This is a genomic window from Streptomyces sp. NPDC036813 (assembly GCF_055609245.1).
Genome location: NZ_JBVJPV010000018.1, coordinates 110,528 through 168,198, shown reverse-complemented (window position 1 = coordinate 168,198; position 57,671 = coordinate 110,528). Strand labels below are relative to the sequence as shown.

Here is a 57,671-nt window from a genome sequence, read left to right as displayed (position 1 = left end):
CTGCGCGCGCTGCGCGCCGCGCACACCGCGGGCGTCCTGCACCGTGACGTCAAGCCCGGCAACGTGCTGCTCTCCCACGACGGCCGCGTCCTGCTCACCGACTTCGGCATCGCCCAGATCGAGGGCGACACCACCATCACCCGCACCGGCGAGGTCGTCGGATCGGTCGACTACCTCGCCCCCGAACGGGTGCGCGGCCACGACCCGGGCCCGGCCTCCGACCTGTGGGCGCTGGGCGCGACGCTGTACACGGCGGTGGAGGGCCGCTCGCCGTTCCGGCGCACCTCGCCGCTGTCCACCATGCAGGCCGTCGTCGAGGAGGAGGCCGACCAGCCCGGATACGCCGGCCCGCTCGCGCCCGTCATCTCCGCACTGCTGCGCAAGGATCCGGCCACCCGGCCCGGCGTCGCCGAGGCCGAGCAGATGCTCGCGGAGGCGGCGGAGGGCCGCCGGCCCAGCGCGGCCCAGGCGTATGTGCCGACTCAGCACGGCGGCCAGAGGTCGCCGTACGACACGGGCTCCGGTCATCACACGGCCTCGGGTCATCACACCGGTTCCGGCAACGCCACGGGGGCCGGTCACCACACCGGCTCCGGCTACCGGACCGGCGCCGGCTTCTCCACGGCGTCCGCCTACAACACCCCGGTGGCGCCGCACGGCCCGGTGACCGGTCCGACGGCGGTCGGACCCGCGCAGGTGCCGCCCGCCCCGCCCCGGCGCCGCCGCGGGCGCACCGTCGCGCTCGTCGTCGCCCTCGCCGCGATCGTCGGCGCGGGCAGTGCGGTGGTGCTCCAGCAGTGGGGCCACGGCCGCGGTGGCAACGCCGGACCGGCCGTCACCTCGTCGCCGCCGAGCACCAAGGACACCGGTGGTGACCAGGGCTCGGTCCCCGACGACTGGCAGCAGATCAGCGACCCCAGGGGCTTCGGCCTCGCCCTGCCCAAGGGCTGGAAGCGGCAGCTGTTCAGCGACAAGGACGGCCTGACCCAGATCGACTACACACCCGACGACGGCAACCACTTCCTGCGCGTCGCCATCGACACCGACCCGGACTTCAACGACCCGTACCAGCACCAGCTGTCCCTGGACAAGCAGCTGCACCGGCTCGTCGACTACCGGCAGCGCAAGCTCGAGGTCGTCACCTACCGGGACCACCGGGCCTCGCTGTGGGAGTACACCTTCACCGCGCTCGCCAAGGACACCGCGTTCCCCGGCCCGCGCAGAGCCGTCGACGAGGTCTACATCGGTGACGACGGCACCGAGTACGCGTTGCTCCTGTCGGGACCGGCGGAGGACTGGGCCACCACGCAAGCGCAGTTCAAGGCGATCCTGCGCAGCTGGCAGGAGAAGGTCTCCGCGTAGCCCCCGCGGGGCCCTCTTGGCCGATCGGCGCCCGGAGCGGGGCCGTCCGGTGCGGCATGATGGGGCGCATGGGGACCGAGGGGGAGGATGCCCGTGTGATCGCGGGCCGTTACCGGCTCGACGCACGGCTTGGCCGGGGCGGCATGGGCATCGTGTGGCAGGCGACCGACCAGCTGCTGGGCCGGAGGGTCGCGGTGAAGGAGATCGCGCTCGACGAGACCCTCTCGGCCGAGCAGGCGCGGGCGCAGCGGGACCGGACGCTGCGCGAGGCCCGCGCGGTCGCGCAACTGAGGCACCCGAACATCGTCGTCGTCCACGACGTCGTCGACGACGGCCGGCGGCCGTATCTCGTGATGGAGCTGGTCGACGGCGGGACGCTCGCCGACCGGATCGCGCGCGGCGGGCCGGTCGACCCCGCCGAGGCCGCGCGGATCGGCGTGGCCCTGCTGGGCGCGCTGAGCGCGGCGCACGCCGCCGGGGTGCTGCACCGGGACCTGAAACCGGCGAACGTCCTGATCGAGGCCGGCACCGACCGCGTCGTCCTCACCGACTTCGGGATCGCCCAGGTCGCGGGCGCCACCACGCTGACCGAGACCGGGTCCTTCGTCGGCTCGCCGGAGTACACCGCACCCGAGCGGATGTCCGGCACCGCCACCGGGCCCGCCTCCGACCTGTGGTCGCTGGGCGCCCTGCTGTGCACGATCCTCAGCGGCGAGTCGCCCTTCCGGCGCGACTCGCTGGGCGGCATCCTGCACGCCGTCGTGGTCGACGACATCCGTACGCCGGAGCAGGCCGCGCCGCTGCTGCCTGTCGTACGCGGGCTGCTGGAGCGCGACCCGGAGCGACGGCTGGACGCGACCCAGGCCGAGCGTCTGCTGCGCGCCTTCCGCGACACCGGGTCCCTGCCGGACCTGGGCGCGGACACGGGTGCGGGTGCGGGTGCCGGCGCGGGATTCGGGCCGGGGGCGGTTCCGGGTCCGGGGTTCCGGCCGGGGACTGTTCCGGGTTCGGGGTTCGGGTCAGGGGCCGCCCCGGGCGCGGGATCCGGGCCCGGGGCCTTTCCGGGGACGGACGCGGGGTTCACGCCCGGGTCGGTGCCGGGCGCGGGGACGGGTTCCGGGGCGGCGCCCTTGCCACCCGGCTGGGGTCCGGAGCCGGGCGCGTCCGGGGGTACGCCCGATCCGGCCCGGGACGCCACCGCGCGGGCCGGGGCCGGCTACCCGCCCACCCATGCCGACCTGCCGCGTTCCGGTGCCCCGGCCGATCAGGGGCGGGCGCCCGAACGCTCCACGCGGAGCACGCTGGTGGCCGCGTTCCTCGTCGCGGCGATGGCCGGTGCGGGCGTGTCCGCGGCGGCGCTGCTGATGCAGGGCGGCGACAAGGGCGGCACCCCGGTGGTTCCCGGCCGGGCGAGCTCCCCGGTGACGGCACCCGCCGCCACGGTCACGGTCACCCGCTCCCCGAACCCGGCTCCGACCGGCGCCGGATCCACCGGCACCGGCACCGGCTCTTCCGCCACCGGTTCCCAGGCCACCGGAGACGGGGCCCGGCCCGTCGCGCCGTCCGGCTACCGGATCGCCGACGACCCGGCCGGTTTCCGGCTCGCCGTGCCCGTCGGTTTCGTCCGCCGGCCGCAGGGCGAGCGGGTGTTCTACCTCTCGCCGGACGACTCCTTCCGCCTCGGCGTGAAGGTGTCCGATCCCGAACCCGGCGGCCCCCTCGCCGTGATGCACCGCCAGGCCGCCAAGGGCGCCGACACCAACCCCGGTTACCACTCCGGCACCGTCACCGAGACCACGCACGGCGGACAGCCCGCCGCGCTGTGGGAGTTCACCTGGAACGGCTTCACCGCCGCGGAGGGCGCCCGGCACACCTACGACCTGTGCTGGGAGGAGGGCGGCCGGATGTACGACGTGTGGGTGTCGGCGCCGGTCGGGAAGGTCCGCGAGGCGCGGGAGTACTTCGACGTGGCCGTGGACACCTTCACGCGTTCCTGAGCGCACCCGGTCCCGAACGGTCACGGGTCTGTGACCACTTGCGTTTCCCGGTGGAGCGGGGGCGCCGCACACGGTATGGATGGTTTCATGAGCAGCAACGGGGGCGCCGGCCACGGGGCCGACGAAACAACCAGCTTTGTCCTGCAGCCGCCCGACCCGGCAGCGGCCCCGGCCCAGGCGCCGCCCGCCCCGGGGGCCCGGCCGCTGCCCGCGCAGGGCGAGCCGGGCGCCGGGCGGCTCATCGCCGGCCGTTACCGGCTGCTCGCCAAGCTCGGCCACGGCGGCATGGGCACGGTGTGGCGGGCCAAGGACGAGACGGTGGACCGGGAGGTCGCGGTCAAGGAGCCCCGCGTTCCCGACCACCTGCCCGACCGGGAACGGGACAACGCCTTCGAGCGGATGCGCCGCGAGGCGCGCGCGGCGGCCCGGCTGGACCATCCGGCGGTCGTCGACGTGCACGACGTGGCCGTGGTCGACGGCCGGCCGTGGATCGTGATGGAGCTGGTGCAGGGCCGCTCGCTCGGCGCCGCCCTGCAAGAGGGCACGCTCGACGCGCGCGAGGCCGCGCGGATCGGACTGGAGGTGCTCGGCGCGCTGGAGGCCGCGCACGCGGCGGGCATCCTGCACCGGGACGTCAAGCCGGACAACATCCTGCTCGGCCGGTACGACCGGATCGTCCTCACCGACTTCGGGATCGCCCAGATCGAGGGCGAGACCCAGCTGACCGACACCGGCGGTTTCGTCGGCTCGCCCGAGTACATCGCGCCGGAGCGGGTGCTCGGGCAGCGCCCCGGTCCCGCCTCCGACCTGTGGTCGCTCGGCGTGGTGCTGTACGCGGCGACAGAGGGCGTCTCACCGTTCCGCCGCAGCAACACACCCGCCACCCTGCAGTCCGTCCTCAACGCCACGCCGGCTCCGCCCGCTTCCGCGTCGGGCCCGCTCGCCGAGGCCATCAACGGACTGCTCCACAAGGACCCGGCGCACCGCCCGTCCGCCGCCCAGGTCCGTGCCCTGCTCAAGGCGGCCGCCGAGCCGCCCGCGCCGCAGCCGACGCAGGCCGTGCGGTACGTCGACCGCGGAGGGCGTGGCCTGAGACTCGGCCGCAAGGTATGGCTGGGCCTCGGCGCCGTCCTGGTCGCCGCCGCCGTCGCGGCCTACCTGGTGCTCGCCGACCCGTTCGCCGGGCCGCTGCCCGACGGGTGGAAGACACGGCACGAGAGCGCGCTGCGCGCGACGGTCGCGTTCCCCGGGCAGTACGCGCGCGCCCTGCCCGACGCGAAGAACGACCAGGGCCACTGGGTGACGTACACCGACCTCAGCGGCAGCATCTGGATCGGGCTGTCACTGGAGAAGAAGTCCGAGGACAGCAGCGGGAAGATCGCCGACTCCTCGACCGCCCAGATGTACGCCGACGACGGCGAGTTCAAGCAGAACGGCGAGTACGACCTGGAGATGCCGTCCGGTCCGACGACCAGGCCGGAGGGTAACCAGACCTTCCACGGCCGCGAGGCCGCCCACAACACCCTCACCTACACCACCAACGACAGCCAGCACCCGCGCCCGCGCGAGGTGCAGATCTTCTACTACCGCACGCAGTCCGGCGACATGTACAAGCTGACCGTCAGCTACCCGGGCAAGGGCGACTTCACGGCACGGGGCCGCGAGGTGGCGCGCGTGGCGATCGCCAACCTCGACGTCGACAAGCCGTGAGCCCGCTCTCCCCGAGCGTGCGTCGACAAGGCGGCGTGCGGCGCGGTAGGCATGGGGGATGAGCAACGAGGGGGCCGTGGCAGACGGGCGGGACCGGCTCGTCGGCGGACGCTACCGGCTCGTCGAGCGCATCGGCTCCGGCGGCATGGGAACCGTGTGGCGGGCGCACGACCAGAAGGTGGACCGCGACGTCGCCGTGAAGCAGCCCCGGCTGCCCGGTGATCCCGAGGACGAGAGTCACCGGCGCGCCGCGCACCGCCTCTACCGCGAGGCCCGGGCCGCGGCCCGCGTCGACCACCCTTCCGCGGTCGCCATCCACGACGTGGTGGTCGAGGACGGACTGCCGTGGATCGTCATGGAGTTGGTGCGCGGCGAGTCGCTGGAGGACCTGCTGCGGCGCGGCCCGCTGCCGCCGGCCGAGGTCGCGCGGATGGGCGGCGCCGTCCTCGGCGCGCTGCGCGCCGCGCACTCCGTGGGCATCGTGCACCGTGACGTGAAACCGGCCAACGTGCTGCTCGGCACCCATGGCCGGGTGGTCCTCACCGACTTCGGCATCGCGCACGTCCAGGGCGAGGAATCCCTCACCGGCACCGGTGAGTTCGTCGGCTCGCTGGAGTTCGTCGCCCCGGAGCGGATGTCGGGCCGCGGCGCCGGTCCCGCCTCCGACCTGTGGTCGCTGGGCGTGCTGCTGTACGCGGCCGTGGAGGGCTGGTCGCCCTTCCGCCGTACGACGGTGGAGTCCACGCTCGCCGCGATCCTCACCTCGGACGTGCCCGGACCGAAGCGGGCCGGCCCGCTCGCCCCTCTCCTCGTACGCCTGCTGGAGCGCGAGCCCGAGCGGCGGCCCGGCCCCGAGGAGACGGCGCAGGCGCTGGCGGCGGCCGGGGGAGGTGAGGTGCCCGAGCAGGAACCCGCGCCCGAACCGACGCCGTCTCAGGAGGACGAGCGAACACGGGAGCCGGGCGGCGAACCCGGACCCGAGGAGCGCATCCCGGCCCCGCCCCCCGCGGAGTCCTCCACTCCCCGCCGCCCCACTCCCCGCCGCCCCGTCCTCCTCGCCGCGCTCGCCGCCCTCGCCGCCGGCGGTGTCTGGTTCGGCGTGTCCGCCTACCTCGGCCAGGGCTCCGGCGGGGCCACCGAGTTCCATGGCACCTATGCGCCTGCGCCCGCCGCCTCCACCGGGAACACCTGGGTCGCGCACGCGGAGCCGGAGCTGGACGCCGTGCTCGTGCTGCCCGACGGCTACCGCCGAACGGCCCGGCAGAGCGGCGGCGGGGACCGGCCGCGCCTGGTGGTGTACGGCGCCGGCGGAGCCGTACAGCTGCGCCTGGCCGAGTGGGACAGGGCTCCCGGGGCCCCGATGGAGCGGGCGCGGGAGGCGGAGCGCACCTGGCGGGAGCAGTACGGCGACGCACGCACGCAGCTCACCGGGACCAGCCTCGACGGGAACGAGGCCGCCTACGCCGACACCGCCTACGGCCCGGACGGCCGGCGGGTGCGGGTGCTGCAGCTCTTCGTGCGTACCGGCGACGGGCGGCTGTACGAGCTGCGCGTCGACATGCCGAAGGGCACGGCGCAGGAGCACGACGGCACGGCGCTGTTCAAGGGGGCCCGGGATCGCCTGAAGCTCGGGTCCGGTCCGGGAGAGTCCCGCAACGCCGCCCCAACGCCCTGATCAGCGCATTTGTTGCCAGCGATCGCTGGCGGGGTGTGAGCAGTCGGTGAATCCCCGTTACCGACGGGTACACAAAGGCTCCGTCGCGGCATACCCTGCGCCCATGACGGACGCGCAGGCACCGGCCAAGACCGGCACCAACCCCCTCGCCCCCGCACCTCAGGGCGCCCGCACCGCCGCCGACGTGGTCACCCCCGAACTGGTCGCCCAGCTCACCAAGGGCGTGGCCGGCTCCGGCCGGACCGCCAATCACACGCCGTTCACCGGTCAGAAGCTGGCCGACCTGCCCGAATCCACCCCCGAGGACGTGGAGCAGGCCTTCGAGGCCGCCCGCGCCGCGCAGGCCGTGTGGGCGCAGGTCCCGGTGCGGCAGCGCGCCGCCGTCCTGCTGCGCTTCCACGACCTGGTCCTCGCCCGGCAGGCCGAGGTGCTGGACCTGATCCAGCTGGAGACCGGCAAGGCCCGGCTGCACGCCCACGAGGAGGTGCAGGCGGTCGCTGTCGCCGCCCGCCACTACGGCCGCAAGGCCCCCGCGTACCTCAGGCCCAAGCGGCACACCGGTGCCGTGCCGACCTTGACCAAGGTCACCGAGCTGCGCCACCCGCGCGGTGTCGTCGGCCAGATCGCCCCCTGGAACTACCCGCTGGAGCTGTCCGTCGGCGACGCGCTCCCGGCGTTCGTCGCGGGCAACGCGGTCGTCATGAAGCCCGACACCGAGACCTGCCTGACCGCGCTGTGGGCCCGCGACCTGCTCATCGAGGCGGGGCTGCCGGCCGAGGTCTTCCAGGTGGTCATCGGCGACGGCCCGGTGATCGGCCCGGAGGTCGTCCGGCACGCCGACTACGTCTCCTTCACCGGCTCCACCCGCACCGGCCGCGAGGTCGCCGAGCGCGCCGCCGCCCGCCTGGTCGGTGTCTCGCTGGAACTCGGCGGCAAGAACGCCATGCTGGTGCTGGCGGACGCCGACCTCGACAAGGCCGCCGCGGGCGCGGTGCGCGGCTGCTTCTCCTCCGCCGGTCAGCTGTGCATCTCCATCGAGCGGCTCTACGTCCACGAGTCGATCGCGGACGCCTTCCTGGAGCGCTTCGCCGCCCGGACGAAGGCCATGCGCCTCGGCACCTCCCTCGCCTACGGCGCCGACATGGGCTCCCTGGTCGGGGAGCGGCAGCTGAAGACCGTCGAGCGGCATGTGGAGGAGGCCGTCGCCAAGGGCGCGACGGTCGTCGCCGGCGGGGTGGCCCGCCCGGACATCGGCCCGTACTTCTTCGAGCCGACCATCCTCGACGGCGTCACCGAACCGATGTCCGTGTGCACCGAGGAGACCTTCGGCCCGGTCGTGTCGATCTACCGCTTCCGCTCCGAGGACGAGGCGATCGAGCGGGCCAACGGCACCCCGTACGGCCTGAACTCCTCCGTGTGGACCAAGGACGCCCGGCGTGGCCGCGCCGTCGCCGCCCGGCTGCGCACCGGCACCGTCAACATCAACGAGGGCTACGCCCCCGCCTACGGCAGCGTGCAGTCCCCGATGGGCGGCATGAAGGACTCCGGCCTCGGCCGCCGGCACGGCTCCGAGGGCATCCTCAAGTACACCGAGGCCCAGACGGTCGCCCACCAGCGGCTCCTGCCGATGGCCCCGTCCCTGGGCATGACCGACGAGCAGTACGCGGCGTTCATGAGCCGCAGCCTGAAGCTGATGAAGGCGTTCCGCCTCCGCTAGCCCGCCCGTTCTTGACCCACCGTTCTCGACGAGGAGAGCACGTGTCGCAGGAGAAGTCCGTCCAGGCCCGGGACGAGGACGGGTACGACTACGACGTCCTCGTGGTCGGTTCCGGCTTCGGCGGTTCCGTCACCGCCCTCAGGCTCACCGAGAAGGGCTACCGCGTCGGCGTCCTGGAAGCCGGCCGCCGCTTCACCCGGGAGAGCCTGCCGAAGAACAGCTGGGACCTGAAGAACTACCTGTGGGCACCCAAGCTCGGCCTGTACGGCATCCAGCGCATCCACCTGCTCGGCAACGTGATGGTGCTGGCGGGCGCGGGCGTCGGCGGCGGCTCCCTCAACTACGCCAACACCCTCTACGTCCCGCCGAAGCCCTTCTTCGACGACCCGCAGTGGCGGCACATCACCGACTGGAAGGAGGAGCTGGCGCCGTACTACGACCAGGCGCAGCGCATGCTCGGGGTGCGGCTGAACCCGACCATGACCCCCTCCGACGTGCACCTGAAGGCGGCGGCGGAGCGGATGGGCTGCGGCGACACCTTCCACATGGCACCGGTCGGCGTGTTCTTCGGTGACGGCGAGGACGCCGACGGCACGGCGAAGGCGGAGCCCGGCCGGCAGGTCGCCGACCCGTACTTCGGCGGCGCGGGCCCGTCCCGGCGGTCCTGCATCGAGTGCGGCGAGTGCATGACGGGCTGCCGGCACGGCGCGAAGAACACGCTGAACGAGAACTATCTGTACCTCGCCGAGAAGGCGGGCGCGGTCGTCCACCCCATGACCACGGTCGTCTCCGTCACGGACGACTCCCGCGGCGGATACGCGGTCGCCACCCTGCCGACCGACAACAAGAAGAAGGGCCGGGGCCGCACCTTCACCGCGCGCCGGGTCGTCCTCGCCGCAGGCACCTACGGCACCCAGACCCTGCTGCACCGGATGAAGGCGAGCGGCAACCTGCCCTATCTCTCGCCGCGGCTGGGCGAGCTGACCCGCACCAACTCCGAGGCGCTGGTCGGCGCGCAGACCGACGACCGGCGCTACCGCAAGGCCACCGGCGACACACGGGCCGACTTCACCCGCGGGGTCGCCATCACCTCCTCCATCCACCCCGACGAGAACACCCACATCGAGCCGGTCCGCTACGGCAAGGGCTCCAACTCGATGGGCAGCCTGTCCATCCTCCAGGTCCCCTACGCCGAGGGCAGCTCCCGCGTCGCCGCCTGGCTCGCCAACGCCGCCCGGCACCCGATGCTGGTGCTGCGCTCCCTGTCCAACCGGAAGTGGTCGGAGCGGACCATCATCGGCCTGGTGATGCAGTCCCTGGACAACTCGCTGACGACGTATCTGAAGCCCGACGGTGTGGGCAAGGGGCTGCTGACCGCGCGGCAGGGCCACGGCTCGCCCAACCCCAAGCAGATCAAGGCCGCGACCGAGGGCGCCACCGCGCTCGCCGCCGAGATCAACGGCTTCGCCGGGTCCAACGTCGGCGAGCTGATGGGCACCCCGCTCACCGCGCACTTCCTCGGCGGCTGCCCGATCGGCGACTCGCCCGAGACCGGCGTGATCGACCCCTACCACCGGCTGTACGGCCACCCAGGCATCTCGGTGGTGGACGGCGCCGCGGTCTCCGCGAACCTGGGCGTCAATCCGTCGCTGACCATCACCGCCCAGGCCGAGCGGGCGATGTCGTACTGGCCCAACAAGGGCGAGGCCGACCCGCGCCCCGCGCAGGGAGCGGGCTACGAGCGCCTGAAGCCGGTCGAGCCGAAGACCCCGGCGGTCCCCGCCGACGCGTTCGGCGCGCTGCGCCTGCCGTTCCTGGGCATTCCGGCGGTGCCGCCCAAGAAGTGACCGGCGGTGCCGCCCAAGAAGTGACCCCGCCGTACGACGAAGGGACCTGCGCCCCCCTCCGAGCGCAGGTCCCTCACATCGTGTGCGGTGGTGTTACGCGGTCGCGGCACCCTTGCGGCGGCGGACCACGACGATCGCGCCGGCACCGGCGACGACGGCGGCACCGCCGACCAGGCCGATCATCGGCAGGGCGGAGCTGGAGCCGGTCTCGGCGAGGCTGCCGTTGACCTTCGGCGTGTTGCCGGTCGGCTTCTTGTCCGTGACGGGGGCCTCGCCGCCTTCCTGCGGCTTGGTGCCGTCGGTGTCGGTGTTGGCCGCCACGATCTGGAACTTGTACGCCACGTCACCGAAGCCGGTGCACTGCGCGTCGCTGTCGCCGTAGATCGTCGCGCCGAGCGTGAAGCCGGAGCCCACCGGGGCGGACGCCTTCACGTTGAGGCGCATCGGGATGTCGACCTCGTAGTCGGGCTTCAGCTCGTCGGTGTAGCCGACGAAGCCGACCGCGTAGCCGTCCTCGTTCAGGTCGCCCCAGGACTTGGAGTCCGGGTCCCAGGCCTGCAGCTGCACCTGGCCCGTCTTGAAGAGGTTGTCGCCCGCCTTGTCGGAGGACGCGCCGGCGAAGTAGGCGAGGTCCTGCAGCGTGGACTTGGAGTTGTTCGTCACGTCCAGCGAGAACTTGTGCCAGCCGCTGCCCGCGGCGATCTTGCCGGGCAGGCCGCTGATGCTGACGTCGACCTTCGAGTCCTCGCACTCGGCCGGCTCGTCGCCGTCACCGGGATCGGTGCTCTCGGAAGCGGACGGCGACGGCTTCGTGGAGGCGGGGGCGGAGGTGGAGGCGGAGGCCGAGGGCGAGGTGCTCTGGCTCTGCGAAGCGGAGGCCGACGCGGACGTCGAGGCGCTCGCGCTCGCCGACGCCGACTCCGACGCGGACGAGGACGCGCTCTGCGAGGCGGAGTCGGCCGGGCTGGAGGAGGCGGCCGCGGGCGTCTCCTCACCTTCCGCGAACGCCGCCGGCGCCGAGAGCAGCGCCAGCGGGGCTATCACTGCCGTTGCGGCCGCGGTGGCCATGGCACGGCGAAGCTTCATGAAGACCTCAAGGAGTCCGTCTGGGAGGGCTCCGCGTGACGGCGCGGATGTGGCCCTGGGTTCAGCAGGTTGGATCCGTGAAGCCTGTGAATGGTTGTGCCGTCTTCACGGCCCTTTTATGTGGGCTGCGTCACAGGTGGGGGCGCCTTGTGGCCGTGTCGCCGTACGCCGTACAACTGTGCCCCGTGCCTGACAAGCCCTCAGACGGCGAGACCTCCCGCGTTCCCGACGACGTGTGGGAGAAGTTCGTCCGCGACAGCGAACTCGACATCCGTGCCTCCGCACCGAAGGAGGCGTCCGCCGCCGCCCGCGGCGCGACCGGCCTGCCCGTGGGGTGGCGCACCGGCCCCGCGTGGCGGGAGGCGGACGGCAGGGCCGCCCGGCGCCGCCGGCTGTGGGCGCTGCTCGGCATACCCGTCGCGGCCGCCGTGGCCGTCGTCGCGATGAAGCCGTCGCTGCTGCCCGGCGACCCCTTCCACACCGGCTCGGCGCAGGCCGCCGGCGCACCCCCGCTGCCGCCGGAGACCGCGCGCCCGACCGCCGCGGAGTCCGCCGCCCCCGACCGCCCGACCCTCGACCGCCCGTTCGCGGGGTCTCCGGCCGAGCGGTGGACCGACGGCGAGGCCGGCATCGTGCTGCCCGCCGCCCGGGCCGTCGGTGTGCACTCCAAGGCGCAGGTGGCGAGGGCGCTGGAGCAGACCAGGACCCTGCTCGTCGACGGCAACCTCGACCCGGCGACCCTGCGCGGCGAGCGGCCCTCCGAGGCGCTGTCCGTGATCGAGCCCCGGCAGACCGAGCTGCTGACACGGCTGGACGCGTCGCTGCGCCGGCCGGACAGGGATCACGACCCGTTGTTGCTGTTCACCCGCTTCGCGCCCGGTGACGTCCGGTTCGTCGGCACGGTGGTCAAGACGCGCGGCAGGACGACCGTCGGGCCCGGGGAACACGGCGGCGTCCGCATCCACGCCGACTACACCTTCGTCTATCCGCTGGTCCGCGTCGACGGCTCGACCGAGGTGACGCGAACCGTCGTCCGCCGGGTCCTCGACATCGACCTGTACGACCCGAACCGGTACCGGGTCACCCCCGGCAGAATCGCGGTGACCCGGTACGACCAGGAGGTCGGCAACTCGGCCTGCGAGGTCCACGACGGCTATCTGCACCCGCAGTTCGGCTCGGCCGCGCCCACGGGCGCCCCGCCGAGCGGACCGGCGACGGACCCGTACGACCGCAGCAAGGAGCTGGACCCGAACCGGCCGGGGGGCTGCGGGACGGTCACCAGGATCTGAGGGACGGCACGATTCTGAGGGACGGCACGACTCTGAGGGACGGCACGACGGAAGGGCCCCGCGGGAGCTCGCCGCGGGGCCCTTCTGCGTCAGCACCGACGTCAGGGCAGCGCCGGTGCCTCGGGGAAGCGGCGCCGGGGGGTTGCGCCGCTGGTCTCTGCCTGTGGCAATGACGGCCGTGCACCGCATCGGTGCACGGCAATACGGGTGGATACGGGGGGACTTGTGCTTGTCCGGCATCGTGCTGGATGAACGTGGGCGCCCGCAACCGTCGGACCCGGCCCTTATGAAATTTTGCATATATCCGGGTTCCTGTCTCCAGGTTCCCGCCGGCCGGCCCCGGGCGTCCCCGGGGCCGGCCGTTCTCTTGGGTGACCGGGCTGCTGTCCCCTGCCGTCCGGTCACTTTCCTGGAGCGAGGTCCCACGACGCACGGCACGATCCGTACGTCTCATCGCTCCAGCGAGCCACGCGTGGTTCTTTCGGGCCCGCCCCTGGCTGGCACGGACATCGGTACCAACGAAGCGGCCCCGCGCCGGTCACGCTCCGTACGAGTGAGAGCGGATGCGAACTCAGATACGACCCCGGCACAGTTCGAGCATCGTCATCGCGAGCGCGGTGCCCGGCTTGCCGAGCGCGTCCCGGTAGCGGCCGAGGATCTCCATCTCGCGCGAAAGGTTCACCCGGCGGCCGCCGGAGGTGATCCGGGCCTCCTGGATCACGGCCGAGACGGCCATGCGTTCCTGGATCAGGCCGATGATCCGGTCGTCGAGCGCGTCGATGCGCTCCCGGGCGCCGGTGATCACATCGGCGGCGTCGGTGGTGTGCGCGCCGGTGACGTCGGGGGCGGTGGCGGTCATAGGGGGCTCCTCGTCGGACGGGGTGCCCCGGAGCGGCAAGATCCGGAAAACACCAGGCGCCCCGGACCTTGTCGGCCCGGGGCGCCTGGGAAGTCGCTTGTCAGTTGCTCAAGCAGCACGACCATGGCAGCCGGCGGGCCGGTTGCCATAGGTAAAGACGAAGGTCTGGTGCTGGAGCATGGCCCCAGTATGCCGTGCCCGCCGGGGGTGTCCAACATCGCCCGGATGGTGAGATGCGCGACTGTCGGGCCCGCCCCGGGTAGCGGGGGCCGCTCCCCGCGCCCACCTCGGTAGAATTGGCCAGCACAGAGACCCCGCCCGATCCGCCGGAAGGCTCCCGTGTCATCAGCGCCCCCCGCTGCCGCCGCCCCCGACACCGTTCTGGTCGTCGACTTCGGCGCGCAGTACGCCCAGCTCATCGCCCGTCGCGTCCGCGAGGCCCGGGTCTACAGCGAGATCGTCCCCGGCACCATGCCGGTGGCCGAAATGCTCGCCAAGAACCCGGCGGCGATCATCCTTTCCGGCGGCCCCTCGTCCGTGTACGAGGAGGGCGCCCCCCGCCTGGACCGCGAGATCTTCGAGTCCGGCGTCCCCGTCTTCGGCATGTGCTACGGCTTCCAGCTGATGGCGCAGGCGCTCGGCGGCACCGTCGACAACAGCGGCGCCCGTGAGTACGGCCGCACCCCGCTGCACGTCTCGCGCGCCTCCTCCACGCTCTTCGAGGGCACCCCGGCCGAGCAGTCGGTGTGGATGTCGCACGGTGACGCCTGCTCCGCCGCCCCCGAGGGCTTCACGGTGACGGCCTCCACGGACGTCGTCCCGGTCGCCGCCTTCGAGAACGACGACAAGAAGCTCTACGGCGTCCAGTACCACCCCGAGGTCATGCACTCCACGCACGGCCAGCAGGTGCTGGAGCACTTCCTGTACCGCGGTGCGGGCCTCGAGCCGAACTGGACCACGGGCAACGTCATCGACGAGCAGGTCGAGGCGATCCGTGAGCTGGTCGGCGACAAGCGCGCGATCTGCGGCCTGTCCGGCGGCGTCGACTCCGCGGTGGCCGCGGCCCTCGTGCAGAAGGCCATCGGCTCCCAGCTGACCTGCGTCTACGTCGACCACGGCCTGATGCGCAAGGGCGAGACCGAGCAGGTCGAGAAGGACTTCGTCGCCGCGACCGGCGTCAAGCTGAAGGTCGTCGACGCCGAGGAGCGCTTCCTCACCGCGCTCAAGGGGGTCACCGACCCCGAGGAGAAGCGGAAGATCATCGGCCGCGAGTTCATCCGCGTCTTCGAGCAGGCCCAGGCCGAGATCGTCGCCGACGAGGGCCCGGCCGTGGAGTTCCTGGTCCAGGGCACCCTGTACCCGGACGTGGTCGAGTCCGGCGGCGGCACCGGCACCGCCAACATCAAGTCGCACCACAACGTCGGCGGCCTGCCCGAGGACCTCGAGTTCAAGCTGATCGAGCCGCTGCGCAAGCTGTTCAAGGACGAGGTCCGGATGGTCGGCCAGGAGCTGGGCCTGCCGGAGGAGATCGTCCAGCGCCAGCCGTTCCCCGGCCCCGGCCTCGGCATCCGTATCGTCGGCGAGGTCACCAAGGAGCGCCTGGACCTGCTGCGCGAGGCAGACGCCATCGCCCGCGAGGAGCTGAGCGCGGCCGGCCTCGACCGCGACATCTGGCAGTGCCCGGTGGTCCTGCTCGCGGACGTCCGCTCGGTCGGCGTCCAGGGCGACGGCCGCACCTACGGCCACCCGATCGTGCTGCGCCCGGTGTCCTCCGAGGACGCCATGACCGCCGACTGGTCCCGGCTGCCGTACGACGTCCTCGCCAAGATCTCCACGCGGATCACCAACGAGGTGCGCGACGTCAACCGCGTCGTCCTCGACGTGACCTCCAAGCCGCCGGGGACCATCGAGTGGGAGTAGTCCCCGCTTGAGCGAGCCTAGGCGCGCTTGATCGTGCGCAGGGGCTCACCGGGCTTCCAGACCTGGACGACGAGGTACTTCTCGTCCTCCACCGAGGTCCTGACGACCTCGGTCAGCTCGGTGCGGAAGAGGTGGAACGGCTGCGGCGGTTCCACCTCTTCCGTGTAAGCGGACTTCTCGGGGCCGTCCGGCACCTCGTACGCCCGGCCGCTGATCCGTACGTCCCCGCCGCCCATCCCGGTGCCGTCCCCGGGGTTCGCCTGGAGCGCGAAACGCGGGTCGCGGTGCAGGTCACGCGCCTTGAGCGAGCCGTGCATCATCCCCAGCCACAGCTCGCCGTGCCGGAAGTCGACCTCCAGCCCCGAGGTGCGCGGCGAGCCGTCCTTGCGCAAGGTGACGAGGACGTGGTGCGTGAAGGCGCGGAAGCGCTCCTCGACGGTCTTGACGAGATCCGGCTCGGCGGTGGTGAAGACACCCCAGTTCGCTGTCATGCCGCGAGTCTGACACTCAAAGGCGACATCTTCTGTCGTCTTTCGGCAAGGTCTGTTCTCCTTGGCTGACCGGCGGTAACTTCCCGCCGTACAGCAACCGAGTGCCGGAGGACCAATGCCCGGGCCCACTCCGCCCCCACCCCTGCCCACCGACCGGCTGCGGTTCGCGATGCCGCCCAAGCACGAGTCCCTCGAGGACGAGCGCCGGTACCGCAAGGAGCGGCTGGCCGGCGCGCTGCGGATCTTCGGCCGGCTCGGCTACGAGGACGGCGTCTCGGGGCACATCACCGCACGCGACCCCGAGTTCACCGACTGCTTCTGGGTCAACCCGTTCGGCCTGTCCTTCCGCCACGTCACCGTCAGCGACCTGGTGCTCGCCAACTCCGACGGCCAGGTCGTCGAGGGCCGCTACCACGTCAACCAGGCCGCATTCAGCGTCCACGCCCAGGTGCACGCGGCCCGCCCCGACGTCGTCGCCGTCACCCACTGCCACTCCGTGCACGGGCGCGCGCTCGCGGCCCTGGGCGAGCTGATCGACCCCGTCACGCAGGAGAGCTGCGCCTTCTACGAGGACCACGCGCTGTACAACGCCTACACCGGTGTCGCCGTCGACGCCGACGAGGGACGTCGTATCGCCGCCGCGCTCGGCACCCACAAGGCGCTCGTGCTGCGCAACCACGGGCTGCTGACCGTGGGGGACTCGGTGGACGCCGCCGCCTGGTGGTTCGTGACCATGGAACGCTCCTGCCAGGTGCAGCTGGCCGCCAAGGCCGCCGGGCGGCCCGTTCTCATCGACCACAAGCTGGCGACGGCGACGCGCGAACAGCTCGGAGGCGATCTGGTGGCGTGGATCAACTACCAGCCGATGTGGCAGGACATCAGCCGCAGCGAGCCCGACCTGCTCACCTGAGGCCGCCGGCATCGCCTGTGCTCACCTGAAGTCGCGCAGCACCGACGCCTTCGTCATCGCGAACTCCTCGTCCGTCAGCACTCCGCTGCGGTGCAGCTCGCCCAACTCGCGCAGCCTGCGCAGCAGCACGTCGTGATGGTCGCCGGGCGGCGGCACGGGCGGCTGCGGGGGGACGCCCGGCCGGTCGCCGTCGGCCAGGGGGCGGGCCGTGCGGGTCGAGGGGTGCGGCAGCCGCGTGGTGACCGCGGCGGCCACCAGCGCCGTCAGCAGATCACGGCGGGCGCTGCCCCACAGGTCCAGGGCGTAGGGGTCCTTCTCCGGCGGCAGCTTGGAGAACGCCGTCTCCCGGGTGACGAACCTGAGGAAGCCGTCCTCGTAGCCGGTGTTCGGCAGCCACTCCACCTGCACCAGGTCGCCGACGGCGATGATGCGTGGGCCCGTGGCGCGTTTGACCCGGTCGGAGGTGTCGGCCCAGTCGATGCGCACCTGCGCCCCGTCGAAGGACACCGTGCCGTCGGAGGCGCGCACCGACACGGGCACCGGTGGCCCCGACAGCAGATAGGTCTGCGCGGGCTCCTTCGGGATCTGGTCGAGCAGCAGCGCGTGGCGGATCTCCTCGGCGACGTACTCCGCCACCCCGGAACGGTCCGGGTCCACGGCCAGCCGGTACGGATCGGCGGGCTCCGGCAGCCGGCCGCCCGTCGCCTGCAACAGGGGGTCGGCGCCCTCGCGCAGGGTCAGCCGGAGCCGGCCGCGCTTGCGCTCCGGCTCGTAGACGATCCCGGCGACGGCCTCCAGCGGCACGGCGATCTCCCCGTAGGTCTGCCGGAACAGCGGCACCGAGCGGTGCAGGCCCGGCGTGATCCTGACCGTGGTGCCGTCGAAGGCCCAGGTCCCGGCGCGCTGGATGATCTCGGCCATAAGGGAATTCTCCCAGCCGGGTCAACACGGTGAGGCGGGCTTCACCCGCGCTGACCAGACCTGGCGCCGTGGACCGTGTCGCGTAGGGCACAATGCGCTGTCGTCGCGGGGGAGTTGTCCGTCGGCGGCCGGCAGGCCGACCCAGGCCGCCGGTCAACAGGGTCGTGGGGAAGGCAGGCTCGACGTGGCGGTGCAGGAGGCGAGAGGCGGCGCGCCGGCGGGCGCGCACGAGGGCGGCTGCACCTGCGGGGACTGCCCGCACGGGGCCCGCGAGGGACATCGGCGCGCGGTCGCCGCGTTCCTGAGCAGGCGGGACGAGTACGCCGCCGGACAGGGGCTGCCGGCGGCCGTGGCGCACTCCGCGTCGGCCTCCCGGCAGTGGGTCTCCGAGGAACTCACCCAGTCCGCCGCGCTCGTCGCCGAGCGCGGCCGCGCCGAGGGCGAGGCCTGGCTGGCCGGGTCGTGGCGCCGCAGCGTGTCCACGGTGTGGGCGGCGGTCGTCGTCCTGCTGCTGGCGCAGGCCCTGACCGCGATCGGCGCGGGCTGGAGCGGAGCCCGCACGGCCGGGCTGCTGGCGGCGATGACCGTCGCCGGTGTCCTGACGACGGCGGCCTGGTTCCACCGGGCGCGCGGCGGCGTACTGGCCCCCGTGATCGGCGAGGACAACCGGCTGTCGACCTCGCGTGCGGTGGCCGCCTGCTGGGTGCTCTTCGTGGCCTACGCCGTGCTGCTGCTGGCCGGGCGGCTGGCCGCGGCGTCCGGACACCGGGAGCGGGACGCCCTGATCGCCGGCCTCGGACTCGCCCGGGGCGCGGGCGTGGTGACCGTCCTCGCCGTGGTGTGCGGGATCGCCGTGCTGGTGCGGCGCGTGGTGGCGCTGCGGGTGCTCGGGCAGCGGCTGCAGAAGATCCGCGCGGACCGGCCGCGCGCGGCCGACCTGCTCACCGACGACTGCGGCCGGGGCGCCTTCACCGACCTCCAGTACGTCGCGATCAGCGCGGTCGCCCTGGTCTTCGCGGCGGTACGGCTGGCCCGGCGGCCCGACCGGCTGCCGGACCTGCCGTGGGGGCTCGCGGTGGTGGTGCTGGTGTCGGCGGCGACCTATGTGGCCGGCAAGTACGCCGAGGGCGGGCGGCCCGTGATCCTCTCCGTCGTGCGGGCCCGGGAGGCCGGCGACCTGGACGGGCCGATCCGGCAGGGCGACGACATCGAGATCCGCGGCGCCGGGTTCGTCCCGCCCGGGGCACAGAGCGCCGACCGGCTGTCGCGGATGACGGTCCGTATCGGAGCCGTCCATGTGCATGTGCCGCTGATCCCGGTCACCGGCGGCTTCAGCAACCCCACCGACACCGCCCTGACGGTGCCGGTCCCGGCGGACGTCGAACCCGGCCGGGTGGAGGTGCAGGTGGTCACGGCGGCGGGCGTGGAGACCAACCGCTACACGATCGACGTGACGGAGTGACGCGCCCTCGCCCGGCGGTCGCGCCGGCCTTCGCCGCAGCCGAGCCGATCACCGCCTCTCCACCGCCGCCGTTCCTTGCCACCGCCGCCTTTCCACGCCGGAATTGAGCCGATCGCCGCTTCCGTACGTATCGTCGGGTGACGGCACCGGCGGGCGAGAGGCGGCTGGCAGCGATGACTCACAGCATGCGCACGGAAACGCACACCCCCCACCTCGGACGTGGGGCCGGCCGGCGGGATTCCGCCGCCCGCTACGCCCTGCTCCCGCTCCGGTTCTTCCTCGGCATCACCTTCGTCTACGCGGGCCTCGACAAGCTCACGGACAGCGCCTTCATGCAGGCCTCCGGCGCGGGTTCCATAGGCGACACGATGCGCTCCGTCCGCGACTCGGCGGCCGTCCCGGCGCTGGTCGACCTGGCTCTGAAGAGCCCCGTCGGCTTCGGCTACGCCATCGCCGTCGGTGAACTCGCCGTCGGCATCGGCGTCCTGCTCGGCTTCCTGGGCCGTCTCGCCGCCCTCGGCGGCGCCCTGATCTCCCTGAGCCTGTGGCTCACGGTCTCCTGGGCGACCAGCCCCTACTACTACGGCAACGACCTGGCCTATCTGATGGCCTGGCTGCCGCTCGTCCTGGCCGGCACCCCCCTGTTCTCGGTCGACGCGATGCTGCGGCGCCGCCGCCGGGACGGCGGATACCGGTAGGGCGCCCTTCGCGGGCGATGCCCCGCGGCCGCGGCCCGGGTGAGGGTGGGCGGCCGCGGCCGCTCCGGGTGAGCGCAGGGCGGCCCGGGCCGGAGGCCGGCCGACCCGCAGGCCCCCGCGTCCGCCGCGTCAGCGGCGGCGTAGCGCGTGAGTGACCATGCCGACCGCGCCCGCCAGGCAGAGGCCGCCGACGACCAGGGGGATCGCGGTGAACCACGGGATGTGCCACAGATCGGCCGCGTCGCCCGCGTAGAGGACTCCGGTGACGGTGAGGGCGAGACCGGCGACCAGCCGGCCGGGCTGGAACTCATGACGCAGCACGGGACACCTCCACCTGGCCGACGCCGACCTTGAGGTCCAGGTCCAGCGTGCCGGCGCTCCCGCCGCCGGCCGGTCTCAGCGTCACCTGTTCGTGCCTGCCCGGCTGCACGTCCACGTCCTTCGTATCGTCACCCGGCAACTGGATGTCACCCACCCCCACGTCGATGTCCGCCTTCACCGTCACCTCCGCCGGCACGATCACCCGCACCCGGCCCACGCCCACGTCGGCCAGCGTGGTCACCGTCCGGCCCGAGGGTACGGCGATCCGGGACAGGTCGAGCGTGCCGACGCCGGTGCCGACGTGGTACTTCGGTCGGACGTCCGCCACCGCGGCCGGTCGCCAAGTCTTCCGGATCCACTGCGTGCCGATGTCGTGCGGCAGCGCCGCCGACGCCGTGAGCAGCGCGGCCGTGACGATCGACCAGAAGACCGAACCCGCCCCCGTGCGCCCGAGGAAGGCGCTGACGGCGATCCCGAGGCCGAACACGGTCAGCGCGCCGGCCAGCCCCACCTGAAGGCTGGTGCCGAGCGGGTGGTCCTGCCAGGTCAGCCCCGTGCCGAGGCCGCCCGCGGCCAGGGCCAGCAGAAAGACCCAGCCGCCGATCCAGCGCGGCACGCGAGGCGCCGGCCCGTCCGCGCCGGCCCGCGGTGCCGTGCGCTGCGCGGTCACACCCCGGCTGACGCCGACGGCCGCCGCGATGTCCCGGTCGCGGGGGTCGCGCGGACCCCACAGATATCCCGTGCCCCCGACATGGGTGCCGTCCTTGACGATGGGGTCGCGCCACCAGGACGGGTAGCCCGCCGCGGCCGGCGGCGCCTGGGCCTCGGGCGGGGCGTCCGCCACGGCCTGCGCCGCCAGGGGGTCGGGGCCCGGCGCGTCGCGTCGCTGCTGCCAGTACCCGGCGCCGGCCAGCAGCAGGGAGAGGGCCACGGCGAAGGTCAGCACCCCGCCGTTGCGCAGCATCGACAGGAACACCCCGCACCCGACCAGCGCGAACAGCACGGCCGCGAGCGCCTGCCCGTCCACCCGCCCGGTGAGGAGCTTGCGCACCTCGTTCTCGTCCTCGTCGTCGTAGGGGACGAACAGCCAGACGAAGCCGTAGAAGATCAGACCGACACCGCCCGCCGCGGCCAGCACCGCGAGCGTGATCCGGAAGATGACCGGGTCCATGTCGCACCGCCGCCCCAGCCCGGCGCACACCCCGGCGATCGTCCGGTGCCGGCGGTCGCGACGGAAGAGGTGCGGGCCATCGGCCGTGACGGTGCCCGGCTGCCCGGACCCGGCCGCCGCGCCGGGGACGGACGCGGCGCCCTCCCCGGGCACCCCGTCCGCCGCGTGCTGGTGATCGGTCATGCGTCCATGGTGACGGGCGAGCCGGCCCGGCGGCAGTCGGGACGACCCTGGCCGGACCCTGATATCGCCCCTGAGTGCGGCGCCCGCACCGGGCGCACGGGCCCGGCGCGAAGATCAGGGGCGTCTTAGGGGCCGACCCTGATGCTCCGGCCCGCCCGCCATGTGACCATCGATGGCATGCCGGAAGCCGCAGCAGCGCCCCTCGTCGAACCGCGGCCGCCGCGCAAGCTCTACCGAAGCAGCGACGGACGCTGGCTGGGTGGCGTGGCGCGGGGGCTCGCCGGGCACCTCGGGCTGCCCGTGATCTGGGTCCGCCTGGTCTTCGTGGGCCTGTTCATGGCCGACGGCCTCGGCGCCCTGCTGTACGCGGCGTTCTGGTTCTTCGTGCCGCTCGGCGTCGGCGGCGTCGACCAGCAGAAACCGCCGTCCCTGGTGAGCACCGAGGTCTCACCCGACGGCCGGCGCAGACTCGTCGCCCGCAGACCGGACCGGGGCCAGATCGTCGCCCTGCTCCTCATGGTCGTCGTCGCCCTGATCTTCGTCGGCAGCGTCAACATCGGCAACGGCGCCAAGGCGTACCTGCTTCCGGCGGTGCTCGTCGCCGCCGGTGTCGCCCTGGTGTGGCGGCAGGCGGACAACGCCCGCCGGGCCCGCTGGGTCGAGGTGGGCCGCCGCAAGCGCACCCTGACGCTGCTGCGGGCCGTGGCCGGTGTGCTGCTGGTGACGGCAGGGGTGTCCGGCATCTTCGTCCTGCAGGGCTCCGCCGCCCACCTCGGCTCGGTGCTGCAGGCGGCGCTGGCCGTCCTCGTCGGGATAACGCTGCTGGCCGGCCCGTATCTGGTGCGTATGACGCAGGACCTCTCCGAGGAGCGCCTGATGCGTATCCGCGCCCAGGAGCGCGCGGAGGTCGCCGCCCACGTCCACGACTCGGTGCTGCACACCCTGACCCTGATCCAGCGCAACGCCGACAACGCGGGCGAGGTGCGCCGCCTGGCCCGCGCCCAGGAACGCGATCTGCGTACGTGGCTGTACAAGCCGGAGGGCACCGGCAAGGACGAGGCCGACGAGCCGGCCACCCTCGCCGACGCGGTCAAGCGCAACGCCGCCGAGGTCGAGGACAAGCACGGCGTGGCCATCGAGGTGGTCGTCGTCGGCGACTGCCCGCTCGACGAGCGGATCGCCGCACAGATGCAGGCCGCGAGGGAAGCGATGGTGAACGCCGCCAAGTACGGTGGCGAGGGCGGCCCGGTCCAGGTCTTCGCCGAAGTCGAGGGCAGGAGGGTGTTCGTGTCCGTACGGGACCGGGGCCCCGGCTTCGACCCCGACGCGATACCCGCCGACCGCATGGGCGTGAGAGAGTCGATCATCGGCCGGATGGAGCGCAACGGCGGCACGGCGCGGCTGCGCGCGGTGCCGGACGGCGGCACGGAGGTCGAGCTGGAGATGGAGAGGGCGGAGAAGACGTCATGAGCGACCCGACCGAGGCGAACGGTACGACGCAGGCCGGCGGCACGGGCGAGCGCCGGGTGCGTGTGGTCCTCGTCGACGACCACCGCATGTTCCGCACCGGCGTGCAGGCCGAGATCGGCCGCACCGAGGAGACGGGCGTCGAGGTCGTCGGCGAGGCCGCGGACGTCGACCAGGCGGTCACTGTCATCACCGCGACCCGGCCCGAGGTGGTCCTGCTCGACGTGCACCTGCCGGGCGGCGGCGGGGTCGAAGTGCTGCGTCGCTGCGCCCCGTTGATGGCCGACGCCGAGCGGCCCGTCCGCTTTCTCGCGCTGTCCGTGTCGGACGCGGCGGAGGACGTGATCGGCGTGATCCGCGGCGGCGCCCGTGGCTATGTCACCAAGACCATCACGGGCGCCGACCTGATCGACTCGATCTTCCGGGTGCAGGAGGGCGACGCGGTGTTCTCCCCGCGCCTGGCCGGGTTCGTCCTGGACGCCTTCGCCTCCACCGACGCCCCGCCGGTCGACGAGGACCTGGACCGTCTCACGCAGCGCGAGCGCGAGGTGCTGCGGCTGATCGCCCGTGGCTACGCCTACAAGGAGATCGCCAAGCAGCTGTTCATCTCGGTGAAGACGGTCGAGTCGCACGTCTCGGCGGTGCTGCGCAAGCTCCAGCTGTCCAACCGCCACGAGCTGACGCGCTGGGCGACGGCCCGCCGGCTGGTCTGAGGCGGCGGCCACCGGACGGGGGACGCAGGCCCCGCGGCCTGGCTCGGGACGGTTACGCGCCGGTCGGGCTTGGGACGGTTACGAACCGGTCGGCCTCGGGGCGGTTACGCGTCGGCCGGGCTCACGCCACCCGGGTCGCCCCCGCGAACGGCATCTGGTCGATCGGGGCGAGGCGGACCGGGGCCGACGGGTTGGGGGCGTGGATCATCTGCCCGTTGCCCACGTAGAGGCCGACGTGGCTGATGCCGGAGTAGAAGAACACCAGGTCGCCCGGGAGCAGTTCGGAGCGGGAGACACGGCGGCCGGCGCCGATCTGCGCGTAGGTCGTGCGGGGCAGGGAGATCCCGGCGGAGCGGTAGGCGGCCTGCACCAGGCCCGAGCAGTCGAAGGCGTTCGGGCCGGTCGCGCCCCACACGTACGGGCTGCCGAGCTTGCTGTAGGCGTAGGCGACGGCGGCCGCCGCACGCGAGTCGGGCGCCTGGGCGGTCGCGGACCCGGGTGGGGTCAGCTCGTCGCGGGCCCCGGCGCTCGCGGCCCGTGAGGCGCGGTTCGTGCCGGAGGCGTCCGCGGCGATCTGCCGCCGCTCCTCGGCGGTCAGCCGGGACAACAGCCGGCGGGCCTGGTCCAGCTTGCCGGTGATGATCTCCTTCTGCCGCTTCAGCTCGGCCTGACGGGAGTGCAGCGAGGCCAGCTCCACGCGTGCGGCACCCCGCAACCGCTCGATCTCGCGCAACTGGCCGCGGACCCGGGACACGGCCTGCGCCTGCCGGTCGCCCGCCCGCTCGGCGAGGGCGGCGCCCTCGAGGTACTGCTCGGGGTCGTCGGACAGGGCGAGCTGCACCGCCGGGTCCAGACCGCCGCTGCGGTACTGGGCGCTGGCGACCGCCCCCAGGGCGTCCCGCGCCTCGTTCAGCCGCTGCTGCTCGCGGGCCGTCTCGTCCTGCAGGTCCTTCAGCCGGCGCCCGGCCGCCCCCGCCTCCTCCTTCGCGCCGTTGTACTTCTCGGTGGCCGCCTCGGCCTCCTGGTACAGCTTGTCGACCTGCGCCTTGACCTGGGCCGGAGTCGGATCCGGCGCGGCCTGGCCGGTGCCGTCGAACGCCGTGGCCGTCGCCGCGCCCGCGAGGGCGACCGTGAACGCCGTACGGGCCGTCCGGCCGCCGAGCGAGCGCTGCGGATGCTTGCGGTGTGCTGCCACGGGGACTGCACGTCCTTTCCTACGACGCCGGTGGCCGCCTCGGAGCCGGCCGCGCGGGGTGCGTGCCCGGCGGCGTCCCGACAGGGGAACGGGGCGCCACCGGGCTCTTCGGCGGGATGACCGACGGCCGCCCCTGGCCCGGACGGCGGTGGGAGTCGGTCACCTGGGGGAGGACGCTAAACCCGAAAGTGACGGGACGGTGACGGCCTGTCCGGAAGTGACACGAGCGGACCGCGAGGTGACCGTATGTGACCGTGCTCTTGTTCCCGTGACGACGACTTCACACAGCGCTCCGACCGAAGCGCCGATTCCGCCCACGGCGGGGGCGCCGGACTGCTACGGAACGCCCCTGGCTAGACGCCTCACGCCTCCAAGCCGTCAAGTCGGTTGCCGAGACGCCCGTGTAGCTTTGCTGCCTGTTCGATTACGGACGCAAGGGGGCTTCGGTGGACGTGGTGCAGGTGATGGAAGCGTTGGCCGAGCAGGGGGTCACGGTGTTGTTCAAGGCCGATGCCGAGCGCATGCGTGGCGGCGTGAAGCCGTGGACGTTCGTGGCAAGCGGGAACCCGTTCCACGAAGATCTCCTGGTGCGCACGGATGCCGTGTCCGTGGAGGCCTGCCTGGATGCCTGTTTGCCCCGCCTGCGCGAATTCGGCCTGGTCATCCCGGAGTAGGAGTTGGGCTCAGGCGGCGGCAGTCGCCTCGAGCCCTTTCAGCGGGGATGGAAAGGCCAGCGCTTCGTCGTAGTGCTCGCCGTGCTGCAGGCAGTGGTAGAGCTGGCCGACCATGCGATTGAACAAGTTGCGCAATGCGGAGGCGTGCCAGTCGCCGTGCTTGTCGCGTCGTCGGCGGTAGTGGCCTTTGGCGCCAGGGGATGCGGTCAGGGCGGCGAAGGCCCACAGGTAGCCGGCGTGGTTGAGCCGGTCGTTCTTCACGCGTCGGCGGGTGACGCTTGACTTCTTGCCGGAGGCCCGGGTGATCGGTGACGAGCCCGCATAGGCCTTGAGACCCCGGGCATCGGCGAAGCGTGTGTGGTCGTCCCCGATCTCGGCCAGCACCCGGGCGCCGAGTTGGACGCCGAGTCCGGGGAAGCTGAGGAGGATGTCAGCGTCCGGGTGCTGAGGAAACGCCTCTTCTACCGCCTTGGCCAGGTCGTCGGCTGCGGTGCACGCGGCTTCCAGCTGGCCCAGGAGGGCTAGCATCTGCTTGCCGAGCGCGTCCTCGACCAGCGGCAGCTGCCGGGCCCACTCGCCTCGCAGGGCTTCTCGGAGACGTTCGGTGTCGGCTTCGATGCCACGCTTACGGCCGGAACGCCTGAGGGCGGCGCTGATCTGTGTTCGGCTCAGCCGCGCGGCTTTGGCGGGTGTCGGCGCGAGCTTGAGAAGTTCGCGGGCCTCGGGCCGGCACAGGCCGTTGGTCCACATGGCGAAGGCATCCAGAGCAGCGGGGTAGTACTCCCGCAGCAGGGACCGGAGCTGGTTGGACATCTGCTGTCGATTCCAGGTCGCATCCTGCTGTGCTCGGGCCAGGACGGCGATGGCGCGGGCCAGGTCGGAGTCGTGGGGCAGCGGCCGGTGGGCGTGCATGTCGGTCCGCAGGATATTGGCCAGGACCAGGGCGTCGCCGGGATCGGACTTCTTGCGGGAGACGGAGTGCCGGTCGCGGTAGCGGGCTGCGGCCATCGGGTTGATGGCGAAGACCTGCCGCTTGCCGGTCCGCAGGACCGCGACGAGCAGGCCGCGGGAGGTCTCGATCGCCACCGGGATCGGGCTGTCCTCACTGTCGCCGTGCTCGGCGAGCAGGTCCAGCAGGATCTTGTAGCCAGCCGCGTCGTCGGTGATGTGCCGTTTGGCCAGTAACTGGCCGCTGTCGTCGACCAGGGCGACGTCGTGGGTCTTCTCCGCCCAGTCGATTCCGCAGTAGATCAAGGTGGTTCCCTTCCCGAGGTGCGGGTGTTTGCGCTGGTCACGAGCGCATGCGGGCCACGCGGCTCCCTAATTCCAGGTCTTGACCACGAGGGTCGGACCGACGCCTCACTAGCCGTGTTCGTGGCACCAGCGCACCGCGCGGGCCTCGGTCTACGCGAGAGCTCAGACGGCCCGGCCGCAAGGAGAGGTCACCGTGCGGTGGGCTCGTCCCACCAACACCAACGAGTGATCAAGGCGACGGGTATTGACGCTCGACGGCCCCAGGCGGCGCCGATCTACCTCAAGGCATCCAGGCCCATTCCACTGAAGGCATCCGCCCGACGCCGACGGGCACCAACAGCCCGCCGCCGGTGGTGGCGGTCGCGGAGACGCCGGGCGCCACCGGTCTAACCCGAGGCATCGAGGCCAGCCCCACAACAGGCATCCGTCCGGCGTCCACGCGACCGCCACCACCACGAGCGTGAGGGCCGACCGCACGGTCTAGCCAGAGGCTTCGCGAGCCCAGCTCCGACGAGGCGTGACGGCCCTCACCACTCGAACACCCCAGGGACGGCACCCTGCCGTCCCTGGGGCTGTTACCAACGAATTAGGCTCCGGCCCCATGGACGTACTCATCCATCTCTTCGTCGGCCTGCACATCATCGGCATCGCCTCGCTCCTGGGTGGCTTCCTCACACAGATGAAGGCGATGGGCCGGGGCACCGCCCGCTTCGTCCCGGCGATGCTGCACGGCGCGCTGACGATGCTGGTCACCGGTGTGATCCTGGTCGGCCTCAACCAGGCCGACGACCACACCGTCAACACGATCAAGATCGGCGTGAAGCTGGCGCTGCTGATCGTGATCCTCGGCCTGGTCTACGTCAAGCGCGACGACGAGAAGGTGGACAAGCCCCTGTTCGGCCTCGTCGGCCTGCTGACCGTGGCGAACATCTTCATCGCGGTGCTGTGGACCTGAGCGCGGCCCGGGCCGTGAGGACGGCCCCGGCGGCCACGGCCAGCCACGCGGCCACCGAGAGCCACAACAGGGCCTGACCCGGGTCCATCAGCCATGGCACGTCGACGGCGGCGGCGACGGACAGCGTCGCCGCCGCCGTCATGCCGAGCGGGAACACCGTGGCCCAGCGGCGCGTGTCATAGCTGAGCCGGGGCCGGACCACCTCGGCGACCGCCAGGACGACGTACCAGGCCAGGTCCAGGATCAGCAGCGCGACGGTCGCGAAGCGCAGGACGCCGCGGTCGTCGTCGTTCCACAGGTACAGCCGCGCGCTGTCGGCGGCCAGCAGCTTCGCGCCGGCCAGCGCGGAGATCGCCAGCGCACCGCCCGCGATCCACTGGTCGCCGGGCCCCTCAAGCACCTGCCGCGGATCGAACCGGGTCAGGGCGATGCCGTAGAGCACCAGGCCGAGCCCGAACAGCACCAGCGCGGCGTGCGCGAGCCAGGCCGTCGCCAGAGCGCCCGCGAGGACGGCGGCGAGCACGGCGAGCCCCTGCGTCGCCACGCAGGCGAGGAACACCGCCCCCGGCATCCGAGGCTGCCAGTTCTGTACGACGGTGACGATCAGCACCGGCCACAGCACCGCCGCCAGTGCCAGCAGCGCCTCGGCGAGCGTGGTCCATCCCAGCAGCACGAACCGCGTGCCCAGCACCGTCGTGGCGGCCACGGACGTCAGCGCGCCGGGAGTCTGCGCCTCGGACGCCCACCGGGGCCGGTCCGCCAGCAGCCGCACGGCGAACTCCGCGGCCAGCGCGAGCCAGAAGACGCAGGCCGCGGCCAGCCAGATCCGGGACAGCAGCTCGTACCCGGTCAGCCGCAGCCCGACCGACACGATGCCGGTCGCCATCACGGCCGCCCCGGCCGCCGGGGTGCGCTGCGACCACCACGCGCGCAGCGGGGACGGGGAACCGGACGCGGCGTGCCGACGCGAGGAAACGGACATGCCGTCGATGCTATGAACCCGCCGCGGCGCGTCGGCGGGGGCCACGCGCACCGTCGGGCGTAAACCGCCAGGCCGGGCGTACGCGCGCGGGGAGCGCGGGGGCGGCGGTACGCGCGCGTGAAGCGTGAAGGCGGCGGTACGCGCGCGGGGAGCGCGGGGGCGGCTTCGTGCGTGCGGCCCGTCAGGCCGGGCGTACGACGCTGTGGATGGCCGACTCGCCGTCGTAGTAGATGGACTCCTCGCGCACATAGGCGCCGGGCTTCGGGGCGTGGATCATCATGCCGCCGCCGATGTAGATGCCGACGTGGCTGATGTCGTCGTAGAAGAAGACCAGGTCGCCCGGCCGGGCCTCGGACAGCGGGACGGTCGTGCCGGCGTTCACCTGGTCGTAGGTGGTGCGCGGCAGGTCGACGTCGGCCGCCTTCCAGGCCGCCTGGGTCAGGCCGGAGCAGTCGTAGGAGCCGGGGCCGGTCGCGCCCCACACGTACGGCTTGCCGATCTGCGCGCGGGCGAAGGCGAGCGCCTTGTCGGCCTGCGAGCCGGTGCTCGTGCTTCCCGAGCCGGTGCCGGTGCCGGTGCCGGTGCTCGTGCCGCCGGCCGAGGAGCCGGCGCCGTCCTGCTGCGGGGTCTGCTGTTGCTGCTGGGCCGCCTGCTGCCGGGCCAGTTCCGCCGCCTTGCGCGCGGCCTCCTCCTGCTTGTGCCGCTCGATCGCGGCGAGCCGCGCCTTCTCCTCGGCGGTCAGCTTCGACAGCAGCTCACGCGCGTCGGCGAGCTTCTTCTGAACGGTGGCCTTGGCGGTGCGCAGATCGTTCTGCGAGTCGGTGAGCGTGCGCAGGCTGTCCGTGGCCTCGCGGCGCTGCTTCATCGTCTCCGACTGCTGGGTGACGTAGTCGTCGACCGCGTCCTTCTGGTGGCTGGTCAGCCGGTCCATCAGATGGCTCTGGTCGAAGTACTGCTGCGGGGAGTCGGAGAGCAGGAAGGTCGCCGTGCTCGGGAGGGCGGCGCCGCCGGTGCGGTACTGGGCGGCGGCGTACGAGCCCAGCTGCTCGCGCGCCTCGTTGAGCTTCTCGGTGCGCCGGGCGACGTCGTCCATCAGGGAGTCGACGCGGGTGCGCTGCTTGACGGTGCGCTCCTTGGCCGCGTTGTACTTGTCGGTCGCGGACTCCGCCTGCCGGTAGAGGTCGTCGACCTTCTTCTCGACTTCCTCGAGGCTGGGCTTGTTGTCGGCGGGGACGGCGTCGGCCGTCTGGGACAGCAGGGCCACGGAGGTGAGGGCGGCCGTGGCCAGGGCGGGGGTCCGTATGCCGGCGAGGGTCCCCGCGGGACGCGACTTGCGGTGCGACGCCAAGGGAGGCGACTCCTTCCAACGCGCCGCCTACCGGGTCAGCGATGGGGGCACCTCCCAGGCCCTTAAGACTCTGGGGGAGGGTTCGGGCGGTGGGAAGGTTCGCCCTACGGCTCCCGCCGTGGCGGGAGGGCCGATTCACCCCAGGTCTCGGGTGGGTCCCCGGCTCCGGGCGCTGTGCGGGCGTACCGGACTCGGCGGAGGCCGCGCGGCCCGGCGACGTTCGCCGGTGGAGGTCGTACGGCCTGGGCGGCACGGTAGCCAACTCGTGTGCCTGCTGTGAAGGTTGGTGCGTGATATGCCCGATACATTTCCGTGACCATCGCGTAGTGTCGCCGCCCGGTGATGGACGGTGACGTGTGATGTTTCCCGGACGGGCCCGGGTTGTCAGTGGGGCACCCTAGACTCGGAGAGCGATGAGCAGCCTCTTTGACGACAGCTTCCTGGCGGACCTCCAGGCCCCGCGGGCCCACGCGGAGGAGCCCCCGCCGCCGCCCGAGGACGAACACGCTCCGGAACCGTTTCCGGACGATCTGTTCGGCGGGAAGTTCGACGCGCCCCCGCCGGACCGGGACACGCACTACCGCGACGGTGCCCCGCGCCCCCCACTCGACTCCGCCGCGCTGCTGGCGGGGCTGAACGACAACCAGCGCGCCGCCGTCGTGCACTCCGGCTCACCGCTGCTCATCGTGGCCGGCGCCGGCTCCGGCAAGACCCGTGTGCTCACCCACCGCATCGCCCATCTGCTCGCCGAGCGGGGCGTCCACCCGGGCCAGATCCTCGCGATCACCTTCACCAACAAGGCCGCGGGCGAGATGAAGGAGCGCGTGGAACAGCTCGTCGGCCCGCGCGCCAACGCGATGTGGGTGATGACCTTCCACAGCGCGTGCGTGCGCATCCTGCGCCGCGAGTCGAAGAAGCTCGGCTTCACGTCGTCCTTCTCGATCTACGACGCCGCCGACTCCAAGCGTCTGATGGCCCTGGTCTGCCGCGACCTGGACCTCGACCCCAAGCGCTTCCCGCCGAAGTCCTTCAGCGCCAAGATCAGCAACCTGAAGAACGAGCTGATCGACGAGGAGGACTTCGCCGCCCAGGCCGCCGACGGCTTCGAGAAGACTCTCGCCCAGGCCTACGCCCTGTACCAGTCGCGGCTGCGCGAGGCGAACGCCCTCGACTTCGACGACCTGATCATGACGACGGTCAACCTGCTGCGCGCCTTCCCGGACGTCGCCGAGCACTACCGCCGCCGCTTCCGGCACGTCCTGGTCGACGAGTACCAGGACACCAACCACGCCCAGTACGCGCTGGTTCGTGAGCTGGTGGGCACCGGTGAGCACGATGAGGACGTCCCGCCCAGCGACTACGACCTGCCGCCCGCCGAGCTGTGCGTGGTGGGTGACGCCGACCAGTCGATCTACGCCTTCCGCGGCGCGACGATCCGCAACATCCTCCAGTTCGAGGAGGACTACCCGGACGCGACGACGATCCTGCTGGAGCAGAACTACCGCTCCACGCAGACCATCCTGTCCGCCGCCAACGCGGTCATCGAGCGCAACGAGTCCCGCCGCCCGAAGAACCTGTGGACCAACGCCGGCCAGGGCGCCCGCATCGCGGGCTACGTCGCCGACACCGAGCACGACGAGGCCCAGTTCGTCGCCGACGAGATAGACCGTCTGGTCGACGCGGGCGAGGCCAAGGCCGGCGACGTCGCCGTCTTCTACCGCACCAACGCGCAGTCCCGTGTCTTCGAAGAGGTCTTCATCCGCGTCGGCCTGCCCTACAAGGTCGTCGGCGGCGTCCGCTTCTACGAGCGCAAGGAGGTCCGGGACGTCCTGGCCTACCTGCGTGTCCTCGCCAACCCCGAGGACTCCGTGCCGCTGCGGCGCATCCTCAACGTGCCCAAGCGCGGCATCGGCGAGCGGGCGGAGGCGATGATCGACGCCCTCTCCCAGCGCGAGAAGATCAGCTTCCCGCAGGCGCTGAAGCGGGTCGACGAGGCGTACGGCATGGCCGCCCGCTCCACGAACGCCGTCAAGCGGTTCAACACGCTGATGGAGGACCTGCGCACGATCGTGGAGTCCGGCGCCGGACCGGCCACCGTCCTCGAGGCCGTCCTGGAACGCACCGGCTATCTGGCCGAATTGCAGGCGTCCACCGACCCGCAGGACGAGACCCGCATCGAGAACCTCCAGGAACTCGCCGCCGTGGCCCTGGAGTTCGAGCAGGAGCGCGGCGAGGGCGAGCCGGTGGGGCTCGCCGACTTCCTGGAGCAGGTCGCCCTCGTCGCCGACTCCGACCAGATCCCGGACGAGGACGAGGACGGCTCCGGCGTCATCACCCTGATGACCCTGCACACCGCCAAGGGCCTCGAATTCCCCGTGGTCTTCCTCACCGGCATGGAGGACGGCGTCTTCCCGCACATGCGGGCCCTCGGCCAGACCAAGGAGCTGGAGGAGGAGCGCCGCCTGGCCTACGTCGGCATCACCCGCGCCCGCGAGCGGCTGTACCTCACGCGGTCGACGCTGCGCAGCGCATGGGGACAGCCGTCGTACAACCCGCCGTCCCGGTTCCTGGAGGAGATTCCGCCGCAGCACGTCGAGTGGAAGCGCACGGGCGGGTCCGCGCCCGTCTCCTCCGGGCCGGCCTCGGGGATCGCCGCCTCGCTGTCCTCGTCCCGCTCGCGTTCCTCGGCCGCCGGTGCGTCCGGGTTCGCCACGCGGCGCGCCGGGGACAAGCCGGTGGTCTCGCTGGCGGTGGGGGACCGGGTCACCCATGACCAGTTCGGGCTGGGCAGCGTGGTCGAGGTGAGGGGCACCGGCGACAAGGCCGAGGCGACGATCGACTTCGGCGACGACAAGCCGAAGCGGCTGCTGCTGCGGTACGCGCCGGTGGAGAAGCTGTAGAGACGCGGGAGTCCCGGGGGCTTCGGCCCCCGGGACTCCCGGTCGCTTACGTCGGTTCGCTCGGTCGCTTACGTCGGGTCGAGGCCGTGGCTGCGCAGCCACGGCAGTGGGTTGATCGCCGCGCCGCCGCCCGGCCGGACCTCGAAGTGCAGGTGCGGTCCGGTGGAGTTGCCCGAGTTGCCGGAGTACGCGATCGGCTGCCCGGCCTTGACGCTCGTACCGGAGGAGACGCGGTAGCTGGAGAGGTGGCAGTACCACGTCTCCGTGCCGTCCTTCGCGGTCAGGATCAGCATGTTGCCGTAGGCACTGTTCCACTGCGTGCGCACGACGCCGTCGGTCGCGGCCATCACGGTGGTGCCGTACGAGACGGGGAAGTCGATGCCGGTGTGCACCGACATCCAGTTGATGCCCGCCTGGCCGAAGTAGGCGCTCAGCCCGTGCTGGAGGACCGGCAGCGCGAACTTGGGACGCATGCGCTCCTTGCGCTCGGCCTCCTCCGCCGCCTTCTTGCGCTCCATCTCCTGCTGCGCCTTGAGGTCGATGCGCTCCTGCGTCCGGCTGGCCCGGTCGGCGAAGTCGTCGGCGCCGGCGGACAGGCTCGCCAGCTGGGTGTCCAGCTTGTTGTTGGCGGCGGACGGTTTCACCGCGTGCCCGTCCGCGGCGGAGGCGGTGGTGTCGCTGCCGTCGTCGCTGCTCAGCGCGCTTACGGAGGCCGCCGCGATCCCGGCGACACCCATCACACACGCCGACGGTACGGCGATGGTCAGCAGCGCCGACCGCTTGGCAGGCGTACGGCGACGGGAGCGTCCCGAGTTCCGGGCCGCCGCGCGGGACGACGGGCGGGGGACGGTCTCCTCCTGCTCCTCCAGCAGCGGCGCCGAGGTCAGGTCGACGACGGGCAGCTCACCGGTGGTGCTCAACTCGCCGTCCTCGTGCCCGGGTTCCTCGTAGGAGACCTGGTCGAAGGTGGCGGTGGCGTCGGCGGTGGGCTGCGCGTCGAAGGTGCCGGTGCCCTGCGGGTCGTAGGTGCCGGTGGCCTGCTCGTCGAAAGGTTCCGGCTGGTGCTCGTAGCCGCCGCTCGCGTCGGCGGTGCCGCCGCCGTTCCACTGCGTGGCGTCGTAGACGCCGGTGTCGAAGCTCTGCGTACCCCAGTCCCACTGCTGGGTGGCGTCGGCGGTGGCCTGGTCGGGCTGGAGCCAGGCGGACGCGTCCCAGTGGCCGGAGACCTCGTCGGCGGTGGCCTGCGGCGGGATGGCCGACAGATGCTGGTGGTCGGTCGTCCAAGTGGTCGTGTCGTAGGCGCCGGTGTCATAGGCGGCGTGGTGCTGGGCCGCGTACGGGTCCTGGTGCACCGTCTGGTGACCACCCGTGTCCCACTGGCCGGTGTCGTAGCCGCCCTCGTCCGGGAGGCTGCCGAAGAGCGGGTCGGTCGCGAACGTCCCGGTGCTGTGCTCCGGGTTTGAAAAACCGCTCGCGTCATACCCGTTGTGGGTGGTGAAGTTGCCGTACGGGGCGTCCTGCGCGCCGTACGACGCGTATTGCGCCGAGGAGGCGTCGGAAGCCGGAGCCGGGGTGGTCATGGTCCCCGACGGGTGACGGTCGTTCACCAACTTCTCTTTCGCCTCGACAACAGGGGCTGCCAGAGCAGTGCGGCGACTGTACCCGGCGGTACGCGGGCACGACAATCTTCGTCAGGTTTCCTGAGCGCAGGAAACGGGCATTCGGCCGTCTTTTGGCCGTCACAGACGCGGGCTTGGCCTTGCGTTCGATGGTTGTTCGACTATCTGTCGCCGTCGAGGCGTTTGCCGACCTTTCCAGGGCTGTTCCGGAACGAAGTGCTCCAGTCGCGCAGGGTGACCAGAGTGCCTGTCACGGTCTGTCGTCCTGCGACGTCAGGCCACGGTCAGGCCGCCCGCGTGCGTGCCGGTACCGGCTCCGGGCAGCTCCGCGTCGAGGGCCTGCCGTATGCCGGCCGCAACAGCCGGGTGAACCGGCAGGGCCAGATGGCCGATCCCCGTCACCCGGACGTTGTGCGCCAGCAGGTCGGGGTGGTCGATGCAGGCGGTCTCCAGCGGGTCCATCAGATGGTCCAGGTCGCTCCAGAAGCTCACGAAGCGCGTACGGCAGCCGGGCGCCGGCTGGGCCAGCTCCTCCAGCACCGGCGAGCCGGGCCGCATCTGGCGGACGATCGGATGGGCGTTGGCCAGCGGCGCCACCCGGGTGCCGGAGTGCGGTGTGCCCAGCGTGACCAGCGTGCGCACCCGGTGGTCGCCGCCGAGCCGCTGCACGTAGTACCGGGCGATCAGGCCGCCGAGGCTGTGCCCGACGACGTCCACGCGCTCACTGCCCGTGCGCTCGCATATTTCCTCGATGTGCCGCCCGAGCAGTTCGGCCGCGATGCGGATGTCGCAGGTCAGCGGCGAATAGTTCAGCGACTCGACGCGCTGCCTGCCGTGCTGGGCGAGATTGCGGCGCAGCAGCACGAACACGGACCGGTTGTCGATGAAGCCGTGCAGCAGGACGACGGGCGGCTGGATCGGCACCGGCAGCCGGGCCGGATCCGGGGCCTCGCAGGTCATGTCGTCAGCGGTGAGCCCGGGGGTGGCGGCGGGGGAGGTACCCCTCCCTCGCGCGGGCGGGGCGGGCAGGGGGCGGCTGCGGCGTTCCTGCACGATGCCGGAGGGATACAGCAGGAGGTGACCGGTGAGGATCGCGAGTTCCAGGGCGGTCGCCTTCAGCAGGGCCGCCGAGAGTCCGGCCAGCCTGCTCGGCAGGAGGCGCTGACAGAGGGGGAGAAAGGGATAGAGGACCCTGGTGACCGTCATGGCCGACCTCCTGTCGGCACCTGGGAGGACGTCTCTGTCTCCCTGTGCCCTCGTGGGAAGCCGGGGCCGAGGCCGTCGACGGCGTGTCCTGCGGCGTCTGCGATGTGCTTCTGTGTCGATGCGCCGTGCTGTCGCGTCGCGTGGCCTGCGGCGCGGTGACACGGCGACCTCGTAGCGGCTCCCGTGGCGCGTGTTCCTTCTGGGGTACGAGTGCCCCGGAAGTGTGCGGCGCATGGCCCCCGGAATACGGGAACCCTGCGCGATGAACATGTCCCACTGTGTGATTTCCCCCTCGCTGTGCACCGCGAAACGGCCGGTTGCGGGATGCTGGCGATAACGTTCGTTCACTCCCCCGGCCGGTGTGGGTACCGCAGTCCTTGTCGGTAGGGATGGATGCAGTCGCTTCATGGAGGCAGTGATGGGTGTGGCAGCCGGTCCGATCCGCGTCGTGGTGGCGAAGCCGGGGCTCGACGGCCACGATCGCGGGGCCAAGGTCATCGCGCGTGCGTTGCGCGACGCGGGCATGGAGGTGATCTACACCGGGCTCCACCAGACGCCCGAGCAGATCGTCGACACCGCGATCCAGGAGGACGCCGACGCGATCGGGCTGTCCATCCTCTCCGGGGCGCACAACACGCTCTTCGCGGCGGTGATCGAGCTGCTCAAGGAGCGGGACGCCGAGGACATCCTGGTCTTCGGCGGCGGGATCATCCCCGAGGCCGACATCCCGCCGCTGAAGGACAAGGGCGTCGCGGAGATCTTCACGCCGGGCGCGACGACGCAGTCCATCGTGGACTGGGTCCGCGCGAACGTACGGCAGCCTGCCGAGGCCTGAGACGCGGGGCGTCCGGGCGGCCGGGGCCGCTGGGGCGGGGTCCGAAGGTTTGCCGGGCGGGCGGGGCGGGGTTCGGACGTGCTTGCCGGGCGGGCGGGGCGTGGGCTGCCTGGCGGTCCGCCGTGGCCGTGCGTGGTCCGGTTGCGGCGGCCGGCCGCCGGTCCGGTCACGGTGGGTGGTCGGCAGACGGGTGCTCGCGCCGTCTGTGTCCGGCTGTGGGGCCGGCGGTCGTCCCGGTCACCGTGGGTGGTCGGCGTTCGACCGCGCTGTCCGTGCAGCGGCTGCAAGGTCGGCCGTCGGACCGGCCACCGTGGGTAATCGGCGTGTACGCGCTGTCCGCGTGGCGGCAGTGAGAGGTGGCCGCTGTCCCGGTCACGGTGCGTGGTCGGTGTTCCGGCCCGCGCCGCCCTCCTCCCGGCCCGCGTCGTCCGAGTCACGGCTGTGGTGGTCGGCCGCCGGCCCGGTCACCGGGGTTTTGCAGTTCCCGCAGCATCGCCGCGCGTAGCCGCAGCGTCGTCATCAGTCGCTGGAAGGCCTCGGCCCAGTAGCCACCCGCCCCCGGCGACGCGTCCTCGGGTTCGTCCGGCACCGCGAGCAGCCCGTCGAGCCGCCCGGCCTCCGCGGGATCCAGGCAGCGCTCGGCCAGCCCCATCACCCCGCTGAAACTCCACGGGTAACTCCCGGCGTCCCGTGCGATGTTCAGTGCGTCGACCACCGCGCGCCCGAGCGGCGCCGCCCAGGGCACCGCGCACACGCCGAGCAGCTGGAACGCCTCGGACAGACCGTGCGCCGCGATGAATCCGGCGACCCACTCGGCCCGTTCGGCGGGCCGGAGCGTGCCGAGCAGCTTGGCCCGCTCGGCCAGGGAGACCGCGCCCGGACCGCCCGCCTCGGGCGCGGACGGCTCTCCGAGCAGCGCACGCGCCCAGTCGCCGTCCCGCTGCCGGACCGCCGCCCGGCACCAGGCCGCGTGCAGTTCGCCCTGCCAGTCGTCGGCGACCGGCAGTGCCACGATCTCCCTGGGCGTCCGCCCGCCCAGTCGCCCCGGCCAGGTGCTCAGCGGTGCCGCCTCCACCAACTGACCCAACCACCAAGAACGTTCCCCACGCCCGTTCGGCGCCGCGCACTGCACACCGTCGCGCTCCATGCCCGGATCGCATTCGTGGGGCGCTTCCACGACGATCGTGGGTGTCGCACGGGTGCGGTCCAGGGCCACGCACGCGCCGGCGCGCACCGCCATCCGGGCGGCGAGCGCCGACCTCGGCAGCGCCGACAGCAGCTCCGCCGCCGTGGCCCGCACATTGCGGCTGCGGTCGGCGAGGGCCTGCTCCAGGAAGGGCTCGTCGTCCGGGCCGAGGCCCGTGCGCAGCGAGTCGAGGAACATCAGCCGGTCCTCTGCGCGCTCCGTGGCCCAGGTCGCCGCCAGCAGCGCGCGGCCCGCCGCGGGATCGCGGGCGCGCAGCGCCGAGAGCAGGGCGACCCTTTCGGCGAACAGCCCCTCCTGCCACAGCCGCTCGATCTCCTCCCGCCGGCCCGGATCCGGCAGCGCCGTGCCCCCGCCGGGCGCGGCCCGCAGGGCGAACCGCCAGTCGGGGTTGAGCCGGGCCAGCCACAGCGCGCGCGGCCCGGCGAACTCCAGTACCGCAGGCCGCAGATCCGTCCGGCCGCGCGCCGCGTCCAGCAGCGCGGGCAGCGCCTGGGGCGGCGGCGCCCAGCCCCGGGCGTTCGCCGCGGCGAGCCACTGCGGCAGCAGCTCCATCAGATCCGGTGTCGTGCCTCTGCGGCCGGTTGCTGTGCCCGGGCGGTCGGCCAGCAGGGTGCCGAGTCTGCGGGCCGCCGCCGAGGGCAGCGGGGGGCGCGGATCGGCGGGGGCCGGCGCGGGCCTGGGCGCGGCCGGGGCGGGCCGCAGTCCGGCGCGGCGGCGCACGGTCGCCTCGGCCGCGGCGTCCAGCAGTGCCACCGGAGCCTCGCGACCGCTGACCGAAGCCGGTGGTGTGCGCCGGTCCGTACCGAGCAGCGCCGCGGTGACCAGGTCCTCCCAGGCACCGGGCGAGGGCCGGGCAGACCGGGTCGCGGGAGCCGGCGTGGAGTTCATGCGCTTCCTTTCGTGGGGAGGCACGGGCACGTCGGGTGAGGTCTCACCCGACGTGCCCGTGGGTGCCGGACGGGACGGAGACGGGGGAGGGGCGGGCGTGTCCCCCGGGTTCCTGGCCCCCCTTGCGCGCCGGCCGCGCCGTGCTCAGCACAGGGACACGGCGTCACCGGGGCCATGGGGCCAGGCGGTGAGCGGGGTGAAGCCGCGGTGGCCGCATTCGCCGAAGACGGTCACGGGGTTGCCGCCGGAGAGGGCCACCAGCCGCCACAGGCCGGGGCGGGCCGTCGAGGCCGGGGTGAGCGGCAGCGCGCTGTCACCGTCGGCGTCCGCGAGCTGCCAGGTGTCCCCGCCGGGTGTCGGTATGACCGACTCCAGCGTCACCGGGACGAACTCCAGCCACGGATCGTCCCGCAGGGCCTCGCCGTAACGAGCGGTCGCCTGCGCGGTCGTCACCCCCTTGGGCCGTACGGCCGTCGGAGCGGGCGCGGCGAACTGCTCGCCCAGCGCCACCCGCTGCCGGCCGTCACCCGGATACCCGGACACCTCCGCGTCCAGCGCCAGGCCGACCGGCAGGGCCGGCTCCGGGGCGCGGCCGGCGGCACCGTACGACAGCAACAGCGCCGTACGGTCCGTGGCGACACCGTGCAGCCATGTCCGGCGGGTCGTCAGCTTCGCGTCCCCCGTGTCGTACTGCGCGAGGACCAGCCACTGGTCGCGTACCGCAGGCCCGTCCGGCGACGTGGGCAGGCCGACTCGGGAGCGGACCGTCGCCGCCAGGCGCTCCGGCAGCCGCTCGCGGTGCAGCCACCCCTGATCCAGGAGGTGCACCAGGGCGCACTCCTCCAGCAGCCGCACCGGCCAGTCCGGGCCGGAGCCCGGGATCGCCCCCAACTCCCGGAGCCGCGCGGCCAGCCCGGGCGCCTGCGCGTCGACCATGCGGGCAGCTGTCTCCTCCCACATCGCGTACCCCGCCTGCTCGGCCGTGGCCAGCCCGGAGCGCAGCAGGTCGGCCAGGCGCTGCTCCAGCTCCGTGGCGCCCGCGGTGAGCCGCCCGGCCCGGCGTTCGGCCCGCCGCCGGGCCGCCTCGGGATCGGCGGCGGACGCCGCGGAACCCGCCGCCCCCTTTCCCGCGGCCCGCCTCCGTCTCCCCTCACCCCACTCGGCCGCCCACGCCGGCGGCTCCCCCCGAGGCACGGCTTCCTCGTCGCCCGACCAGAGCAGCAACAGCCCGACCACGTGCTTGCACGGGAGCTTCCGGCTCGGGCAACTGCAGGAACAGGCAGGCCCGGAGACGTCCGCGACGCTCACCACTGTCCGGTACGGCGTGCTGCCGCCTCCCCTGCACAGCCCCCACAGCGTTCCCTCGCCGGAACTGCCCGCCTCGGACCACGGGCCGGCCACGCCGAGCTTGCTCCCCGCTTCGCGCGACGTGGCGTCAGGTGCCAGTGCCAGCACCTGGTCCGCACTCCAGCGCACCCCCTGCTCAGTCATGTCGTCGACGGTAGGTCCCCCCACTGACAATCGGCCCGGCGAGCGCGTTTGCGCAGGTCGGAACGCGTTGTCAGTGGCGTGGTGCACGGTGGATGCCAGATCACCGACCGGCCCAGCTGGAGGGGGACTTCGCCATGCCTGTGACCGTGGACCAACCGGCACCCGACGCGGAAGAAGAACAGAAAGAAGAGCAGAAGCCGGGTACGAGCGCGGCGCACACGACCGAGGGGCACAGGACCGAGGCGCGACCGGCCGAGGTGCTGCGACCACACGCCGAGGACGCCTTCGCGCACGAACTCGCCGCTCTCGCCGCGCAGGACGACCGCCCGCGCCCGCCGCGCTGGAAGCTGTCGCCGTGGGCGGTGGCGACCTATCTGCTCGGCGGCACCCTGCCCGACGGCACGGTGATCACGCCCAAGTACGTGGGGCCGCGCCGCATCGTCGAGGTCGCCGTCACCACGCTCGCCACCGACCGCGCCCTGCTCCTGCTCGGCGTGCCCGGCACGGCCAAGACCTGGGTGTCCGAACACCTCGCGGCGGCCGTCAGCGGCGACTCCACCCTGCTCGTGCAGGGCACCGCCGGCACCCCGGAGGAGGCCATCCGCTACGGCTGGAACTACGCCCAGCTGCTCGCCCACGGTCCCAGCCGGGACGCCCTCGTGGCCGGCCCGGTCATGCGCGCCATGGCCGAGGGCATGACCGCCCGCGTCGAGGAACTCACCCGTATCCCGGCCGACGTCCAGGACACGCTGATCACGATCCTGTCGGAGAAGACCCTGCCGATACCGGAGCTGGGCCAGGAGGTGCAGGCGGTCCGCGGCTTCAACCTGATCGCCACCGCCAACGACCGCGACCGCGGGGTCAACGACCTGTCCAGCGCGCTGCGCCGCCGCTTCAACACGGTCGTGCTGCCGCTGCCGGAGAGCGTCGAGGCCGAGGTGGACATCGTCGCGCGGCGCGTCGACCAGATCGGCCGTTCGCTCGACCTGCCGGCCGCACCCGACGGCATCGACGAGATCCGCCGCGTCGTCACCGTCTTCCGTGAGCTGCGCGACGGCGTCACCGCGGACGGGCGCACCAAGGTCAAGTCGCCCAGCGGCACGCTCTCGACAGCCGAGGCGATCTCCGTCGTGACGGGCGGTCTAGCCCTGGCCGCCCACTTCGGCGACGGCGTCCTGCGGGCCGGTGACGTGGCCGCCGGCATCCTCGGCGCCGTCGTCCGTGACCCGGCCGCCGACCGGGTCGTGTGGCAGGAGTACCTGGAGGCGGTGGTCCGCGAGCGCGACGGCTGGACCGACTTCTACCGCGCCTGCCGGGAGGTGAGCGCATGACGCGCGGGGACGACGACCTCGGGTGGGGCCGGTCCGCGGGACGAGGAGGAACAGGCGGCTCCTCGGGGAACGGGGGATCCGCGGGCAACGGCGGCTCGCAGGGCAAGGTGCGCCCGCCGGAGACGGGGTTGTGAGGGACAGGGTTGTGAGGGTCCTCGGGGGCCACGACCCGTGGTGGTCGCGCAGGTGAGGACAGGTGGGTGCCGTGCAGGTGAGGGGGACGCGATGACGGACCGTGAGGTGAACCGGGACGGTGGGCCGGGTCCGGGGCCGCTGCTGCTCGGGGTGCGGCACCACGGGCCCGGCTCGGCCCGGGCGGTGCGGGCGGCGCTCGACGCGGCGCGGCCGCGGGTGGTGCTGATCGAGGGACCGCCCGAGGCCGACGCCCTCGTCCCGCTGGCCGCCGACGCGGACATGCGGCCGCCTGTGGCGCTGCTGGCCCACGCGGTGGACGAGCCCGGCCGCTCCTCCTTCTGGCCGCTCGCCGAGTTCTCCCCGGAGTGGGTCGCGATCCGCTGGGCCCTGGCCCACGACGTCCCGGCCCGCTTCATCGACCTGCCGGCCACCCATTCACTGGCGTGGGAGCGGGGCGAGGGAGAAGGGGGCCGGCCCGGTCAGCCCCCGCCGGACGAGGTCAAACCGGACGGGGTTGTGTCGGACGGGCCGCTGCCGGACCGGGCCGAGCGGAACAGGGGCGAGCGGGACAGGGGCGAGTCGGACGAGGTCGTACCGGACGGGCCGCTGCCGGACAGGGGCGAGCCGGGCGGGGGCGAGCCGGACGGGGCCGAGCCGGGCGGGGGCGAGCCGGACGGGGCCGAGCCGGGCGGGGGCGAGCCGGACGGGGCCGAACGGGGTGGGGTCGCGCCGGGTGGGCTCGCGACCGGGGTGCGGCTCGATCCGCTCGCCGTGCTCGCCGACGTCGCCGGGTACGACGATCCGGAGCGCTGGTGGGAGGACGTCGTCGAGCACCGCGGGCAGGGACGGCGGGACCCGTTCGCGCCGTTCACCGTGCTCGAGGAGGCGATGGCGGTACTGCGGGAGACCTACGGCAGCGGAGGACACGACCGGGACCTGGTGCGCGAGGCCCATATGCGTCTCCAACTGCGTTCGGCACAGAAGGAGTTCGGCGACGACGTGGCCGTGGTGTGCGGCGCCTGGCACGTGCCGGCGCTGCGGTGGCGCACGACGGTCACGGCCGACAAGGCGCTGCTCAAGGGGCTGCCGAAGGTCAAGGCCGAGCTGACGTGGGTGCCGTGGACGTATCGCAGGCTCTCGAGGGCCGGCGGGTACGGCGCCGGGATCGACTCGCCCGGGTGGTACGCGCATCTGTTCGGCGCGCCCGACCGGCCCGTCGAGCGGTGGATGACGAAGGTGGCCGGGCTGCTGCGGGCGGAGGACCGCATCGTCTCCCCCGCGCACGTCATCGAGGCGGTGCGGCTCGCCGAGACGCTCGCGGCGGTGCGTGGACGGCCGCTGCCCGGGCTCGGCGAGACCACCGACGCGGTGCGGGCCGTGATGTGCGACGGCTCGGACGTGCCGCTCGCGCTGGTGCACGACCGGCTGGTCGTGGGGGACGCGCTGGGCGAGGTGCCGCAGGCGGCGCCGGCCGTTCCGTTGCAGCGGGATCTCGAGCGGTTGCAGCGCCGGCTGCGGCTCAAGCCCGAAGCGGGGGAAAGGGAGCTGGAGCTCGACCTGCGCAAGGAGACGGACGCCGAGCGGAGCCGGCTGCTGCACCGGCTGCGGCTGCTGAGGATCACGTGGGGCGAGCCGGTCGCCTCGCGCGGCAGCACGGGGACGTTCCGGGAGACCTGGCGGCTGTGCTGGGAGCCGGAGCTGTCCGTGCGGGTCGCCGAGGCCGGCGTGTGGGGCACGACCGTGTTCGCCGCGGCCACCGGCAAGGCCGAGGCGGACGCGCTCGCCGCGCAGGCCCTGGCGGAGGTGACCGCGCTGGCCGAGCAGTGCTTGCTGGCGGGGCTCGGTGATGCGCTCCCCGCCGTGATGCGGGTCCTCGCCGACCGGGCGGCGCTCGACACGGACGTCGGCCACTTGGCGCAGGCTCTGCCCGCTCTCGTCCGTTCCCTGCGCTACGGGGACGTGCGGGGCACGGACACCGCCGCGCTCGGGGAGGTCGCCACCGGACTCGCCGAGCGGATCTTCGTCGGACTGCCCCCGGCCTGCGCCGCGCTCGACGCCGACGCAGCCGCCGAGATGCGGCGCCATGTGGACGCGGTACACGGGGCGGTGGGCCTGCTGGGCGACACCTCGGCGAAGCCGGTGACCCCGGTGGCCCCGGCGCCCCCGAGCACGCCGCCCGGCGGTCACCGTGAACTGCGTGTCCGCTGGCAGGGCGTGCTGCGGGTGTTGTCGGGGCGGGACACCGTGCCCGGTGTGATCCGCGGGCGAGCGGTGCGGCTGCTGCTGGACGACGGCGCGCTGGACCAGGACGAGGCGGCCCGGCTGATGGGGCTCGCCCTGTCGCCGGGTACGCCGCCTGCCGACGCGGCCGCGTGGATCGAGGGCTTCGTCGGCGGTGGGGGCGGCGGGATGCTGCTCGTGCACGACGAGCGGCTGCTCGCTCTGGTGGACGGCTGGCTGACCGGCGTGCCGGCGGAGGCGTTCACGGACGTGCTGCCGCTGCTGCGGCGGACGTTCGCCGCGTACGAGCCGGGGGTGAGAAGAACGCTCGGCGAGCTGGTCCGGCGCGGGCCGCGGGAGCGGGGGAGAGGCGCCGCCGTCGCCGAGGGTGTGCCCGGCTTCGGGTCGGGTCTGGACACCGAGCGGGCGGACGCGGTGCTGCCCGTGGTGCGCCTGCTGCTGGGCCTGGACGACGACCGGGAGACGACCGCCGTCAACGACCTCGCGGAGGTGGGCACATGACCATGGAAAGCGGCACCACGCACCGCGACACCACGGAACGGGACTCTGCGGAACGCGGCACCACGCACCGCGGCCCCACTCAACGCGGCACCACGGAACGGGAGAGCGCGGAACCCATGACCACGGCCCCCGCGACCACACAAGCGCCGCAAGCGGGTGTCGCGGAACCGGCAGGGGCGGGGGAACGGCTGCGCCGCTGGCGGCTGGTGCTCGGCGGGGACGCCGCTGACGGCACCGGATGCGCGCTGTCCGGCCGGGACGCGGCGATGGACGGGGCGCTCACCGCGCTGTACGGCAAGGAGGACAAGGCGCGGAAGGGACGGGACCGTGCGGCGGGCCTGGGCGCTTCGGCGCCGTCCGTGGCGCGCTGGCTCGGGGACATCCGCACCTACTTCCCCGCCTCCGTCGTCCAGGTCATGCAGCGGGACGCGATCGACCGGCTCGGCCTGTCCGCGCTGCTGCTGGAGCCGGAGATGCTCGAGGCGGTGGAGGCCGACGTGCACCTGGTCGGCACGCTGCTGTCGCTGACCAAGGCGATGCCGGAGACCACGAAGGAGACCGCGCGCGCGGTGGTGCGCAAGGTCGTGGACGACCTGGAGAAGCGGCTCGCCACCCGCACCCGGGCCGCCCTCACCGGCGCCTTGGACCGCAGTGCACGCGTCCAGCGCCCGCGCCACCACGACATCGACTGGAACCGGACCATCGCGGCCAACCTCAAGCACTACCTGCCGGAGCGGCGGACGGTCGTGCCGGAGCGGCTCATCGGGTTCGGGCGCGCCTCGCAGTCCGTGAAGAAGGACGTCGTGCTGTGCGTCGACCAGTCCGGCTCGATGGCGGCGTCCGTCGTCCACGCCGCCATCTTCGGCGCGGTGCTGGCCTCGATGCGGTCGGTCAGCACCCGGCTCGTCGTCTTCGACACGGCGGTCGTCGACCTCACGGACCAGCTGGACGACCCGGTGGACGTACTGTTCGGCACGCAGTTGGGCGGCGGTACGGACATCAACCGGGCGCTCGCCTACTGCCAGTCGCGGATCACCCGGCCCGCGGAGACGGTGGTCGTCCTGATCAGCGATCTGTACGAGGGCGGCATACGCGACGAGATGCTGAAGCGGGTCGCGGCGATGAAGGCGTCGGGGGTGCAGTTCGTCGCGCTGCTCGCGCTGTCGGACGAGGGGGCGCCCGCGTACGACCGGGAGCACGCGGCCGCCCTCGCCGCGCTGGGGGCGCCCGCGTTCGCCTGCACGCCCGACCTTTTCCCGGAGGTGATGGCGGCGGCGATCGAGAAGCGGCCGTTGCCCATACCGGACATGACTACCCATCGGTAACGGGGGGCTTGCGCAACCTCGGGCGTCGCGTGCGAGGATCGACGCCGCGTATGCCCGAGGCCGTACGCCCTGTGAGCCCCGGCTCGTTCGCCGTACCGTCGCACGGGAGGATCCCGCCCCTCTTGACTTTGCAGCCCGCTCTCCCTGGTGCCGCTGTGCGCGTCGTGCGCGCGGTGGCCGGGCGGCGTGTGCTTCAGGCGGCGCTGCTGCTGGGCGGGTTGTTCGTGCTCGGACTGCTCTGCGGGCAGCGTGCGCAGGCGGCGGAGCCGGTGCCGACGGCGCCTTCGACACAGGCCAGGGGCACGGGGGCGGCCGCCTCGGTGGAGACGCCGTCGCTGCCGCACTCGGTGACGCGTCATGGGGGCAAGGCTGTGGACGTGCGCGGGGTGCGGCCCGTCGGTGAGCTGCGGGACGCCGTGACGGCGGGCATCGGCGACACGGCGCCCGCGAAGTCGCTGCCAGCCCCGTCGGCACCCGAGCCGCTCCCGGCACCTCAGCCGCTGCCGGCGTCCCCCTCGGTCCCCTCCGCGCCCACGCTTCCCGCCGCGCCCGCATTCCCCTCCGCGCCCGCGTTCCCCGCGTTGCCGGACGCGCCACCGCTGTCGGCCCTGCCCGCTGCCCCGCAGCTGCCCGTGCCCTCCGTGCCCGGTGTTCCCGGGGACGGCGGTACCTCGGCCGGCCATGGCGCGGCCCCCACGCCGGCCGGACCCGTGCGGGCCGCCGGTGGTACGGCGTTCTACGCCCACCCCTCCGGCCCGGTGGCCGTGTCGGCAGGCTCGGCACAGCCTCAGCCCCGCCGCGCGGCTCACCCCTTCTCCGCTCACACCCCCTCCGTTCACCCCGGCCGCGACACCATGCCGCAGGGTCCCGCCGAGGGCCCGGACGGTGCCGTGGTGGGCGGTTCGGCCGCCGGCAACGGCACGCCGGGCCACGGGGACGCGCACGCCGTCACGCCGTGCCACCGGCTGCCGTCGCCGGTGCGGGCCGGGACCGTGGCCCAGGGCGCCTCACCTCGGATCCAGGACAGGTACCGGGACATCCCCGTCTTCCCCGCCTAGGCAGACCTTCCCCCGCCGTGACCTGCCGCGCGGGGGCGGAACAGGTCTGCCCGCTCCTCCGCACCGCCCCGCCCCGCGCGGCGGTGCCGGACGGAGGATCCCGAACCCCAAGCCTCACCCACGGCGCAGCCCACCCCCGAGGTCACCGACCCGGAGGTGCGCGGCCGCGCCGCTGTCGAGAACCTGAAGGATCTGACGCACGCATGAACAAGAACATCCGCCGTTCCATCGTGATAGCCGCCGGTGTCACCGGCGCCTGGGCGCTCGGCTCGGCCGTGGCCAGCGCCGACGAACTGCCCGCCCCGTCGGTGTCCGCCCCGGACGCCACGGCCGACGTCGCCTCCGACGCCGGTGACACGCTCGGCGCGGTCACGGACACCGTCGGCACCGTCCTGGCCACCTCCCACGACACCGTCTCCTCGCTGACCGGCACGGCTCAGGACGCCGCCGCCACGGTCACCGGAGCCACGGCCCCGGCCACCACCGGGACGACGTCCACGGCGACCGGCCTCCGCGGCGGTGCCGCCCCGCACACGCCCGCGGCCACCGCCGACCAGGCCCGCCACTACGTCGACGCCGAGGTCGGCGCCGCGCACACCCCCCGGCTGCGCGGCGTGCAGGCCGTCGCCGGCGCCCACGCCGCCCGGGCAGCGCACACGGCGCACACCGCGCACACCGCGGCAGCGGACACCGCCGCGCACGCCGTCGAGACGCTGCCGCACACCCCGCAGGACGGCATCGACTACCTCTTCGGTCCGCTCGCCGCCTTCGCCCCCGAGCTGGAACAGGCGCTGGCCGCCGCGCAGACCAGGCTCCAGGGCGTGCAGGCGACGGCGCACAGCGGGACGCAGGGCGTCGACGGCGTCGTACGGACGACGGCCCGGCAGACCGTGGCCGGAGCGGGCCGCGGCTCGGCCGCCGCGCAGCGCGAGGCCGGGGACGTCCGGGCCGCCGCCCTGGCCTCCGTCTCCGCGGTCCCGGGGCATGTCACCGGTGCGGTCGACGGGGTGGAGCAGCGGGTGGTCGGCACGGTCGCCGAGGTTCCGGGCGCGGTGACGCCGGTGGTGCGGGAGACGGTGTCCGAGGCGCTGCCGCCGGTGGCGGGCGCGGCCGTGGACGGTGCCGTACCGCTCGCGGGCCGGGCGGTGGCGGGTGCGACGCCGCTCGCCGGAGGTGCCGTCCACGGGACCGCCGGGGTCGTCACCGAGGCGGTGTACGGCGTGACGCCGGTCGCCGGTCACGCGGCGCAGGGGGTGACCGGGACCGCGGGGCACGCCGTGGCGGACGCGTACCCCCTCGTCGGTGGCGTGCCGTCGTATGCCACCGGGCTCGTCGGGCAGGTGACCGAGGGCGCCGCGGATGCCGTGCTGCCGCCGGTGGCCCACACCGCCGTGCACGGTGTGGTGCCGGTCGCCGGGCAGGCCGTCGCGGACGCGGGGGCGCTGGCGTACGGCGCCGGGGGCGACGTCACGCCGTTCGCAGGCCGGGTGGCCGGGCAGGTGCCGCCGCTGGCGTACGGCGTGTCCGGGCAGGCGGGTGACTTCGCCCAAGGCGTCACCGGCCGGGTGCCGACCCTGGCCGCCGGGGTCACGGGCGCGGCGCAGCCCGTCGTGGACGTCGTCCGGCCGGTCGTGGACGGGGTGGCGGACAGCGTCACCGGGTCGGCGTACGGCGTCGCGGGTGACGCGGTGACGTTCGCGGGCGGTGTCGCCGGGCAGGCGGGCGGCTTCGCGCACGGGGTGACGGGTGACGTCGCGCCCTTCGCGCAGGCCCTGTCGGGGACCGTGCAGGACACCGGCGTATCGCCGGCCGCGCATGTGGCGCAGGGAGCCGGGGGAGTGGCGCGGTCCGTCACTCCCGGGTATGTCCATGACACTCCCGGGGTATCCGGCCAGCAGGCACCGCGCCGCATCTGAGGAACGGGCGCCCCGCCGCCCCCGAGCGGCAGGCGCCCGACCGCATCGAGCGGCAGGCGCCCCGCCGCATGCGACCGGTCCACCGCGCCGCATGCGACCAGCGCACCGCGCCGCAAGGCGACCGGCGCGCCGATCGGTAGCCCGGTCGGCGTACGACCGACTCCGTGGGGGCGACGGACCCGGATGGCCGAAAGCCGTCGGCCCGTCCGGTGGGACCCCCGCGGTAAGGAGACCGGACGGTCCCCATTGGGGTGGGGACCGTCCGGCCTCACGCCCCCCACCGGGCCGTAGGACCGGCCCCGGGGCTGCTCAGGGGCCTCACCGGGTCAACCCCAGCCCGGTGAGGTCCCGCGCCACATGGCACGCAGTGCCGTGAGGCGCGGCATCATGTGACGGGTATCACCGCTGAGGTGTGACCTCCGATTTAGAGCCCAAACGCAAGCGGGGATAACCTGCGAGACGGACATGCCGCGCGCTCGGACACCGTGTGCGCCTCCCTTGTGACAAGCGGACGTCACGTTGCCCTTCGCGGCACGCCCACGCATCCAACGAACCGCGAGATCACGATAGGGACGGAAGCGCGTGGACCTGTTCGAGTACCAGGCGAGGGACCTCTTCGCCAAGCACGATGTACCGGTGCTGGCCGGTGAAGTCATCGACACGCCTGAGGCGGCCCGCGCAGCCACTGAGCGCCTCGGTGGCAAGTCCGTCGTCAAGGCCCAGGTGAAGGTCGGCGGCCGTGGCAAGGCCGGTGGCGTCAAGCTCGCCGCCACCACCGACGAGGCGGTCGAGCACGCGACCAACATCCTCGGCATGGACATCAAGGGCCACACGGTCCACAAGGTCATGATCGCCGAGACGGCCCCGGAGATCCTGGAGGAGTACTACGTCTCCTTCCTCCTGGACCGTGCCAACCGCACCTTCCTCTCCATCGCGTCCGTCGAGGGCGGCATGGAGATCGAGGAGGTGGCGGCCACCCGCCCCGAGGCCGTCGCGAAGATCGACATCGACGCCATCGACGGTGTGGACGAGGCCAAGGCCCGTGAGATCGTCGAGGCCGCCAAGTTCCCGGCCGAGGTCGCCGACAAGGTCGTGAACGTCCTCGTCAAGCTGTGGGACGTCTTCGTCAAGGAGGACGCCCTCCTGGTCGAGGTCAACCCGCTGGCCAAGGTCGCCTCCGGCGAGGTCATCGCCCTCGACGGCAAGGTCTCCCTGGACGACAACGCCGAGTTCCGTCACCCGGACTTCGAGGCGCTCCACGACAAGGCCGCCGCCAACCCGCTCGAGGCGGCTGCCAAGGAGAAGAACCTCAACTACGTCAAGCTCGACGGCGAGGTCGGCATCATCGGCAACGGCGCGGGTCTCGTGATGAGCACCCTCGACGTCGTCGCGTACGCCGGTGAGAACCACAAGGGCGTCAAGCCCGCCAACTTCCTCGACATCGGTGGCGGCGCCTCCGCCGAGGTCATGGCGAACGGCCTCGAGATCATCCTGGGCGACCCGGACGTCAAGTCCGTCTTCGTCAACGTCTTCGGCGGCATCACCGCCTGCGACGCCGTCGCCAACGGCATCGTGCAGGCCCTGGAGCTCCTCGAGAGCAAGGGCGAAGAGGTCACCAAGCCGCTGGTCGTCCGTCTCGACGGCAACAACGCCGAGCTGGGCCGCCAGATCCTGGACGACCGCAACCACCCGCTCGTGCAGCGCGTGGACACCATGGACGGCGCGGCCGACAAGGCCGCCGAGCTGGCTGCTGCCGCGAAGTAAGGGACGAGGTCACAGAACACCATGGCTATCTTCCTCACCAAGGAATCCAAGGTCATCGTCCAGGGCATGACCGGCTCCGAGGGCCAGAAGCACACCAAGCGCATGCTGGCGTCCGGCACCAACATCGTCGGCGGTGTGAACCCGCGCAAGGCCGGCACCACGGTCGACTTCGACGGCACCGAGGTCCCGGTCTTCGGGTCCGTCAAGGAGGCCATCGACAAGACCGGCGCCGACGTCACGGTCATCTTCGTCCCGGAGAAGTTCACCAAGGACGCGGTCGTCGAGGCCATCGACGCCGAGATCCCGCTGGCCGTCGTCATCACCGAGGGCGTCGCCGTGCACGACACGGCGTCCTTCTGGGCGTACGCCGGCAAGAAGGGCAACAAGACCCGGATCATCGGCCCGAACTGCCCCGGTCTGATCACCCCGGGTCAGTCGAACGCCGGCATCATCCCGGCCGACATCACCAAGCCGGGCCGCATCGGCCTGGTCTCGAAGTCCGGCACGCTGACGTACCAGATGATGTACGAGCTGCGTGACATCGGCTTCTCCACCTGCGTCGGCATCGGCGGTGACCCGATCATCGGCACCACCCACATCGACGCCCTGAAGGCCTTCCAGGACGACCCCGACACCGACCTGATCGTCATGATCGGCGAGATCGGCGGCGACGCCGAGGAGCGGGCCGCGGCCTTCATCAAGGAGAACGTGACCAAGCCGGTCGTCGGCTACGTCGCGGGCTTCACCGCCCCCGAGGGCAAGACCATGGGCCACGCCGGTGCGATCGTCTCCGGCTCTTCCGGCACCGCACAGGCCAAGAAGGAGGCCCTCGAGGCCGCCGGCGTCAAGGTCGGCAAGACGCCGACCGAGACGGCCAAGCTCGCCCGCGAGATCCTGGCCGGCTGAGTTCCCGACTCACCGTAGGCAGGCCCGCCCCCGTCATGGGGACGGGCCTGCCGGGCGTTCGGGCAACGACGGCACTTCAGGAGCACACGGCGAACCGCACCCGTTCAGGGGCTCTGTCCGCCGTGCGGCTCCGCCGCGCGGGCGCGACCGGCCGCGACGGACCCGCACCCGGCACCTGGCCCGGCCCCGACGGGGGGGGGGAGCCGCTCACCAGGCCGACGGAGTGAGCCGCTGCGGCCCGCTCTCGGCAGAGCTCCGCAGCTTCGCCCGCAGCTCCACCTCCGCCTCCGACAGCGGCCCCGGCGCGGCCTTGGGAGGCACCCCGCGTACCGCCTCACCCGGCGGCACCGGCGGCTCGTACTGCGTGGGAGCCGAGCGGAGCGTGAGCGCCGTCGCCCCGATGATCGCGACCGTGAACGCGATCGCCGCCCGGGTCCAGAACCGCGCCCGTCGTTCGCCCCCGGTGCGCACCTGCGTCGGCCGGGGAGCGCGCAGCCGCTCCGTCGTGGCCACCTCCGCCAGCCGCCGGTGCAGCACATGCGGATCGCCCAGCTCCGGCAGTTTCGCCGCGATCGCCTCGCGCGCGTGGATCAGCCGGTGCGCGGTCGCGGGCGTGCTCGCCTCCGTCTCCGCCGCCGTCTCGGGCAGTCCGAGCCCGACGCCGTCGTAGAGCAGCAGGGTGCGCCGGTGCGGCGGGGGAAGCTTCAGGAGTACGTCCATCAGCGCGCGGTCGGCCGGGGCGGCCGGCGGCGGTTCGGGGTGGCGGTAGCGGGGGCGGAACCGGTGCCACGGGGAGAGCGCGTACTCGTACACCGCCATGCGCACCCAGCCGGCCGGGTCGCGGTCCCGGGCCACCTCGGGCCAGCGCTCCCAGGCCCGCTGGAAGGCCCGCTCCACGGACTCCCGGGCCAGTTCCCGCCGCCCGGTGAGCAGATACGCCTGCCGGGCGAGCGCCGGGGCGCAGAAGGCGTACAACGCGTCGAAGGCCTGAGCGGGCGTCAGCGCGCCCGTGCCCGGAACCGGCTCGGCGGGTGCCGTCGCTCCGGCGGCCGTCTGCTGTTCCTGACTTTCCGTCACGGCCCGGGTCTGCGACTCCAGCGACGCCAGTAAGGTCACGTACGCCTCGCGTTCCGGGCCCCGGGGAGCCGTACGGCCGGACTCCCACGCGCGCACCGCACCCTTGGACACGCCCAGCCGCGCGGCGAGCTGAGCCTGCGTCAGCGAGGCGGCCTCCCGCAGGCGTCGGCGTTCCTTGGGCGGGGGGAGCGGGCTGGCAGGGCTCTGCGTCACCGGACACCCCTTCGTACGAAAAAGAACATAAACGTATATTGAGCGACACAACGGAGCTTCGCCTGTTACGCCGGGAAAGCGCGTGTCGTTGGGAGCATGGCGGTCGTGATCCAGATGACCGACCGCCGAACGCCGTTGCCGCGCCTCCTCCGCCGCAGGCGCCGCCGCTCGTCCGGGCTGGCCGCGAGCTTGCTGGGCGGCACGGTCGCCGCCGGACTGGGCCTCGGCTCGCTCGCCGTGCTCGTGATGTCGCTGTGGATCAGCTCGCCCTACCCGGACAGCGGACCTGGCGGCGCCCTGCACATCGCGGCCGCCCTGTGGGTCCTCGGGCACGGCGTCGAACTCGTCCGCACCGACACCCTCACCGGCGTGCCCGCGCCCGTGGGGGTGACGCCGTTGCTGCTCATGGCCGTGCCCGTCTGGCTGGTGCACCGGGCGGCCCGCGACGCTGTCTACGGCCACGACGGCGTGCCGCCGGTCACCGGGCGCACCGCCTTCACCGGCGTCGTCGGCGGCTATCTCGGCGTCGCCGCGGCGGCCCTGCTGTACGTGTCCTCGCGTGGTGAACTGCGGCCGTCCTGGACCTGGCCGGGCCCCGCCATGCTGCCGCTCCTCGTCGTCGCGGCGGCCGGCGCGGGGGTGTGGACGGCCCACGGTCATCCCCGCGAGCCCGTCGACAGCGTGCTGGTGCTGCTGCCGGGCCCGGTGCGGCGGCTGCTGCTCGGCGTGGAGGGACGGGCCCGGCTGGGCGCGGCCGCGCGCGCCGCGTGCGCCGGTGCGGCGGTGCTGTCCGGGGGCGGGGCACTGCTGGTGGCCGTGTCGCTGGTGTGGCACGGCGGGGCGGCCCGCGCATCGTTCCTGCAGCTGACGGAGGGCTGGTCGGGCCGGTTCGCGGTGCTGCTGCTGTGCCTGCTGCTGGTGCCGAACGCGGCGGTGTGGGCCGCCGCCTACGCCCTCGGTCCCGGTTTCGGCCTGTCCGTCGGGCACCTCACGAGCCCGCTCCACTCCGACCCGGCTCCGCTGCTGCCGCCGTTCCCGCTGCTGGCCGCGGTGCCCGCGGGCGGACCCGGAACGCCGCTGCACTGGGCCACGGGGGCGGTGCCGCTGGCGGCCGGGGTGACGGTGGGCTGGTTCCTGGCGGTGGCGGCGACCGGCACGACCCGGGCCGGGCTGCCGGGCGGAGTGTGGTCGCCGGGCCGGACGGCCGGGGCCGCCGCCCTCGCGTCCGTCCTGTGCGGGGCACTGATGGCCGGCCTGGCGGCGCTGGCGGGAGGCCCGCTCGGGGTCGCGGCGCTCTCCCGTTTCGGCCCGGTGGGGTGGCAGGTGGGCGCGGCGGCCGTCCTGTGGATCGCGGTCGCGGCGATCCCGGTGGCCCTGGCCCGGCGCGCGTGGCGCGGCCGGTCGCGCAGAACCGGCGCCGGCGGCGCGCGGACCGCTGCCACGGCGGCCGAACGGCCGAGGATCGGTGTCCCGCGCTCCGAGCCGGCTCCGGCACCGGTCTCGCCACCGGCCGGGACGGCCGCAACCCGGCGCTCCCGCGGCCGGCTGCCGTGGCGACGGCGCCCGGCCGGGCAGCAGCCCGGCACGGGCCGCACCCCGCACGCGGAGCCGGAGATCTACGACGCCGAGACCCCGAAGGACTCCTTCGCCCGGTACGACCGCGAGGACCCCGCGGACGACCCCTTCACGGCCTACGGAGTGGACAAGGCGACCGCGCTGCCCGGCTCGGCGTACGACGGCATCGCCCGCCTCGGGGGCAGGGCGAGGGGCACCGCATCCCGTCCGGACGACAAGCCCGCGCCGCCCGGCGACTTCACCACCCCACCGGCAGCGCCCTCGGCGGATCGGCCCGCGGCACGCTCGGCCGACCGGCCCGCGACACCCGCGGAACCACTCCCGGCACCGACGGAACGGCCCGCAGCCCCCACGGCGTCTCCGGCGGCACCCACGGAGCCGCCCGCAGCACTCACGGACCCGCCGGCGGCACCCGAGGAACCGCCCGCAGCATCCGTGGACTTGCCGGCGGCACCCGAGGCACCGCGCGCAGCGCCCGCGGAAACACCAGTCGGAACACCCGCGGAGCCACACGCGGCACCACCGGCGCCCCCCGCGGAGTAGACCCGCTTCTCAGCCCTCGCCCAGGAACCCGCGCAGCTCCGACGGCAGCAGTTGCTTGCAGGACTGCTTCGCCTCGTTGGTCAGGGCGTCGCCGGTGCACGTGTAGTAGTCGCGGTAGACGAGCTGCGACGCGAAGCCCGCGGCGACCAGGGCCAGGGCGAGGGACGCCGTGACGAGGCCGCTCACCGCGGCCGTGGTCTGTGGGCGCCCGGCGGCGTCGGAGGCACTGGAACGGGTTCTGCCGCGCAGGCCGCTGATGCCCCAGTACAGGGCGAGCGCGCCGAGCAGCAGGGCCACGTAGGGCCAGCCGAAGAGGGCGAAGAAGAAGGCCCACATGCCGGCCAGCAGCGAGTACCGGGCCCGGCGCTGCACCGGGTCGCTGGGGTCCCAGCGCATGGCGGGGCCGTTCCCGTCACCGCCGCCGGCCGGCTTCTCGGGGCCGGTGCCGGGCCGCTCGCCGAAGCCGCCGGAGGAACGGTCGGGCTGCCGGTCGCTCCACCGGCCCCAGGGCGATCCGCCGCCCTGCCCGTCACCGTCCTGCCCGTTGCCGCCGTGCCCGTTGCCGCCCTGCCCGCCCGCCGGGTGGCGCGGCTGCCACGGGCGGTCCGGGGTTCCCTCCGGCGGCGGCGCGAAGGGGTTGTCGTCGTCGCGGTCCTGGCCGCCGCGCCCCTGCCCGGAGCCGTCGGGCGCCTCCGGCGGGGAAGTCGGCCGCTCCCGCAGCAGCACGGTGCCACGCTCCCCTGTCTGGCCCGTGCGGGCCGGGTGCGGTGGGAACGTGAGGAGTCGCAGGCTGCGGTCCGGCATCAAGAGAGCGTCTTCCCCTAGGTGACTACGGCTGTCCGACGGTCGCCCGCGAGGCGCCCCCGCGCTGCTCCGGCAGGGGCTTCCACATGGGCTTCCACCCCGGAAACGCACCGCGCGTCCACCGCGTTCCCGAGTAGTTTCCTCCCAGACGCTACCCGCAGGCCGCGCCCCCGTCCCGTGGGGGCCTTCCCGTGTGCCGGTATCGTTGCTGACGGTCGGCCGCTTCGTAGACTTCCCCGTATCCCGGGGCGCGAAGCATTCGTACGAACGAACAAGTGCGGATGGACGGGCGGCCGCGCACCGTCGCTCCCCCGAGAAAGGGCCCCACCGTGGCCGCCAACTCCGTGGCCAAGCGCCTCGTCGTGCTGGTCTCCGGCTCCGGCACCAATCTGCAGGCGCTGCTGGACGAGATCGCCGCTGTCGGGCCCGAGGCGTACGGAGCCGAGATCGTGGCCGTCGGCGCGGACCGGGACGGCATCGAGGGGCTCGCCCGGGCCGAGCGGGCCGGACTGCCGACCTTCGTCGTCAAGGTCAAGGACCACGCCACGCGCGAGGAGTGGGACGCCGCGCTCGCCGGGGCCGTCGCCGCGTACGAGCCCGACCTCGTCGTCTCCGCCGGGTTCATGAAGATCGTGGGCAAGGAGTTCCTGGCCCGTTTCGGCGGGCGGTTCGTCAACACCCACCCCGCCCTGCTCCCCAGTTTTCCCGGCGCCCACGGCGTGCGTGACGCGCTCGCGTACGGCGCCCGGGTCACCGGCTGCACCGTCCACTTCGTCGACGACGGCGTCGACACCGGGCCGATCATCGCGCAGGGCGTGGTGGAGATCCGGGACGAGGACGACGAGAGCGCGCTGCACGAGCGCATCAAGGAAGTCGAGCGAAGGCTGCTCGTCGAGGTCGTGGGGCGGCTCGCCCGCAACGGCTATCGCATCGAGGGACGAAAGGTAGTTATCCAGTGACCGCCGAGAGCAACAAGCGGCCCCTTCGCCGGGCGCTCGTCAGCGTCTACGACAAGACCGGCCTGGAGGAGCTGGCCCGCGGGCTGCACGAGGCAGGCGTCGAGCTGGTCTCCACCGGCTCCACGGCCGGCCGGATCGCCGCCGCCGGCGTCCCCGTCACCAAGGTCGAGGAGCTGACCGGCTTCCCCGAGTGCCTGGACGGCCGGGTCAAGACCCTGCACCCGCGCGTCCACGCCGGCATCCTCGCCGACCTGCGCCTGGACAGCCACCGTGAGCAGCTCGCCGAGCTGGGCGTGGAGCCGTTCGACCTCGTCGTCGTCAACCTCTACCCGTTCCGCGAGACCGTCGCCTCGGGCGCCTCGGACGACGAGTGTGTGGAGCAGATCGACATCGGCGGCCCCTCGATGGTCCGCGCCGCCGCCAAGAACCACCCCTCCGTCGCGGTCGTCACCAGCCCGGCCCGCTACGGCGACGTCCTCGCCGCGGTCAAGGACGGCGGCTTCGACCTCGCCGCCCGCAAGCGCCTGGCCGCGGAGGCCTTCCGGCACACGGCGGAGTACGACATCGCCGTCTCCTCCTGGTTCGCCTCCGCCTACGCCCCGGCCGACGACTCGGCGTTCCCCGAGTTCCTCGCCGCCACCCTGGAGCGCGCGCACACCCTGCGCTACGGCGAGAACCCGCACCAGCCCGCCGCCCTGTACGTCTCCGGCGAGGGCGGTCTCGCGGCGGCCGAGCAGCTGCACGGCAAGGAGATGTCGTACAACAACTACACGGACACGGACGCCGCCCGCCGTGCCGCGTACGACCACGCCGAGCCCTGCGTCGCGATCATCAAGCACGCCAACCCCTGCGGTATCGCGGTGGGCGCGGACGTCGCCGAGGCGCACCGCAAGGCGCACGCCTGCGACCCGGTGTCCGCCTACGGCGGTGTCATCGCCGTGAACCGGCCGGTCAGCAAGGAGATGGCCGA

Annotated in this window: 43 protein-coding genes (2 of these 43 running past the window's edge); 27 read left to right on the top strand and 16 right to left on the bottom strand. The window is 73.3% G+C overall.

Annotation, left to right across the window (positions count from 1 at the left end; translation table 11 throughout):
* The 6 genes from ACZ67Q_RS32195 to ACZ67Q_RS32170 all read left to right on the top strand — a co-directional run.
* Positions 1 to 1,362, top strand: the 3' portion of a protein-coding gene (locus ACZ67Q_RS32195; protein WP_471189409.1) for a serine/threonine-protein kinase. It extends 363 nt beyond the left edge of the window; only the last 1,362 of its 1,725 coding nucleotides appear in the window; its start codon lies off the left edge, out of view; it ends in the stop codon at positions 1,360 to 1,362.
* A gap of 68 nt (positions 1,363 to 1,430) precedes the next feature.
* Entirely contained in the window at positions 1,431 to 3,359 is a 1,929-nt protein-coding gene (locus ACZ67Q_RS32190) for a serine/threonine-protein kinase (RefSeq protein ID WP_471189407.1), read from the top strand.
* An 87-nt stretch (positions 3,360 to 3,446) separates the two neighbouring features.
* On the top strand, positions 3,447 to 5,069 hold the full coding sequence (locus ACZ67Q_RS32185; protein ID WP_471189406.1) for a serine/threonine-protein kinase: 1,623 nt from the start codon (positions 3,447 to 3,449) through the stop codon (positions 5,067 to 5,069).
* Positions 5,070 to 5,127: 58 nt separating this feature from the next.
* Positions 5,128 to 6,744, top strand: coding sequence for a serine/threonine-protein kinase (locus ACZ67Q_RS32180; protein WP_471189404.1), 1,617 nt, complete (start codon positions 5,128 to 5,130; stop codon positions 6,742 to 6,744).
* Between the two features lie 103 nt (positions 6,745 to 6,847).
* Positions 6,848 to 8,461, top strand: coding sequence for a succinic semialdehyde dehydrogenase (locus ACZ67Q_RS32175; RefSeq protein WP_471189403.1), 1,614 nt, complete (start codon positions 6,848 to 6,850; stop codon positions 8,459 to 8,461).
* Between the two features lie 41 nt (positions 8,462 to 8,502).
* Entirely contained in the window at positions 8,503 to 10,308 is a 1,806-nt protein-coding gene (locus ACZ67Q_RS32170) for a GMC oxidoreductase (RefSeq protein WP_471189401.1), read from the top strand.
* A 93-nt stretch (positions 10,309 to 10,401) separates the two neighbouring features.
* Here the strand turns inward: ACZ67Q_RS32170 and ACZ67Q_RS32165 are convergent, their stop codons facing one another.
* Positions 10,402 to 11,394: an LAETG motif-containing sortase-dependent surface protein gene (locus ACZ67Q_RS32165; RefSeq protein WP_471189400.1), complete on the bottom strand. Its 993-nt coding sequence runs from the start codon at positions 11,392 to 11,394 to the stop codon at positions 10,402 to 10,404.
* Between the two features lie 185 nt (positions 11,395 to 11,579).
* Here ACZ67Q_RS32165 and ACZ67Q_RS32160 point away from each other — a divergent pair, with 185 nt between their 5' ends.
* The gene (locus ACZ67Q_RS32160) at positions 11,580 to 12,683 is read left to right on the top strand and encodes a hypothetical protein (RefSeq protein WP_471189398.1); all 1,104 of its coding nucleotides are present in this window, start codon (positions 11,580 to 11,582) and stop codon (positions 12,681 to 12,683) included.
* Positions 12,684 to 13,254: 571 nt separating this feature from the next.
* Here the strand turns inward: ACZ67Q_RS32160 and ACZ67Q_RS32155 are convergent.
* A complete protein-coding gene (locus ACZ67Q_RS32155) occupies positions 13,255 to 13,542 on the bottom strand; it encodes a chorismate mutase (RefSeq protein ID WP_471189397.1) in 288 nt (95 codons plus the stop codon).
* A gap of 339 nt (positions 13,543 to 13,881) precedes the next feature.
* Here ACZ67Q_RS32155 and guaA point away from each other — a divergent pair, with 339 nt between their 5' ends.
* Positions 13,882 to 15,462 (top strand): glutamine-hydrolyzing GMP synthase, encoded by a 1,581-nt coding sequence (gene guaA, locus ACZ67Q_RS32150; RefSeq protein WP_471189396.1) that lies wholly within the window; start codon positions 13,882 to 13,884, stop codon positions 15,460 to 15,462.
* Between the two features lie 17 nt (positions 15,463 to 15,479).
* On the opposite strand, the gene ACZ67Q_RS32145 is transcribed toward guaA, so the two are convergent.
* Entirely contained in the window at positions 15,480 to 15,953 is a 474-nt protein-coding gene (locus ACZ67Q_RS32145) for a pyridoxamine 5'-phosphate oxidase family protein (RefSeq protein ID WP_471189394.1), read from the bottom strand.
* A gap of 115 nt (positions 15,954 to 16,068) precedes the next feature.
* Here ACZ67Q_RS32145 and ACZ67Q_RS32140 point away from each other — a divergent pair, with 115 nt between their 5' ends.
* Entirely contained in the window at positions 16,069 to 16,863 is a 795-nt protein-coding gene (locus ACZ67Q_RS32140; protein WP_471189392.1) for a class II aldolase/adducin family protein, read from the top strand.
* Between the two features lie 21 nt (positions 16,864 to 16,884).
* Here the strand turns inward: ACZ67Q_RS32140 and ACZ67Q_RS32135 are convergent, their stop codons facing one another.
* Positions 16,885 to 17,784, bottom strand: coding sequence for a DUF4429 domain-containing protein (locus ACZ67Q_RS32135; protein ID WP_471189390.1), 900 nt, complete (start codon positions 17,782 to 17,784; stop codon positions 16,885 to 16,887).
* A gap of 184 nt (positions 17,785 to 17,968) precedes the next feature.
* Here ACZ67Q_RS32135 and ACZ67Q_RS32130 point away from each other — a divergent pair, with 184 nt between their 5' ends.
* Positions 17,969 to 19,246 (top strand): hypothetical protein, encoded by a 1,278-nt coding sequence (locus ACZ67Q_RS32130; protein WP_471189389.1) that lies wholly within the window; start codon positions 17,969 to 17,971, stop codon positions 19,244 to 19,246.
* Positions 19,247 to 19,419: 173 nt separating this feature from the next.
* Entirely contained in the window at positions 19,420 to 19,944 is a 525-nt protein-coding gene (locus ACZ67Q_RS32125; protein WP_471189387.1) for a DoxX family protein, read from the top strand.
* Positions 19,945 to 20,073: 129 nt separating this feature from the next.
* On the opposite strand, the gene ACZ67Q_RS32120 is transcribed toward ACZ67Q_RS32125, so the two are convergent.
* Together ACZ67Q_RS32120 and ACZ67Q_RS32115 are read right to left on the bottom strand one after the other, a co-directional pair.
* Complete coding sequence (locus tag ACZ67Q_RS32120; protein WP_471189386.1) at positions 20,074 to 20,265, bottom strand: hypothetical protein; 192 nt, start codon at positions 20,263 to 20,265, stop codon at positions 20,074 to 20,076.
* Entirely contained in the window at positions 20,252 to 21,619 is a 1,368-nt protein-coding gene (locus ACZ67Q_RS32115) for a PspC domain-containing protein (RefSeq protein WP_471189384.1), read from the bottom strand. The genes ACZ67Q_RS32120 and ACZ67Q_RS32115 overlap by 14 nt, the downstream gene beginning before the upstream one ends.
* Before the next feature lie 177 nt (positions 21,620 to 21,796).
* Between ACZ67Q_RS32115 and ACZ67Q_RS32110 the strand changes: the two genes are divergently transcribed.
* The gene (locus ACZ67Q_RS32110; protein ID WP_471189382.1) at positions 21,797 to 23,089 is read left to right on the top strand and encodes an ATP-binding protein; all 1,293 of its coding nucleotides are present in this window, start codon (positions 21,797 to 21,799) and stop codon (positions 23,087 to 23,089) included.
* Positions 23,086 to 23,799, top strand: coding sequence for a LuxR C-terminal-related transcriptional regulator (locus tag ACZ67Q_RS32105; RefSeq protein ID WP_471189380.1), 714 nt, complete (start codon positions 23,086 to 23,088; stop codon positions 23,797 to 23,799). The genes ACZ67Q_RS32110 and ACZ67Q_RS32105 overlap by 4 nt, the downstream gene beginning before the upstream one ends.
* Before the next feature lie 121 nt (positions 23,800 to 23,920).
* Here the strand turns inward: ACZ67Q_RS32105 and ACZ67Q_RS32100 are convergent, their stop codons facing one another.
* A complete protein-coding gene (locus tag ACZ67Q_RS32100) occupies positions 23,921 to 24,994 on the bottom strand; it encodes a C40 family peptidase (protein ID WP_471189378.1) in 1,074 nt (357 codons plus the stop codon).
* Between the two features lie 446 nt (positions 24,995 to 25,440).
* Here ACZ67Q_RS32100 and ACZ67Q_RS32095 point away from each other — a divergent pair, with 446 nt between their 5' ends.
* A complete protein-coding gene (locus ACZ67Q_RS32095) occupies positions 25,441 to 25,668 on the top strand; it encodes a hypothetical protein (RefSeq protein WP_471189376.1) in 228 nt (75 codons plus the stop codon).
* 9 nt (positions 25,669 to 25,677) lie between these two features.
* On the opposite strand, the gene ACZ67Q_RS32090 is transcribed toward ACZ67Q_RS32095, so the two are convergent.
* Complete coding sequence (locus ACZ67Q_RS32090) at positions 25,678 to 26,922, bottom strand: IS110 family RNA-guided transposase (RefSeq protein WP_471189374.1); 1,245 nt, start codon at positions 26,920 to 26,922, stop codon at positions 25,678 to 25,680.
* Between the two features lie 601 nt (positions 26,923 to 27,523).
* On the opposite strand from ACZ67Q_RS32090, the gene ACZ67Q_RS32085 reads away from it, so the two are divergent.
* The gene (locus tag ACZ67Q_RS32085) at positions 27,524 to 27,877 is read left to right on the top strand and encodes a hypothetical protein (protein ID WP_361632229.1); all 354 of its coding nucleotides are present in this window, start codon (positions 27,524 to 27,526) and stop codon (positions 27,875 to 27,877) included.
* On the opposite strand, the gene ACZ67Q_RS32080 is transcribed toward ACZ67Q_RS32085, so the two are convergent.
* Complete coding sequence (locus tag ACZ67Q_RS32080) at positions 27,855 to 28,859, bottom strand: tellurite resistance/C4-dicarboxylate transporter family protein (RefSeq protein WP_471189372.1); 1,005 nt, start codon at positions 28,857 to 28,859, stop codon at positions 27,855 to 27,857. The genes ACZ67Q_RS32085 and ACZ67Q_RS32080 overlap by 23 nt on opposite strands.
* Positions 28,860 to 29,040: 181 nt before the next feature.
* Positions 29,041 to 30,207 carry a C40 family peptidase gene (locus ACZ67Q_RS32075; protein WP_471189371.1) on the bottom strand — a complete coding sequence of 389 codons (1,167 nt, stop codon included), beginning with the start codon at positions 30,205 to 30,207 and terminating at the stop codon, positions 29,041 to 29,043.
* Positions 30,208 to 30,620: 413 nt separating this feature from the next.
* Here ACZ67Q_RS32075 and pcrA point away from each other — a divergent pair, with 413 nt between their 5' ends.
* Entirely contained in the window at positions 30,621 to 33,107 is a 2,487-nt protein-coding gene (gene pcrA, locus ACZ67Q_RS32070) for a DNA helicase PcrA (protein WP_471189369.1), read from the top strand.
* Between the two features lie 68 nt (positions 33,108 to 33,175).
* Here the strand turns inward: pcrA and ACZ67Q_RS32065 are convergent, their stop codons facing one another.
* Positions 33,176 to 34,714: a M23 family metallopeptidase gene (locus ACZ67Q_RS32065; RefSeq protein WP_471189367.1), complete on the bottom strand. Its 1,539-nt coding sequence runs from the start codon at positions 34,712 to 34,714 to the stop codon at positions 33,176 to 33,178.
* Between the two features lie 285 nt (positions 34,715 to 34,999).
* The gene (locus ACZ67Q_RS32060) at positions 35,000 to 35,932 is read right to left on the bottom strand and encodes an esterase/lipase family protein (protein WP_471189366.1); all 933 of its coding nucleotides are present in this window, start codon (positions 35,930 to 35,932) and stop codon (positions 35,000 to 35,002) included.
* 418 nt (positions 35,933 to 36,350) lie between these two features.
* Between ACZ67Q_RS32060 and ACZ67Q_RS32055 the strand changes: the two genes are divergently transcribed.
* Positions 36,351 to 36,767 carry a cobalamin B12-binding domain-containing protein gene (locus tag ACZ67Q_RS32055; RefSeq protein WP_471189448.1) on the top strand — a complete coding sequence of 139 codons (417 nt, stop codon included), beginning with the start codon at positions 36,351 to 36,353 and terminating at the stop codon, positions 36,765 to 36,767.
* A gap of 433 nt (positions 36,768 to 37,200) precedes the next feature.
* Here the strand turns inward: ACZ67Q_RS32055 and ACZ67Q_RS32050 are convergent, their stop codons facing one another.
* On the bottom strand, positions 37,201 to 38,862 hold the full coding sequence (locus ACZ67Q_RS32050; RefSeq protein ID WP_471189364.1) for a DUF5691 domain-containing protein: 1,662 nt from the start codon (positions 38,860 to 38,862) through the stop codon (positions 37,201 to 37,203).
* A gap of 144 nt (positions 38,863 to 39,006) precedes the next feature.
* The gene (locus tag ACZ67Q_RS32045) at positions 39,007 to 40,353 is read right to left on the bottom strand and encodes an SWIM zinc finger family protein (protein WP_471189363.1); all 1,347 of its coding nucleotides are present in this window, start codon (positions 40,351 to 40,353) and stop codon (positions 39,007 to 39,009) included.
* Between the two features lie 92 nt (positions 40,354 to 40,445).
* On the opposite strand from ACZ67Q_RS32045, the gene ACZ67Q_RS32040 reads away from it, so the two are divergent.
* From ACZ67Q_RS32040 to sucD, 7 genes are all read left to right on the top strand, one after another.
* Positions 40,446 to 41,684 (top strand): ATP-binding protein, encoded by a 1,239-nt coding sequence (locus tag ACZ67Q_RS32040; RefSeq protein ID WP_471189360.1) that lies wholly within the window; start codon positions 40,446 to 40,448, stop codon positions 41,682 to 41,684.
* Between the two features lie 225 nt (positions 41,685 to 41,909).
* Entirely contained in the window at positions 41,910 to 44,561 is a 2,652-nt protein-coding gene (locus tag ACZ67Q_RS32035) for a DUF5682 family protein (protein ID WP_471189358.1), read from the top strand.
* 116 nt (positions 44,562 to 44,677) lie between these two features.
* Positions 44,678 to 45,886: a VWA domain-containing protein gene (locus ACZ67Q_RS32030; protein WP_471189446.1), complete on the top strand. Its 1,209-nt coding sequence runs from the start codon at positions 44,678 to 44,680 to the stop codon at positions 45,884 to 45,886.
* A 155-nt stretch (positions 45,887 to 46,041) separates the two neighbouring features.
* Positions 46,042 to 46,944, top strand: coding sequence for a hypothetical protein (locus ACZ67Q_RS32025; protein ID WP_471189356.1), 903 nt, complete (start codon positions 46,042 to 46,044; stop codon positions 46,942 to 46,944).
* Between the two features lie 203 nt (positions 46,945 to 47,147).
* Positions 47,148 to 48,860, top strand: coding sequence for a hypothetical protein (locus tag ACZ67Q_RS32020; RefSeq protein ID WP_471189353.1), 1,713 nt, complete (start codon positions 47,148 to 47,150; stop codon positions 48,858 to 48,860).
* Between the two features lie 582 nt (positions 48,861 to 49,442).
* Entirely contained in the window at positions 49,443 to 50,624 is a 1,182-nt protein-coding gene (gene sucC / locus ACZ67Q_RS32015) for an ADP-forming succinate--CoA ligase subunit beta (RefSeq protein WP_471189351.1), read from the top strand.
* A 21-nt stretch (positions 50,625 to 50,645) separates the two neighbouring features.
* Positions 50,646 to 51,530 carry a succinate--CoA ligase subunit alpha gene (sucD, locus tag ACZ67Q_RS32010; RefSeq protein ID WP_361632259.1) on the top strand — a complete coding sequence of 295 codons (885 nt, stop codon included), beginning with the start codon at positions 50,646 to 50,648 and terminating at the stop codon, positions 51,528 to 51,530.
* Between the two features lie 207 nt (positions 51,531 to 51,737).
* On the opposite strand, the gene ACZ67Q_RS32005 is transcribed toward sucD, so the two are convergent.
* A complete protein-coding gene (locus tag ACZ67Q_RS32005) occupies positions 51,738 to 52,820 on the bottom strand; it encodes a helix-turn-helix domain-containing protein (protein ID WP_471189349.1) in 1,083 nt (360 codons plus the stop codon).
* A 96-nt stretch (positions 52,821 to 52,916) separates the two neighbouring features.
* On the opposite strand from ACZ67Q_RS32005, the gene ACZ67Q_RS32000 reads away from it, so the two are divergent.
* Entirely contained in the window at positions 52,917 to 54,938 is a 2,022-nt protein-coding gene (locus tag ACZ67Q_RS32000; protein WP_471189346.1) for a cell division protein PerM, read from the top strand.
* A gap of 9 nt (positions 54,939 to 54,947) precedes the next feature.
* Here the strand turns inward: ACZ67Q_RS32000 and ACZ67Q_RS31995 are convergent, their stop codons facing one another.
* Entirely contained in the window at positions 54,948 to 55,742 is a 795-nt protein-coding gene (locus tag ACZ67Q_RS31995) for a hypothetical protein (protein WP_471189345.1), read from the bottom strand.
* 329 nt (positions 55,743 to 56,071) lie between these two features.
* Between ACZ67Q_RS31995 and purN the strand changes: the two genes are divergently transcribed.
* Together purN and purH are read left to right on the top strand one after the other, a co-directional pair.
* Entirely contained in the window at positions 56,072 to 56,701 is a 630-nt protein-coding gene (purN, locus tag ACZ67Q_RS31990; RefSeq protein WP_471189342.1) for a phosphoribosylglycinamide formyltransferase, read from the top strand.
* On the top strand, positions 56,698 to 57,671 hold the 5' portion of the coding sequence (purH, locus tag ACZ67Q_RS31985; protein WP_471189340.1) for a bifunctional phosphoribosylaminoimidazolecarboxamide formyltransferase/IMP cyclohydrolase. 589 nt of this gene lie beyond the right edge of the window; only the first 974 of its 1,563 coding nucleotides appear in the window; it begins with the start codon at positions 56,698 to 56,700; its stop codon lies off the right edge, out of view. The genes purN and purH overlap by 4 nt, the downstream gene beginning before the upstream one ends.

Coding starts and splice junctions, on each gene's coding strand:
- ACZ67Q_RS32110 (WP_471189382.1), top strand. CDS start 21,797: ATGCCGGAAGCCGCAGCAGCGCCCCTCGTCGAACCGCGGCCGCCGCGC.
- ACZ67Q_RS32105 (WP_471189380.1), top strand. CDS start 23,086: ATGAGCGACCCGACCGAGGCGAACGGTACGACGCAGGCCGGCGGCACG.
- ACZ67Q_RS32185 (WP_471189406.1), top strand. CDS start 3,447: ATGAGCAGCAACGGGGGCGCCGGCCACGGGGCCGACGAAACAACCAGC.
- ACZ67Q_RS32180 (WP_471189404.1), top strand. CDS start 5,128: ATGAGCAACGAGGGGGCCGTGGCAGACGGGCGGGACCGGCTCGTCGGC.
- ACZ67Q_RS32190 (WP_471189407.1), top strand. CDS start 1,431: ATGGGGACCGAGGGGGAGGATGCCCGTGTGATCGCGGGCCGTTACCGG.
- sucD (WP_361632259.1), top strand. CDS start 50,646: ATGGCTATCTTCCTCACCAAGGAATCCAAGGTCATCGTCCAGGGCATG.
- ACZ67Q_RS32165 (WP_471189400.1), bottom strand. CDS start 11,394: ATGAAGCTTCGCCGTGCCATGGCCACCGCGGCCGCAACGGCAGTGATA.
- ACZ67Q_RS32030 (WP_471189446.1), top strand. CDS start 44,678: ATGACCACGGCCCCCGCGACCACACAAGCGCCGCAAGCGGGTGTCGCG.
- ACZ67Q_RS32020 (WP_471189353.1), top strand. CDS start 47,148: ATGAACAAGAACATCCGCCGTTCCATCGTGATAGCCGCCGGTGTCACC.
- ACZ67Q_RS32045 (WP_471189363.1), bottom strand. CDS start 40,353: ATGACTGAGCAGGGGGTGCGCTGGAGTGCGGACCAGGTGCTGGCACTG.
- ACZ67Q_RS32060 (WP_471189366.1), bottom strand. CDS start 35,932: ATGACGGTCACCAGGGTCCTCTATCCCTTTCTCCCCCTCTGTCAGCGC.
- ACZ67Q_RS32125 (WP_471189387.1), top strand. CDS start 19,420: ATGACTCACAGCATGCGCACGGAAACGCACACCCCCCACCTCGGACGT.
- ACZ67Q_RS32055 (WP_471189448.1), top strand. CDS start 36,351: ATGGGTGTGGCAGCCGGTCCGATCCGCGTCGTGGTGGCGAAGCCGGGG.
- ACZ67Q_RS31995 (WP_471189345.1), bottom strand. CDS start 55,742: ATGCCGGACCGCAGCCTGCGACTCCTCACGTTCCCACCGCACCCGGCC.
- ACZ67Q_RS32000 (WP_471189346.1), top strand. CDS start 52,917: ATGGCGGTCGTGATCCAGATGACCGACCGCCGAACGCCGTTGCCGCGC.
- ACZ67Q_RS32040 (WP_471189360.1), top strand. CDS start 40,446: ATGCCAGATCACCGACCGGCCCAGCTGGAGGGGGACTTCGCCATGCCT.
- ACZ67Q_RS32080 (WP_471189372.1), bottom strand. CDS start 28,859: ATGTCCGTTTCCTCGCGTCGGCACGCCGCGTCCGGTTCCCCGTCCCCG.
- ACZ67Q_RS32035 (WP_471189358.1), top strand. CDS start 41,910: ATGACGGACCGTGAGGTGAACCGGGACGGTGGGCCGGGTCCGGGGCCG.
- ACZ67Q_RS32085 (WP_361632229.1), top strand. CDS start 27,524: ATGGACGTACTCATCCATCTCTTCGTCGGCCTGCACATCATCGGCATC.
- pcrA (WP_471189369.1), top strand. CDS start 30,621: ATGAGCAGCCTCTTTGACGACAGCTTCCTGGCGGACCTCCAGGCCCCG.
- ACZ67Q_RS32135 (WP_471189390.1), bottom strand. CDS start 17,784: ATGGCCGAGATCATCCAGCGCGCCGGGACCTGGGCCTTCGACGGCACC.
- ACZ67Q_RS32145 (WP_471189394.1), bottom strand. CDS start 15,953: ATGACAGCGAACTGGGGTGTCTTCACCACCGCCGAGCCGGATCTCGTC.
- ACZ67Q_RS32140 (WP_471189392.1), top strand. CDS start 16,069: ATGCCCGGGCCCACTCCGCCCCCACCCCTGCCCACCGACCGGCTGCGG.
- ACZ67Q_RS32050 (WP_471189364.1), bottom strand. CDS start 38,862: ATGAACTCCACGCCGGCTCCCGCGACCCGGTCTGCCCGGCCCTCGCCC.
- ACZ67Q_RS32175 (WP_471189403.1), top strand. CDS start 6,848: ATGACGGACGCGCAGGCACCGGCCAAGACCGGCACCAACCCCCTCGCC.
- ACZ67Q_RS32155 (WP_471189397.1), bottom strand. CDS start 13,542: ATGACCGCCACCGCCCCCGACGTCACCGGCGCGCACACCACCGACGCC.
- ACZ67Q_RS32115 (WP_471189384.1), bottom strand. CDS start 21,619: ATGACCGATCACCAGCACGCGGCGGACGGGGTGCCCGGGGAGGGCGCC.